This window comes from Nonomuraea thailandensis, from assembly GCF_024172165.1.
Taxonomy (GTDB): Bacteria; Actinomycetota; Actinomycetes; order Streptosporangiales; family Streptosporangiaceae; genus Nonomuraea; species Nonomuraea thailandensis.
This window is the reverse complement of record NZ_JAMZEB010000002.1, coordinates 12,472,946-12,528,922: the sequence shown is the minus strand read 5'-3', so window position 1 is coordinate 12,528,922 and position 55,977 is coordinate 12,472,946. Positions and strand designations below refer to the sequence as shown.

Here is a 55,977-nt window from a genome sequence, read left to right as displayed (position 1 = left end):
CGAGCCCGCCACGCTGAAGTAGCGGAAACCGCCCGGGCCGGGCAGCAGCCCCGTCGGGTCGGTCGCGGCGAGCCGTTCCCAGCCGTTCTGCACGAGAGGGGCGGCGGCGAGGGCGGCGGCGCCCAGGCCGAGCATCGAGAGCATCGCCCGGCGCGCGATCGGCGGGCCGCTCTCCTCCGGGTGTCGTTGATCGGTCACGCCTGCGATTCGAGCAGCCGCCGCCTGCTCCCGCGACGAACGACCGGTCCGGTAATACTTCCGTCAGTCTTGCCCCGCACGGGACACCTCCTGTGGCATGAACAGTCCTCTCTCCGCCCACAGCTCCTCGTCCAGATGGTGGTCACGCCACACCTGCGGCGGGTCCGCCAGCCAGTCGTGACCGAAGATCGCGTACGGGTGGCCCGCGCCCGCGTGCGTCAGCTCGTACTGACCCAGGTACTCCATCAACGGCCGCCACAGCGGCCCGTTGGCGACGATCAGGTACGAGGCCGCCAGCCCCGGCTCGTGCAACCAGCGGCGCAACATCCACGCCTGGAACACGTCCGTGATGGGGGACGGCTTGGCCTCGTAGGCGGGGCAGATCAGGTGCCGGGCGATGCCGACGTGCCCGTCCGGGGGCAGCGCCGTGCGCCGGCTCACGTCGTGCCAGATCTCCCCCACCACGGGGTCGGCGTCCAGCTCCTCCTGCTCGGGGCGGCGCAGCGTCAGCCAGCTCATGAAGGCCCGCAGCCGGCCGCTCCCGCGGGAGCGCAGCAGGGTGAACGCCTCCGGCCTGCGCTCCAGCCAGAACCGGACGGTCCCGGCCGCGACCTCGCCCTGCGACTCGCGCGCCATGGCGACGACCTCGCCGTGGTCGGCCGGGGTCAGCCCGCACGCGCGCACGTCCTCCTCGCCCACCTGCGACACGTACCGGCCCAGGACCCCGCCGCGCCCGCGCAGCCGGCTGATCGTGCGCATCACCGCCACGCCCGCGTGCGGGTCGCGGGCGCCGCGCAGCGGCTCGTCCAGGACGTGGTGGCGGATCGCGCGGTGCATGCGCTCGTAGCCGGCGGGGTCGCGCCAGCGCAGGTGGTGGTCGAGGGCCTCGCTCAGCACGCCGCCCACCTCCAGGCCGCGGGCGGCGGTCTCGACGTACGGCCGCGCCCTGAGCCAGTCGAACAGCTCCGCCGCCCGGCCGCCCGGCAGCACCGCGGCGAGCAGGTCCTCCGTGGTGTGGCGGGCGTGCGCGCACACGTGCAGCGCCCACCGGTGCAGATCGGACGGCACGTCGCCGGCCAGCAGCGCGAGCACACCGTCGACCACGTGCCTGGCCGCCTCGCGGCGCGACGGCTGTCCGGTGGCCGACATGCTCCTGCCGACCTCGGCGGCCAGCGACAGGGCGAACGGGTGGCCGGCGGCGAAGTCCGCGATGGACCCGCGCAGGCCGGGCTCGACGCCGCGGGCTTCGAGCAGCGCGGCCGACTCCACGGCGGTGAGGGGTTCGAGATGCCTGATCACGATCGCTCCCGACCAGGCCGGATCGGTGAGCCAGGCGGCGCTCGGCCCGCTCCTGCCCGCCACCACGACGACCGTGTCGGCGGGCAGGCGCCTGAGGTAGTCGTCGCGCAGCCACGGCTCCAGCTCGGCCAGCTCCTCGAAGGCGTCGATGAGCAGGACGGGGCCCGCCGCGCCGGCGAGCTCCTCCGCGAACCGTTCGAGCCGCTCGCGGGACGGATGCGGGGGCCGGATCGACCGGCCCCCGGCGGAGGCGTCCAAGCCGGCCGGCCGGCCCCCGGCGGAGGCGTCCGGGCCGGTCGGCCGGGTCTCGGCGGGCGCGGGCAGGTGCCGTACCTGGCGGTCCTCGGCGGCGGCGTCCGCCGCCAGCCGGTTCAGCAGCGCCGATTTGCCGATCCCCGCGGGCCCTCGGACGAAGAGCACCCCGGGGCGGCTCTGCCGCAGCAGGTCCAGGAAGGCGGCGCGTTCGGCGACCCGTCCGACGAAACGGGCCGTGGCGGGCTGCTCCCACGAGCCGGGCCGTCCCGCCCACAGCGCGGGCCGGACAGGCGAGGCGGGCGGCGCGGGCTCGTCCACGGGGTCCGCCTCGGCACGCAGGATCCTGTCGTGCACGGCCCGCAGCCGCGGCCCGGGGCTGACGCCCAGCTCCTTGCCCAGCAGGTCGTAGACCATCCGGTAGACCTCCAGGGCCTCCGCCCGCCGCCCGCCCCTGTACAGGGCCAGCAGGTAGATCTCGTACAGCGGCTCCTCGAGCCGGTTCCGCTCGATGAGCAGCGGCACCTCGGCCGCCACCTCGGCATGCTCGCCACGCTCCAGCCGCAGCCTCAGCAACTCCTGGACGGCCACCAGCCGCAGCCGCTCCAGCCGGAACCGCTCGCGTTCGGCCGCCTCGCCGGGAACCCCGGCCAGCGCCGTGCCCGTCCAGAGGGCCAGCGCCTGCTCCAGCAGCTTCACGGCCGCCGGCACGTGCCCGCCCTCGCGCTCCTGCCTGGCGGCCTCCAGCAGGTCGGCGAACTCGACGGCGTCCACCGCGAACGTCTCGGGGTCGAGCATGTAACCGCCGGACCTGGAGCTGATCACCGCGTCCAGCCCGTGCGCGGACAGCAGCCGCCTGATGCGGGAGATATACGTCCTGACGACGGCCTCGCCGGTGGCCGGCGCGTGCTCGCCCCACAGGCCGTCGATCACCTCGCTGATCCGTACGAAGCTGCCGCTGTTGGCCAGCAGCAGCATCAGGACGGCCTGCTGCTGCGGCGTGCCGAGGTCCAGGCGGGCGTCACCGCAGTCGAGGCCGGGCGGTCCGAGGATGGTGAACCTGCAGGGAGGCGGAAGCATGTGCCCGAAGGTAGGTTCGGCCGGATCCGCGCCGCGAGCGTCAGGTGACTGCATGTGTGTACGTCACGTGTACGTCCCGCGGATCCCCGTCCGGCGACCGAGACCTTACAGACTGCGGACAAGCCCGGCAATACGCCAAAACCACGACGCGGCGTCAGTAGGGTCGGTCAGAGATGCCCTCCGGGGCGTCGGCGACGAATCACGCGAAGCAAGAGGTGGGGGAACCTCGATGGGCGGGGTGAGTTTCGGGCTGCTGGGCCCGGTCAGCGTCTGGAGCGGCGGGGAGGAGCTGGACGCGGGGTCGCCGCAACAGCGCGGGGTTCTCGCCCTGCTGCTGCTCGGCGAGGGGCGCCAGGTCTCGCTCGACGAGATCGTGGGCGCGCTGTGGGGTGGCGAGGCGCCGCGCAGCGCCGTCGTGAGCACCCGCACGTACGTCTCGCGCCTGCGCCGGGTGCTGGCCGACGGCGGGGGCGCCGGGCTGGGCACCGAGGCGGAGATCAGGTCGGCGGGCGGCGGCTACCAGCTCCTCGTGGACCCCTGCGCGGTGGACGTGACGGTGTTCCGCCAGACCACCGCCGCCGCGCGGCGGGCCCGCGAGCGGGGCAACGTGGCGGAGGCCTCCCGGCTGCTGCGCGGCGCGCTGGCCCTGTGGCGCGGGCCGGCGTTCGACGGGCTGGGCGGGGGCTTCTTCGAGGGGCGCCGTACCTGGCTGGAGCAGTTGCGCGCCTCCGCCATGGAGGAGCGCTGGGCGCTCGACATCGAGCGGGGCGACGGCGGCGCGGCGATCGCCGAGCTGACGCTCGCGACGACGGCCGAACCCTACCGGGAGCGGTTGTGGGAGCTGCTGATGGGGGCGCTCGACCGCGACGGCCGCCCGGCGGACGCGCTGGCGGCCTACCGCCGCATCGCCCGGTTGCTCGCCGACGACCTCGGGCTCGACCCGGGCCCGGGCCTGCGCAGGATGTACGCCAGCATCAGCACGTCGGCCGGCGCCTCACTGGTCTGACCGGCGAACACCCGGCCCGGCACCCCCGCCGCTCTCACCGGCGGGCGCCCGGCCGGCCCGGCGCGGTCACCCGCGCTTCACTCGTCCGGCCCGGCGCGGATGCCCGCACGTCACTCGTCCGGCCTGTAGGTCTTGAGCATCCGGCCGAGATCGGCCCGGGAGCTCACGCCGAGCTTGGGGAAGATCCGGTGCAGGTGGGTGCCGACCGTGCGGTGGGACAGGTAGAGCCGCTGCCCGATCTCCCGGTTCGTCAGCCCCTCGGCGGCGAGCCGGGCGATGCTCAGCTCGTGCGGGGTGAGCCGGTCCCACGCGTCCGGGTCCCGGGTCGGGCTCGACTCGCCCGCGCCGCGCAGCTCCAGCCGCGCGCGCTCGCCCCAGGCGGCCATGCCGAGCGCGTCGAAGGCCTCCCTAGCCGTACGCAGGTGCATGCGGGACTCCACGGCCCGGCGCCGCCTGCGCAGCCACTCGCCGAACGCCAGGTGCAGCCGTGCCCGCTCGGCGGGCCACCCGGACAGGTCCGCCCGCAACGCGGCCGCGTACAGCTCCTCCGCCTCCTCGCCCGGGGCGAGCACGGCGCGCGCGTACCGCAACCCGATGTGCAGCGCGGGCGACGGAGTCGAGGCGGCCAGGGGCTCCAGGTCGCGCAGGACGTCCCGCATGGCGTCGGCCCGCCCGGCCCGCAGCGCGGCCTCGGTGAGCTCGGCGAGGAAGTAGGCGCGCAGGGCGAGCTGGTAGGCGGGATCGGTCGGGTCGAGGATCCGGCTCAGGTCGGCGAACGCGTCGTCGAAGCGGCCCTCGCTCATGGCCGCCAGACCGCGGGCGAGCTGCACGGTGGCCAGCACCGGCCGGGCGCCGGCGGGCAGCGCGACCCGCTCGGCCTCGTCGGCCAGCGCTCTGGCCTGCTCGTTCTCGCCCCGCAACGCGGCGATCTCGGCCTGGACGGCCGTGGCCAGCCCGTACATGAACGGCTGGCCGGTCTCCGCGGCGAGCCTGGCGGCCTCCTCCGCGGCGGGGACGGCCGTGGCCAGATCGCCGAGCCTGGTCAGGCTCCACGCCTGGACGGCCAGCGCCCTGGGGAGCAGCCCCAGCCTGCCCTGGGCGCGCAGCCCTGGCGCGGCCACCGCCGAGAGGCGGCCCGCCAGGTCGAACGCCCCCACCTGGAGGGCCGCGCTGCCGAGGTAACGGTCCACCTCGGGGTCGGCGCCCGCGGCTCCGGCCAGCTCGCGCAGCCCGCCGATCACGGTGAAGCCCCGCTCGAACGGCGCGGCGTACGCGGCGATCGCGACCATGCGCGGGTCGCCGGCGGGCAGCGGCAGCCCGTCGGCCACGCGCAGCACCAGTCGGCGCGCGTCCTGGCCGGGCTCGGACCAGAAGCAGCGCATCGCGGCGCCCCACAGGATCCGGACGGCCGGCTCGGCGTGCCCTTCCCCGGCGATCGACGCGGCCAGCCCGGCCAGCTCGGGCACCCGGGAGACGTCCTCGCGCACGCCGTCCTCGAAGCCGCTGAGCAGCCAGGCGGCGGTGGCCCGCCGGCGCGGGGACAGGTCGAGTTCCCGAGCGGCGCGCACCAGGCGCTCGGCCGTGTCGCGGCTGCCGGACTCGACCGCGAGCTCGGCCGCGCGCAGCAGCCTCAGCGCCTTGCCCTCGCGCTCCTCGCTCAGCCGGGCCGCCTGCTCCAGTGCCGCCACCGCGGCGGCGACCGCGCCCCGGCCCCGCGCCTGCGCGGCGGCACGATCGAGCTCGGCCGCCACCTCCTCGTCGGGCCCGGCCGTCGCGGCGGCCCTGTGCCAGGCTCGCCGGTCGGGATGCTCGCACAACGTCTCGGCCAGGGCCAGGTGCGCCCGCCCGCACTCGTCGAGCGCCGCGGCCGCGGGAATGGCCGACCGCATCAGCGGATGACGGAACCTGACCGCGCCGCCCCCGACCTCGACCAACCGCGCCTCGACGGCCGGCGCCAAGACCTCCAGCCCCGCCTCCGAACCCCGCGGCGGGCCGATGTCCGCCGTCCGCGGCTCCGTGCCGGCGATCGGGCCGATGCCCGTGAGCGGCTTCGAGCGGAGGAGCAGGCGCGTGGCTGCGAGGGTCTCCGCCACCGACCCGCTCTCGTTGAGCGCCGCGACCAGGAGGGCGGTGCGCGTCGGCAGCGGCAGGGTGGTGACCCGGGCGGTGAACGCGCGCTCAAGGCGCTCGCCCAGGGGCGCCGGCGGGCCGATGCCGCCCTGGTCGGCCGTGGCGGCGGGCAGCTCGGTCAGTGCCAGCGGGTTTCCCGCGGCCTGCTCCAGGATGCGCTCCCGGAGCGCCGGGGTGAGGCCGGGGGCGGTCGCGTCGAGCAGCTCGGCGGCGGCCTGTCCGGACAGCCTGCCGACGGTCATCGCCGGCAGCCCCGCCTCCCGCAGGGGCGAGCGCTCGCCCTCCCGCAGGGTCGCGACCATCACGATCGGCTCGGACTCGATCCGGCGCGCCACGAAGGCGAGGACGTCGGCGCTGGCACGATCCAGCCAGTGCGCGTCCTCGGCGACGACCAGCAGCGGCCGGGCGGCGGCCAGCTCGGCCAGCAGGGTCAGCGTGGCCAGCCCGACGAGGTAGACCCCGGCTCCCGCCGCGCCGAGGTGAGCACCCGCCCCGGCACCGCCGCCAGGCCCGGTGACCGCCCCAGCACCGCCACCAGACCCGGCGCCGCCGCCAGGCTCCGCGACCGCCCCAGCAACATCGCCGGGCTGGGCGCCTGGTCCGGGCGGGTCGTCCAGGCCCAGGGCGCCGCGCAGGGCGGCGCGCTGGCGGGCGGGCAGGGCGTCCATGCCCGCGCGGACCGGGTACAACAACTGGTGCAGCCCGGCGTAGGCGAGGTTCCGCTCGGCCGCCACGCCGGTCGTCGTGAGCACGCGCAGGCCGGCGGCCGACGCCACCGACGCGGCAGCCGCCACCAGCGCGGACTTGCCGATGCCGGCCTCGCCCTGGACGAGGACGCCACCGCGGCCCCGAAGACCCCGGAGGCCACTGTCCCGGACGTCGTCGATGAGCCCGGTCAGGGCCCTCAGCTCGGCCTCCCGCCCGAAAAGCGGCATGGTGGTGCGACTCCTAACCTCGGCAGCGCGAGTCCTGGGGACCATACCCGAACGCACGCGCCACGCTGCAACAGGACGTATACATCGCAGACGCCGCCCCGCCCCGCACGCCGACCGTTCGTCAACGGAGTCTTGCGCCGCCGCTCCTACGCTGCCATGACATGTCCACCAACACCGAGGCCGTCAACACCGAGGCCGTGGCCGTCGTAGAGACCCGCCTCATCCACGCGTTCCACCGGCGCGCCACGACGCTGCTGTGCGAGGCCGCCGACCGGCGCTCCGTCCCTCTCGCGGCGCTGGCCGAGCTGCGCGAGTTCCTCGTCAGGAACCTGCGGCACCACCACGAGACCGAGGACCACCTGCTGTGGCCGATGATCGCGGCGGTGGCGCCGGAGGTGGCGGCGCGGTTCGGCGGGCTGAGCGAGGAGCACGACGCGCTCGACGTCGCGCTCGACGCTCTCGCGGACATGCCGATCGGCGAGGACGGCGACCGCCCCGCGTTCCAGCGGGCGGCGGAGGCGGTCAGGTTCCTGGTGCACCGGCACCTGGAGCACGAGGAGCCGCTGCTGTTCCCCGCGCTGCGCGCGCACGTCTCCCCGGAGGAGTGGACGGCGTTCTCGCGCGAGGTGGTGGCCACGTCGCCGACCGAGGCGGCGCACCTGATCGTCGGGTTCCTCGACCAGGTCGGTACGCCGGAGGAGGTCGCGCTCGTCCTGGCCGGCCTGCCCGAGCCCGCGCAGCAGTTCGTGCCCGTGATGCGCGCCCAGGCGCACGCCGCCCTCGCGGTCCTGGAGGGCACGGCCGGCACAGCGAGCACGGCCGACACATCAAGCACGATCGGCACAGCGAGCACGGTGGGCACAGGGAGCACGGCGAACACGGCGGGCGCGGCAAGTGCCGCGGGCGCGGTGGAAGGCTGAGGCGGGCGTGAGTCTAGGACTGGCGGTGCCCTTCACCGATCCGGCCGCGCTGGTGGCGTGGGCCCGGCGGGCGGACGCGGGCCCGTACGGCAGGATCGGCGTCCCGGACCGGATCGTGTACGACAATCCCGAGCCCATGGTGATGCTGGCCGCGATGGCGGCGGTGACCGAGCGGATCCGGGTGCAGTCGGAGGTGGTGCTCGCGCCGCTGCGCGACCCCGTGCTGCTGGCCAAGCAGAGCGCGACGCTCGACCGGTTGTCCGGCGGCCGGTTCGCCCTCGGCCTGGCGGTCGGCGCGCGGGAGGACGACTTCCTGGCCGTGGGCGCGGACCACGCCTCGCGGGGGCGGCGGATGGACGAGCAGCTCGCGACCATGCGCCGGGTCTGGGCGGGCGAGCCGGTCGCGCCCGGCCTCGGCCCCGTCGGCCCCGTCCCGCTGCGCGCCGGCGGTCCCGAGCTGCTCTTCGGCGGGTTCGCGCCGCGGGCGCTGGCGCGCGTGGCCCGGTGGGGCGGCGGCTACGTCTGCCCGGCTCCGCCCGAGCACGCGGGAGGGCTGTTCGAGCTGGTCAGGCGGCAGTGGAAGGACGCGGGACGGCCAGGCGAGCCGCTGCTGGTCGCCCAGGTGAACGTGGCGCTGGGGCCGGAGCCCACCGTGGCGGAGTCGCGGGAGGCGCTGCTGCGTTACTACGGTTTCGCGCCGGAGCCGGCCGCCCGGTCGGTGGCGGCGATGGCGACCACGGCCGCCGGCATCCGGGACGCGGTGGCGGCGTACCGGGATCTCGGCGCGCACGAGGTGATGCTGAGCTGCTGGTCCGACGACGTCGCGCAGATCGACCGCCTGGCGGACCTGCTGTCATGACCGTTCCGGGGGGACAGGCGACGGTGGAACAGGCGACGGCGGGGGCGAAGACGGTGAGGCAGGCAGCCGCGGGGGCGGCGATCGTGGGGCGGGACGGGGAGCGGGCGGAGTTGTCCGCGTTCCTGGCGTCCGCCCAGGGCCAGGCGCTCGTCCTCAGAGGCGAGACCGGTGTCGGGAAGAGCGCCCTGCTCGACCACGCCGCCACCCTCGCCGCCCCCGCGCACGACGTGATCAGGGCCGCCGGCGTCGAGGCGGAGTCCGAGCTGCCCTACGCGGGCCTGCACCAGCTCCTCTACCCCCTGCTCCCCCACCTGTCCGGGCTGGATGATGGGCACCGCGCCGCCTTCGACGTCGCCTTCGGGCTGCGCGAGGGCGGGACGCCGTCGGTCATGTCCCTCGGCATCGCCGTTCTGGACCTGCTGACCCTGGCGGCGTCGGGCAGGCCGCTGCTGCTGTTGCTCGACGACGGCCAGTGGCTGGACGCCTCCAGCATCGAGGTGTGCGGGTTCGTGGGGCGCAGGCTGGCGGGCAGCGCGGTGAAGATGCTGATCGCCGTGCGGTCGGACGTCGGCTCGCGCTTCGACACGGCCGCGCTGCCCGAGCTGGCGCTGGAGCCCCTGCCCGACGAGGCCGCCGGGCGGCTGCTGGACCTGCGCCATCCGGGGCTCGGCCCGCACACCAGGCGCGTGGTCCTGGAGCACGCCATGGGCAACCCGCTGGCCCTCGTGGAGCTCCCGCCGCACGTGGGGGCCGAGGAGCTGCCCGGGTTCGGCGCCGTCCCCCTGTCACGCCGCCTCCAGCACGTGTACGGCATGCGCATCGACCGCCTCGGCGCCCCCGTACGCGAGGAACTGCTGCGCGGCGCCCTCGACGGCGTCGGAGCGGGCCAGGGCCGCACCCGCGCCCCCGGCAGGCGCTACCGCATGCGCGACACCGGCGAGGCGGTGGCTGCCGGCCTGCTGGACACCGACCCCGTCACCGGCGAGCTCGTCTTCCGCCACCCGCTGGTCCGCTCGACCGTCGTCCAGCTCGCCACGCCGAACCAGCGCCGCGCGGCGCACGCGGACCTCGCCCGGCTGCACCAGGGCGACGTCGAGCGGCGCGCGCGTCACCTGGCGGCCTCGCGGGTGGACCCCGACGAGGAGGTGGCCGCCGCGCTGGAGGCGGCGGCCGAGTCGGCGACCCGGCGCGGCGGCGCGGTGGCGGCCGTGGCCTGGCTGACCCGGGCGGCGGAGCTGAGCGAGACCCCGGCCGACCGGTCCAGGCGGCTCGGCGACGCCGCGTTCATCGCCGGGCACGCCGCGCTCCTGGACCAGGCGCAGAGACTCGTCCGCTCGGATCCGGCGCCGGGCCCGGCCGAGTCCCCCGCCACGGCCATCGCCGGCGCGTACGTCGCCCTGTACGAGGACGGCGACGTGCGCTCCGCGCACCACCGGGTCGCGGCGGCGATCGAACACCTGGCGGACGAATCCCCGGAGGTGCTCACCCGGCTCGTGGACCTGCTGCTCGCCACCAGCCAGTACGCCGGCGACGCCGTCTCCTGGCATCGGGCGGAGGAGCTGCTGCGCGCCCTGGGCGACCGCGTCCACCCGCGCTCGGCCCTCTACCGCGACGCGTGGAGCGACGTGGTCCGTCACGGGGCGGGCGTGGACGAGCGGGTCGAGCGGGCGTTCGCCGACGTGTCGGCCCTGGAGCCGTGGGACGTCTCCCGCCTGGCCGTGGCCGCGTACCACGTCGACACGCTGAGCAGGTACCGCCCCCACCTGCAGCGCGCGGTGGACCGCGAGGTGGAGACCGGCGCCGTGGCGAACGGCATGACGATGCTGCACCTGATCATGCTCGACCAGCTCGCCGCGGGCGAGTGGGACGACGCCGAGCGGACGGGCCGGCGCGCGCTGGAGCTGAACACCGCGCACGGGAACGTGCTGTTCGCCCACCACACCCGCGCCTACCTGGGCCTCCTCGCCGCCGTGCGCGGCCGGCTGGAGCAGGCCCGCGAGGCCCAGGCGGTCGTGGACGCCTGGGCCCGCCCGCGCGGCGTCGGGTTCCTGACCCAGATCGCGGACGCCGTCGGCACGGCGGCGGCCCTCAGCGAGGGCGACTACGAGGCCGCCTACCTGCACGCCATCGGCATCACGCGGCCGGGCTCGTTCGAGCCGTACGCGCATCAGGCCGCGCGCACGCTGCTCGACCTGGTCGAGGCCGCCGTGCACACCGGCCGCCTCGATCAGGCCCACCGGCACGCCAGGGCCGCGCTGGACGCGGGTCTGCCGGGCGTCTCCCCCCGGCTGGCCGTGATCACGTACGGCGCGGTGGCGATGACGAGCGGCGACGAGAAGGAGGCGGCGGACATGTACGCGCGCGCCGAGGCCGAGCCGGGAGCCGCCGGCTTCCCGTTCGAGCTGGCCCGCATCCGCCTGGCCCGCGGCATCCGGCTCAGGCACACCCAGGGGCCCAGGGCGGCGCGGCCGCTGCTGGCCCGCGCCGCCGAGTCGTTCGACCGGCTGGGCGCCGCCGGCTGGGCGGAGCGGGCGCAGGCGGAGCTGCGGGCCTCGGGGGCGCCCGCCGGCGCCGCGTCGTCGCACCTGGCCGAGCTGACCTGGCAGGAGCGCCGGATCGCGGAGCTGGCCGCCGGCGGGCTGACGAACAAGGAGATCGGCGAGCGGACGCACCTGTCCCCGCGTACCGTCAGCTCGCATCTCTACCGGGTCTTCCCGAAGCTGGGCATCACGTCCCGCGCCGCGCTGCGCGACGCCCTGGGCAAGCTCCCCCGTTGAGTGCCGGTCAGGCACGGATGCCCCGTTCGGCGAGCCAGCGCAGGACGTAGTCCGCGACCGCCCGCCATCCGCTGTCGAGCACCAGCGAGTGCCCGCGGTCGGGGAACTGCTTGAGTGCGGTCACCGCCGTCGAGTCGCCGTACAGCTTGTACACCGCCCTGGTGGCCGAGTCGGGCACCAGCAGGTCCTCCTGCCCCGAGATCAGCAGCAGCGGGCCGCGGGCGGTGTTGCCGGTGTCCACGGTGGCGCGGGGATGCGGGTCGTCGCCGCCCAGCTCGGCCAGCAGCCGGGACGGCGCGGGGACCGCGTGCCGCTCGAAGAGGCGGGCCGACTCCTCCCGCGTGACCGCGTTGGCGAGCAGCCGGTGGAACAGCTCCGCGTCGAGTGACGCGGGCCACGGCTCCCGCGCGACCCCGTTCGCCGGGGCGGGCGCGATGGCGACCGCGGCGCGGCCCAGGTCGGCGCCGAGGAGGTGCTGGGCGATCAGCCCGCCCACCGAGTGGCCGACGATCACCGGCGGGGTGTCGAAGGAGCGCACGATGCCCGCGTAGTGCTCGGTGAGGGCGTCGAGCCCCAGCTCACGGCTGCTCTCCGGCTGCCGGCGGGCCTCCGCCACGGTGGCGGGCTCCCCCGGCCGCAGCGGTGCCGCGACGGCGTAGCCGAGGCTGGAGAAGCGCTCGCCCCACGGCTTCCAGGACAGCGCGTGCAGCCACGCGCCGTGGATGAAGACGACGGGAGTGGGGTTCACGGAGCCTCCGGAAGCGCTGGACGTGGGCCGCTGGTGAAGGGGAGGACCCCGTCCCGGGGCCGCCGCTGGACGGCCCCGGGGCGCGGATCGGTCAGTGCCGGGGCTTCGCGCACCGGTAGCTCGCCGCGTCGGCCTGGTCGCCGTGGCCGGTGTAGCGGGAGACGGACGGGTAGAGGCACAGCTCGCGCGTGACCGTCCTGCCGGAGGCGTCCTTGATGGCGGCGCTCAGCGTCTGCGGGGCCTTGCCCTGCTCGACCCAGGCCGTCAGGGCGCCCAGGGCGTCGGTGGGCACGGGGCCGGTGCTGGTGACGTTGCCGCAGTGGTCGACGCCGGGGGCGAGGAACAGCCGGTAGAAGTCGTCGACGCGGTGCGAGCCGCCCATGGCCCGCTCCACCCGCTCGCGGTAGTCCACGGTGCCCTGGGTGGGGATGAGCTGGTCGGATCCGCCGTGCCAGGTAAGGAGCCTGCCGCCGGCCCTGCGGAACGCCGACAGGTCGGGGTCGTCGGTGCCGATGACCGCGTCGTACTGGGCCTGGGACTGCGCGAACAGCTTGGCGAACCCGGCGTACGTGATCGTCGTCAGGTCGAAGGCGGGCCGGCGCTTCAGCCAGGTCGCGACCCAGGCGGCCGGGACCGGGAACGGCGCGCCCACCCGGTCGCCGTCGGGGCCGACCTGGGTGCCGGCGAGGTCGAAGCCGGCGCCGACGGGAAGACCGGCCCAGAGCTTCTTGCCCGACGGCGTACGGGGGCCGTCCCAGATCTTGCGGACCACGGTGGCGTCGGCCGCGGTGATGGTCACCTGCTCGCCCTCGCACTCGACCGTCTTGCCGACGAGCTTGCGCGGGTCGAAGTCGCACTTGGCGGGCTCGCCGATGACGCCGTCACGGACGCCGTCGAGCGGGTCGCACGCCTTGACGGCGGCCTGGTTGAAGGCGGCGAGCTCGCAGGGGGCGGGGAAGTTGCCCTCCTCGTTCATCACCACCTGCGGCCACAGGGTGGCGACCTCGAACTCGTCCCAGTTGATGGCCGGGGCGGTGGCGAGGATGCCGTCGTAGTCGCCGGGGTGGCGCTGGGCCTCCATGTAGCCCTGGCGCCCGCCGGTCGAGCAGCCGTTCCAGTACGAGTAGGAGGCCGGCTTGCCGTACACCTCGGCGATGACCTGCTTGGCGACGACCGTCATCTCGTGCTGGGACCGGTCGGCGAAGTTCTTCAGCAGCTCCTTGTTCACCTCGCCCGCGCTGTTCAGGGCCCAGGCGGTGTCGATGTAGGTGCTGACGCCGGCGTCGGTGGTGGCGGCGGCGTACCCGGTCTTGACCGCGCCGGCCAGCGCGGCGCCGTAGTCGCCGGCGGCGAAGGCGCTGCCGCCGACCGCCTGGAACCGGCCGTTCCAGCCCGTCTCGGGCAGCCAGACCTGCACCTTGGCGTGGTCGCCGACGCCCGGGTGGGCGAGCGTGACCGTGACCGCGCAGTGGGCCGGCACGCCGGGGACCTCGGTGCCGGGCAGCGGCGTCACCGGCGGGACGGTCACGGTGCCGGCCTCGCGGCGCTGCGCCGTCACGGATTCCACCGTGGTGCCCGCCGGCGCCTTCACGGCGATGGACGACGAGCAGTCGAACGGCGCGGCGACCGCGGCCACCGCGGCGCTGGTCGGCAGGCAGATCGCCGCCGCCAGCGGCACACCGGCCGCCAGGACGGCCAGGAGTCTTTTCATGAGGTTCCCATCAATCGAGTAAGCGTGTCGCTGAGCAGCAGGTCCGGCCGGTCCCTGGTGCGGTGCCCACTCTGGCCCGCCCGGCGGGCGCGGCACATCAGTCACATGACGGCCGGAACCGGCGGGCCGCTCGCGTACGGCCCGACGCACGACGGCGCCCTGGACTTTTCTCACCGCAGCCGAATGACCGTCATGTGACTGATGTGGCCGAGCCCGGCCGCGGCCCAGAGTGAGGGCGCCCCCCTTGGATCCACCTCTTCGGAAGGAAGTCTCATGGTCAGCATCAAGCGGCGGCTCCTGCTGGGCGCCCTGTCGGCGGGTGTCGCGATCGGCGCGCTGGCGGTGACCGGGCCCGCGGGCGCCACCACGGCCGGGCGGGCCAAGCCCACCGTCGTGCTGGAGCACGGCGCCTTCGCCGACGCGTCGAGCTGGAACGGGGTGATCGAGGAGCTGCGCCGGGACGGCTATCCCGTCGTCGCCGCGGCCAACCCGCTGCGCGGACCGGCGTACGACGCGGCCGCGCTGCGCAGCGTCCTCGACCACGTCAAGGGCCCCAAGATCCTGGTCGGGCACTCGTACGGCGGCTCGGTCATCAGCACGGCCGGCGCGAACGACCCCGAGGTCAAGGCGCTGGTGTACGTGGCAGCCTTCCTGCCGGCCCCCGGCGAGACGGCGCTGGAGCTGACGAACAAGTTCCCCGGCTCCACGCTCCCCGACGCCCTCGACCCCACGCCGTTCACCCTGCCCGGCGGCGGCACCGGCACCGACCTCTACATCAAGGCCGACAAGTTCCGCCACCAGTTCGCCGCCGACGTGCCGGCCGGCCAGGCCGCGCTCATGGCCGCCACCCAGCGGCCCATCGCGCAGTCGGCCCTGGAGGAGAAGGCCGAGGTCGCCGCCTGGCAGGACAAGCCGAGCTGGGACGTCATCACGACCCAGGACCTCAACATCCCGGCCGCCGTGCAGCGCTTCATGGCCGAGCGCGCCGGCGCCCACGTCACCGAGGTGCGCGCCTCCCACTCCGTGGCCGTCTCCCACCCGAAGACCGTGGCCAGGGTCATCGAGAGCGCCGCGCGCGCCACCGCCGGGTAGCGGAGGCGGAAATTCTCCGGGGCGATGTCGATTCCGGCGGCGCACGATCGACGCGTTACCGAAACCACCTTCGAGCACGCTCTGGAGATGTGATGAGCAACGTGATCATGCACAACGTCGTCTCGGTCGACGGCTTCATCGCCGACGCGCACGACGAGGTCGGCCCGCTGTTCGACTGGTACGGCAACGGCACCGCCGACCTCGGCGGCATCGGCAAGGTCTCGCAGGTCTCGGCCGACTACGTCAACCCGGTCTGGGCCCGCATCGGCTCGATGGTCATCGGGCGGCGCCTGTTCGACATCACCAACGGGTGGGAGGGCAGGCCGCCCACGGGCGACCACGTGGTCGTGCTCTCCCACCGGCCCAGGCCCGAGGGATGGCACCCCGAGGCGTCGTACCACTTCGTGGACGACGTGACCCGGGCGGTCGCGCTGGCCAGGGAGCTCGCGGGCGAGCGGGACGTCGCCGTCGCGGCGGGCGAGGCCGGCGGCCAGGCCTTCGCCCTCGGGCTGGTGGACGAGGTGGCGATGGACGTCGTGCCGGTCGTCTTCGGCTCGGGCAGGCGCTACTTCGGCTCGGTCGACGCCCAGCACCTGCTGGAGGACCCGCACGTGGTCGTCCGGGGCGACCGGGTCCTCCACCTGCTCTACCGCGTCCGGCGCTAGTCCTGCTCCAGGCGGAGGGGGAAGTGGCAGGCGACCTGGTGGGCGCCGCCCTCCAGGACGGGCTCGGTGGCGCAGACGTCCTGCGCCAGCGGGCAGCGGGTGCGGAACCGGCAGCCGGTCGGCGGGTTGAGCGCGCTCGGCAGCTCGCCCCGGATGGTCGTGTCCGGGCTGGGCGTGTGGCCGGGGTCGGGCGAGGGCACGGCGTCCAGCAGCGCCTGCGTGTACGGGTGGCGCGGCGCCCGCACCACCTGGCCGGCGGGACCCACCTCCACCAGTTTGCCCAGGTACATCACGCCGATGCGGTCGGCCATGTAGTCCACCACGGACAGGTCGTGGCTGATGAACACGTACGACAGGCCGAGCTCGCCCTGCAGGTCCCGCATGAGGTTGAGCACCTGCGCCTGAACCGACACGTCCAGCGCGCTGACCGGCTCGTCGGCCACGATCAGCCGCGGCCGCAGCGCCAGCGACCTGGCCAGGCCGATGCGCTGCAACTGCCCGCCTGAGAACTCGTGCGGGTAGCGCTCCAGCGCCCGCCGCGGCAGCCCGACCTGGTCGAGCAGCTCGCTCACCCGGGCGCGGCGGGCGGCGGCGTCGCCGACCTGCTGGATCTCCAGCGGCTCGGTGAGGATGGAGTCGATGCGCATGCGCGGGTTCATGGCCGCGTAGCTGTCCTGGAACATGAGCTGCACCTCGCGGTGCATGCGGTGGCGGGCGCGCCGGTCCAGGCCGGCGAGGTCGGTGCCGTCCACGACGATCCGGCCGCCCGTGGGGGCTTCGAGGCCGGCGACGAGGCGGCCGACGGTGGACTTGCCGCAGCCGGACTCGCCCACGATGCCGAGCGTCTCGCCGGGCCTGACCTCGAAGGACACCCCGGCCACGGCGCTGACGCGCCCGGCGGTCCTGCGCAGCCCCGCGCCGCCGGCGTCGTACTCCTTGACCAGGTCCCGCACGGTCAGGATCGGCTCGGCGGCGGCGCCGGACGCGGCCCGGCCGTGGCCTGCCGACGCCGCGATCGCCACGGGCTCGGTGACCGGGTGCAGGCAGGCGAACGCGTGCCCGTCCCCGGTGAGGGTGACGTCGGTGGTGCGGCACTCGTCGGTGGCGAAGCCGCAGCGCGGCGCGAAGCGGCAGCCGGTCAGCGGCCGTGACAGGTCCGGCGGCAGGCCGGGAATGCTGTAGAGGCGGCCGTCGGCGGCGGACTCGGGCAGGGCGCGCATGAGCGCCTCGGTGTAGCGGTGGCGCGGCGCGCGGAACAGCTCGGCGGTCGTGGCGGTCTCGACCACGCGTCCGGCGTACATGACGGCTACCCTGTCGGCGCGGCCGGCGATCACTCCCAGGTCGTGGGTGACCAGGATGACCGCCATCTTGAACTCTTCGCGCAGGTCGTCGATGAGCTCCAGGATCTGGCGCTGGGTGGTGACGTCCAGCGCCGTGGTGGGCTCGTCGGCGATGAGCAGGCGCGGGGAGCGGATGAGCGCCATGGCGATGACGACGCGCTGGCGCATGCCGCCGGAGAGCTGGTGCGGGTAGTCATCGACGATCTTGTCGGGACGGGGCATGCCGACCCGGCGCAGGATCTCGACGGCCCGCTCGCGCGCCTCGGCCTTGCTCACCTTCTGGTGCACGCGCAGCGGCTCGGCGACCTGGGCGCCGATGCGCATGGTGGGGTTGAGCGAGGTGAGCGGGTCCTGGAAGACCATGCCCATCTCCACGCCGCGCACCCGGCGCAGCTCGGCCGCCTCCATCGTGCGCAGGTCGCGGCCGTCGAACAGGATCTCCCCGCCGACGACGCTGCCGCCGGAGGGCAGCAGCCCCATGACCGACAGCACGGTCATGGTCTTGCCGCTGCCCGACTCGCCGACGATGCCGAGCGTCTCGCCCTGGTTGACCTCAAGGTCGACCTGGTCGAGCGCGTGCACCGTGCCGCGCCGCAGCGCGATGTCGGTGCTGAGGCCGCGCAGCCGCAGCAGCGGCTCGCTGGGAACCTCCATGTACGAAACCTCCTGCTAGCGCCGCCGGAGGCGGACCTCGAAGACGTCCCTCAGCCCGTCGCCGATGAAGTTGAAGGCGAGCACGATGAGGATGATGGCGATGCCCGGCGGGTACAGCAGCCACCAGTTGCCGCTGAAGGTGTCCGACAGGCCGTCGGACAGCATGCCGCCCCAGTTCGCCGCGGGTGGCGGGACTCCCAGGCCGAGGAACGACAGGTAGGCGACGTACAGGATCGCGTCGGCCACCTGGAACGTGGCGTTGACGATCACCGTGCCGATGGCGTTGGGGATGATGTGCCTTCGCACCGCGCGCCCGCCGGTGCCACCCATGCCGCGCATCGCCATGACGTACTCGCGGGTGCGCAGCGTCAGCGCCTCGCCGCGGACCAGCCGCGCGGGGCCGAGCCAGGCGAAGGCGCCGATGATGACGATCAGCATCGGCACCGTGGGCGTCACGATCGAGGCCATGAGCATGAACAGGAACAGCGCCGGGATCGACATCATCGCGTCGACCACGCGCATCATCACCGCGTCGACCCAGCTCCCGGCGAACCCGGCGATGGCGCCCCAGACGGTGCCCACGACCGTGGCCAGCAGACCGGCGGCCAGGCCCACCACGATGGACGTCTGCCCGCCGAGCATCAGCCGCCCGAGCTGGTCGTAGCCGACGCCGTCGGTGCCGAGCGGGTGCCCGTCCGTGCCGGGCGCCAGGTACACCTTGGTCAGGTCGGTGTGCACCTGGTCGGTCTGGTAGAACAGCGGCCCGAGGAAGGAGAAGACGGCCAGCAGCACGAACAGGCCCACGCCCACCAGGGCGAGCCGGTTCTCGCAGAAGACCTCCAGGCCCTGCCGCCACATCCCGCGTACGGGCCGCGCCTCTTCCTGAGCGGTCATGAGCGGCCTGCCTTGAGTCGTACGCGCGGATCGACCGCGGCGTAGAGCACGTCCGCGACCAGCGCGCCGAGCACGGTGGCCACCGAGATCAGCAGCGTGACGCCGAGCAGGATCGGATAGTCCCGCTTGAGCGCCGCCTGCCAGAACAGCAGCCCCATGCCCGGGTAGTTGAACAGCCGCTCGACCACCAGGGCGCCGCTGAACAACGCGGGCAGGTACATGCCGAGCAGGGTGATGACGGGGAACAGGCCGTTGCGCAGCGTGTGCCCGACGATCACCCGGCCCTCCGACAGGCCCTTGCTGCGGGCCGTGCGGACGTAGTTCTCGTTCAGGTTGTCGACCATGGACGAGCGGATGTAGCGGGAGTAGACCGCGACGGTGAGGATCGCCAGCGTGAGCGTGGGCAGCACCAGCCCGGCCGGGTCGGCCAGCACCTCCGCCATCGTGAAGCCCTGCGGGGCCTCGGGCGGCAGCACCGGCCACACCTGCGAGAACAGAATGATCATCATGAGACCCATGAAGAAGATGGGTGTGGCGTACGCCAGCAGCGACAGCCCGTTGATGGTGTAGTCGGGCCAGCGGTTACGCCGCACCGCCTGCACCACGCCCAGCGGGACGGCCACCACGACCGCGATCAGCGTCGAGGCCAGCGACAGCAGCATGGTCTTGGGCACCCGCTGCCCGATGGCCTCGGCCACCGACTGGTTGAGCTGGAAGGAGTAGCCGAGGTCGCCCTGGACCAGCCGCTGCAGGTACATCGCGTACTGCTGCCACAGCGGCCGGTCGTACCCCATCTCGTGGTTGAAGGCGGCGATCTGCTCCAGCGTCGCTTCCTTGCCCAGGATGGCCCTGGCCGCGCCTCCCGGCAGCAGGTGCAGGATCACGAACGTGATCAGCGTCACCAGGATCACGATGACCAGGGCCTGGCCCAGGCGCGTGAGGAGGTACCGGGTCAACGGTCAGCTCTTCCAGGACCAGTCTTGGAAGTACATCAGGTTCATCGGGTCCTGCGGCTCGACGCCCTGCAGCCCCGACTTGTACGCCGAGATCTGGTAGACGGGGTTCGGCATCCACAGCACCGGCAGGTCCTTGGCCAGGAAGTCGTTGTACTCCTGCAGCGCGGCGGCGTCGTCGGAGAACTGCGCCTTCTCGATCAGCTCGTCGGCCTCGGGGTTGCTGTAGCTGCCGAGGTTGACGGGGGCGTCGGTCTGGAACAGGCGCTCACCGGAGGCGAAGGCCGGGTAGTACCAGCTGCCCTGCGAGCCGAAGAACGACATGTCCCAGTCGCACTTGGACTCCTCCGGCTTGCAGGCCGGGGTGACCGCGACGGAGTCGGGCACCTCCTTGATGGTGAGCTGCACGCCGACCTTGGCCATCGCCGACTTGATCTCGGCGAACATCTTGGTGGTCGCGGCGAAGCCGGACTGGCTGGTGACGGTGAAGCTCAGCGGGGCGTCCTTGGCGATGCCCTCACCGCACAGGGCGGGGTCGGCGCAGGTGGTCTGCCCGTCGGGCGTGACCTTCCAGCCGTGGCTCTCCAGCAGCTGCTTGGCCTTGGCCGGGTCGAACGGGTAGGCGCAGCCCTGGCCGGCGGGCGAGCCCTGCTTGGCGGGAACCGGGCCGCAGGTGGGCGCGGCCATGCCGGACCAGATGACCTTGCTGATCGTGGGCTGGTCGACGAGCATCTGCAGCGCCTGGCGCAGGTATGGCTGCTTGAACAGCACCCCGGTCTTGGGGTTGTTGAAGTTCAGCTGGAGGTAGGTGATCGACCACCCGTACCAGGGGGCGACCTTGTAACCCTTCGACTCCAGGTAGGCCTTCTGCGACAGGTTCGCCGGCGGGATGTAGCCGTAGTCGATCTGGCCGGCGCGCAGCACGTTGAACTCGGCGTCGTCGCCGGTGAACGGCCGCAGCACGATCTTGTTCAGCTTCGGCTTGTCGGTGCCCGAGTAGGTGTCCTGCTTGGCCAGGACGACCTCGCCGCTGGGCACGTAGCTCTGCAGCTTCCACGGGCCGCTGTTGGTCTTCCACAGCGGGTTGGTCGCGTACGACTTGGGGTCCTTCGAGGCGGCGGTGAGCTCCTCGAAGGTCTTCTTGGCATCGCCCCGGTCCCAGGCGTGCTGGGGCAGCGGGACGATCCGGTTGAGCTGGTTGCCGACGAACCAGGCGGCGTTGTACGCCTTCTTCGTGGTCAGGGAGAAGGTCTTGTCGTCCTTGACCTTGAAGCTGTCGATGTTGTCGGGGAAGCCGCCGGGCTTGTAGGACGCCCACTTGTCCTTGTTCGCGGTGACGAGGTCCCACCAGAACTGCACGTCCTTGGTGGTGATCGGCTTGCCGTCGGACCAGGTGTTGTCCTTGAGCGTGATGGTCAGCGTCTTGCCGCCGTCGCTGACGGCGGGCGGCTCGGCGAGCGAGCGCTGGGGGTCGACGTTGTCGGGGCTGGATCCGTCGAGCTTGTAGCTGTACAGCTTGCGGTACAGGGCGGTGGAGAAGATGTCGTTCTCGCCCTGGGTGAAGCCGGGCGCCGAGATCGGCAGGATCCAGTTGGGCGTGCGGAACGCCACGGTCGCGGTGTCCGTGCCCTGCGCGCCGCCGCCACTCTGCTGCGCGCCGCCGCCGGCGCCGCCTCCGCTGCAGGCGCTCAGACCCAGCCCGATGGCCACCACGCCGCACACGATGCGGGTTCTCGTCCCCATGATTCTCCTCGTCGAGACGTGGGCTGCCCTCCAGGGGCCGTTCAGCCGGAGAATGTATAGAGGTACAAGTGGTAAGTCAATGCGAAAAATCTACTTTGTTCGTGACACTTATTTCGATGTAGAGTCCGCGGCGAAGGCATCTAGTGGTGATCGTCTTCTTGCTCGATGATGGTCTTCCTTCCAGGGAGAGGAGAGGCATGCCGGAGGAGCCCGCCAATCTGCGTGAGCAGGCGTTGAGCCTGCTGGCCAGCGGTAAGGCCGTCTCACGCGCGGATCTGGTGGAGATCCTGCAGGTGGCTCCCTCCACGGTCTCCAGCGTGGTGCGGCGCCTGCTGGAGGACGGCACGATCCTGGAGGAGGGCGTGGGCGCCTCCACCGGCGGGCGCCGGCCCAGGATCCTGCGCCTGCGCGAGGACGGCGGCGTCTTCGCCGTCGCCGAGCTGGGCGCCCGCCACGCCCGCGTCGGCCTGTGCTCGCCCTCCGGAGCGCTGCTGACGGCCGAGGAGTTCGCCGTCGACATAGGAGCGGGCCCCGAGGCGATCTTCGACCGGATCGCGGGAGCCTTCGACAGCGTCAGGACCGCCCACGCGCCCGGCCGGCGGCTGCTGGCCGTCGGCATGGCGCTGCCCGGCCCGGTGGACTTCCCGCACGGACGGCTCGTCGGCCCCGCCCGCATGCCGGGCTGGAGCGGCTACGACGTCCAGAGCGACCTGCGCGCCCGCTTCCAGGTGACCGCCGTCGTCGACAACGACGCCAAGGCCGCCGCGATCGGCGAGTACGTCACCCGGCGCGACACCGGCGACATGATCTACGTCAAGGCCGGCAGCGGCATCGGCGGCTGCCTGGTCAGCGGCGCCCGGATCTACCGCGGCGGGCGCGGCCTGAGCGGCGACCTGACCCACGTGCGGGTGGCCGACAGCGGCGAACGCGAGTGCTCCTGCGGCGGCAGCGGCTGCCTGGAGACCGCCGCCAGCGGCGCCGCGCTGGCCCGCGAGCTGGCCGGGCGCGGCCTGCCCGTGGCCGACATCCGCGACGTCATCGCCGCCACCATCAACGCCGACCCGGCCGTGGTGACCCTGGTGCGCCAGGCCGGCCGGCTGCTCGGCGTCGCGCTGTCGGGGCTGGTCAACTTCCTCAACCCCGACAGCGTCGTCATCGGCGGCGCGCTGTCGAGCCTCGACGTCTACGTGGCGGCCGTCAAAGGCATGCTCTACGAGCGGTGCCTGCCGCCGCTGACCCAGTCGTTGTCCATCGAGGCGAGCATCGCCGGCCCCGACGCGGCCCTCATCGGGCTGGGCCAGCTCCTGCGGGAGACGGCCGACATCCGTCCCTCCTAGAAAGCACAGCGGTAAACGTGTCCTTGCGCATCGCCATCTGCGGCGTCCACATCGAGTCCAGCACCTTCTCGCCGCACCTCAGCGGCACCGCCGACTTCGAGGTCACCCGGGGCCAGGCCCTGCTCGGCAGGTACGACTGGCTCGGCGAGCCGTGGGCGGCCGAGGTGGAGTGGGTGCCGATCGTGCACGCCCGCGCCCTGCCCGGCGGGGCGGTCGAGGCCGCCGCGTACGACGCCTGGCGGGCCGAGATCGTCCAGGGCCTGTCCGACGGCTCCTTCGACGGCGTGCTGCTGGACATCCACGGCGCGATGAGCGTCGTCGGCCGCCAGGACGCCGAGGGCGACCTGATCAGCGCCGTCCGCTCCGTGATCGGCCCCGAGCCGCTGGTGTCGGCGGCGATGGATCTGCACGGCAACGTCTCGCACACCCTGTTCGCCGGCTGCGACCTGCTGACCTGCTACCGCACCGCGCCCCACGTGGACGTCTGGGAGACCCGCGAGCGCGCCGCCCGCAACCTCGTCGAAGCGCTCCAGCGAGGCGGACGCCCGCACAAGTCGCTGGTCCACGTGCCGATCCTGCTGCCCGGCGAGATGACCAGCACCCGCGTGGAGCCCGCCCGCGGCCTGTACGCCCGCATCCCGGACATCGAGGCCAGGCCCGGCGTGATCGACGCGGCCGTCTGGATCGGCTTCGCCTGGGCCGACGAGCCGCGTTGCACCGGCGCGGTCGTCGCCACCGGCACTGACGCCGCCGCCACCGAGCAGGCGGCCCGCGAGCTGGGGCAGGCGTTCTGGGACGCGCGCGACGACTTCGCCTTCGTCGCTCCCACGGGGTCCATGGACGAGTGCCTGGACGCGGCGCTCAAGGAGGGCTCGGCCCGGCCGTACTTCATCAGCGACTCCGGCGACAACCCGGGCGCGGGCGGCGCCGACGACGTCACCTACGCCCTGGAGCGGATGCTGGCCAGGCCCGGGATCCGCGACGGCTCCGTCCGCGCCGTCTACGCCTCCCTGTTCGACGCGGAGGCGGTGGCGGCCGTCGCGCACCTGCCGGTCGGCTCGCCCGTCAGTGTGCGCGCCGGCGGCCGGGTGGACGCCCGCCCGCCCGGGCCGCTGCCGCTGGAGGGCACGCTGGAGGCCGTGGCCGACGACCCCGACGGCGGGCGGGTGGTCAGCGTGCGCATCGGCGGGCTGAGCGTCTTCCTGACCTCGCGCCGGATGCAGTACCGGCTGCTGGAGTCGTACCGGCGGCTCGGGGTGGACGTGGCCGGGGTGGACGTGGTCACGGTCAAGATCGGGTACCTGGAGCCGGAGCTGTTCGAGGCGGCGGACGGCTGGATGCTGGCGCTCACCCCCGGGGGTGTGGACCAGGACCTGCACCGGCTGCCGTACCGCAACCTGAACCGGCCGATCTTCCCGCTGGACCGGGACGCCGTGCTGGGAGGTTGACACGGGCGCTGCGGGAGCGATAGTCCCGTCGCTCGTGTCGTACAGAATCGCCTTACCCGGCTTATGCGCACTGGCGCTCCTGGTGCCGCTGCTGCCCGCGGTCATCGTGCCCAGAGCCGCGAACCTCGCCGCCGGCGCGGCCATCACCGCGCTCCTGGTCGTGCCCGTCGTGGTGCTGCGGCGCAGGCGGTGGGCGCCGTGGCTGGGCGCCGGGCTGCTGACGGTGCTCGCCGTGGCCGCCGCCGCGCCGCTGATCACCGGGCTGGGCCTGCCCAGCGAGGAGGAGGTCAGGAACGCGGCCCTGATCCAGCACGCCGTGGGCGGGCCGGACGCCGCCCTGACCCTGATCTCCGGCGGAGCGCTGCGCTTCCTCCCCTGGGACGGCAACGACCTGCTGCTGATCACGCTCGCCTGCCTGGCCGCGGCGGCGCTGCTCACGGCGCTCGGCAACGTGCCGGAGATCCTGACCGTGGCGGCCGTCCTGTCACTCCTCCCGCAGCCGCTCGTGGTCGCCCGTGGGCTTCGGGCTGTGGGCGCTGCTGGCGCGCACCGGCCACCGGCCGGCGGGCCGGTGCGTGGGCTGGCTGACGGTGGTGCCCCTGGTGGTCAGTGACCTGATGATGAGCTGGCTGCCGGTGCTCGGATGCACGTCGTCCTCGGCGGAAGTGATCAACCCCGTCACACCCGGATGGGTGCTGCACGTGCTCCTTCCCGTCGTCCTGATCCTTCTCGCGGTACGGGTGCGCCGGGCCCGCTAGCGCCCGGCCTCCCGCTCCTGCCACTGCCGGACCCAGGCGCGCCCGTAGTCGTTGCCGTGCGGGGTGCGCAGCACGGTGTGGACGTGGAACGGCTTGGGTGTGTCGTAGTCGAGGAACACCCCGCAGTGGTGGTCGAGCTCGGCGATCAGCACCGGCGACTGCAGGCGGTAGTAGAAGACGTCACCCGGCCGGTGACCGCCGATCCAGCAGAACCAGGTCTCGTCGAGGTGCCCGGCGATCTCCCGCATCCTGGCCGCCCGCGGCCCCTCCGGCAGCAGCCGGACGAACGACTCGGCGACGGCCAGCGCGTGCTCCCGCGCCTCCGCGGGCACCCCGTCGAGGCGCACCCCCTCGACAGGGATGACCCGGTTGTCCTGGAACGCCCCGGCCAGGTGCCGCTCGTCGCCCGGATGCACCCGGCCCTCCGGCATCGCCGGGTCGACCATCCGCTCGTACACGACGGCCTGGCGCCGCTGCTCCTCCGGCAGGGCGGCCATCAGCCGCAGCCCGAGCTCCACCCGGTCGGCGAACAGGTCGCGCAGGCCCGCGTGCGGGCCCGCGTCGATCTCGTCGGGCTCGGCGCCGAGGAACACCGGCGACAGCGCCATGCGCCCCTCGACGACCAGGCAGTTGATCGCGCAGTGGTGGCCGTAGAGCTGCCAGCCCCACGGGGCCCGCAGGTCGGGGGCGCCGTAGAGGGCGAGGTTGTAGCTGTACTCGTTGAGGATGCTCTCCAGGCCGACGACCTCGCCGAGGAAGCCGTTGACCAGCATCATCGCGTGCGCCAGCCGGAAGCCCTCCGGGGAGAGCGAGGCGCGCACCAGGGCCAGCGCCCGCTCGCGCACCGCCTCCGGCTGCAGGTCCAGCCGCAGGCCGGTGTCGAACTGCATGAACTCCGGGTTGGCCCAGGTCTGCCACTCCGCGGCGTCCACCGCGTACGAGACCCGCTCGCGGCCCTCGCCGTCCAGGGCGGCGAGCAGGTCGTCCGCGGCCGCCACCATGGCCTCGACCGGCGCCTCCTCACCCGGCTCCGCGGGCCTGAGCGGGTGGAGGCCCCCGCGCAGGACGCCGTTCTCCGTGACGCCGTGGAAGTCGTTCCTGTAGAGCGGCGTCCAGCCCTCGACCAGGCCGCCGGTGAACGTGCCCGGCTTCCTGGCGAACTCGCGGTAGGCGTACGGGTCGAGGCCCCGCACCCCGGCCAGCCTCGGGTGATCGTGCGGGAACAGGTACTGGCGGTACTCACCGGGCATGCGGGGCCCCTTCTCACGTGGTGGTGTTGTGCCGGGCGACGGCCGCGCGGACGGCGGCCTCGTCGCCACCCGCGATCGCCTCGACCAGGTCGGCGTGGACCTGGTAACGCTCGGCGCGGTAGCCCGCGGCGGCGGCCGGGTCGTCGTCGAAGCGGGACGACGCGGCGCCCAGGTGACCCAGGGTGCCGGTGTAGACCGCCCGCGCCATCGCGTTGGGGCTGATCGCGGCGATCCGCTCGTGCAGCGCCCAGTTGGCGCGCATGAAGCCGTTCCAGTCGGGCGCGGCGCGCAGTCGCCGGAGCAGGCCGCGCAGGTCGGCGATGTCCCGGCCGGTGCGGTGGCGGGCGGCGCCGACGTCGATCAGCTCCTCCAGGTGGTCGCGCAGCTCGATGGCGTCGGCGACCGTGCCGGGCTCCTCCTCGACGCTCAGCAACGTGTGCCGCAGCCGCACCACCGGCCCGCGCTCGGCGACGAACAGCCCGCCGCCGCGCCCCGGCCGGATCTCCAGCACGCCCCGGTCACGCAGCAGCCGGACGGCCTCGCTGACCGTGGCGTAGGCGAGGCCGGTCTCCGCGCGCAGCGACTCCAGGGTCCCCACCGGCTCGCCGGGGGCCAGCCCGCGGGTGCGGATCCGGTCGTCGAGCAGGGCTGCCAGTTGCTCGGCACGCGTACGAGCGCCCTGGCCCAGGCCGGTCAGGGCTTGTCCGGAGGAGGAGCTCTGCGGCATAGTCCGACATCTAAGCACAAACCTGCGAACCTTTAGAAGGGTTCGTACCCTTCCGTACCAGAAGAGGTGACCGATGAGAATCGTGGGCATCCGCCGGAACGGCGGCCCGGTCGAGGTGGCGTCGCTGTCGCCCGACGGCGCGGAGGTCGCGGTGCTGGCGTCGCTGGAGCGGTTCTGGGCCGACGCGCGGAGCCTGCTGTCCCGGGAGCCCGCCGGTGACACGGCAGCCGCCGCGGAGGTCACGTTCGTGCCGCCGGTGCTGCCCGGCGCCCGCGTGATCTGCATCGGACTGAACTACCTCAAGCACGTCGCCGAGGGCTCCTTCGCCGGCAAGGACCTGCCGCCGCACCCGACGCTGTTCGCCCGGTGGACGCAGTCGCTGACCGTGGACGGCGCCCCGGTGCCGGTCCCGGCGAACGAGGACGGCCTCGACTGGGAGGGCGAGGTCGTCGCGTACGTCGGCGCGCCGCTGGTGGACGCCGGCCCCGAGCAGGCGCTGGCCGCCGTCGTCGGCTACTCCGCCTTCAACGACCTCACCTCGCGCAGGGCGCAGAAGCTGACCAGCCAGTGGATCCTCGGCAAGAACGGCGACAGCTCCGGCCCGCTCGGCCCCATGGTGCCCGCCGCCGAGGTCGGCGACCTGCGCGACGGCCTGCGGGTGCGTACCCGGGTCAACGGCGAGGTCGTGCAGGACGGCAGCACCGACGAGATGGTCTACACCGTCGGCGACACGCTCTCGCTGATCTCGCGCACGTTCACGCTGCGGCCAGGCGACCTGCTCGCCACCGGCACGCCCGCCGGGGTCGGCTACGCCCGCACTCCCCCGTGGCTGCTGCAGCCGGGCGACGAGGTCGAGGTCGAGGTCGAGCGCCTGGGCACGCTGCGCAATCCCATCGTCGGCAACGACGCCCGGCTGCGGCCCGCATGACCAGGCCGTCCGCCCGCGCCCTGATCGAGGCCACGGTCGATCCCGGCAGCTTCCGCTCCTGGGACGAGCCGATCGATCGTGCGGCGTATGATGCCGGCTATCTCGCCGTGCTCCGGCGCGCGCAGGAGCGGGCCGGCACCGACGAGGCGGTGCTCACCGGGCGGGCGTCCATCCGCGGGCACGCGGCGGCGCTCGTCGTCAGCGAGTTCGGCTTCCTCGGCGGCTCCATCGGCGTGGCCACGGCGGAGCGCATCGTCGCCGCCGTCCGGCGGGCCACGCGCGAGCGCCTGCCCCTGATCGCCGCGCCGGCCTCGGGCGGGACCCGCATGCAGGAAGGCACGCCGGCGTTCGTCCGGATGGTCGAGATCAGCCGGGCCGTCGTCGCGCACAAGGCCGCCGGGCTGCCGTACCTCGTCTACCTGCGCCATCCCACGACCGGCGGCGTGTTCGCCTCCTGGGGGTCGCTCGGGCACGTCGCGGTCGCCGAGCCAGGGGCGCTCATCGGCTTCCTCGGGCCGCTCGTCTACCGGACGCTGCGCGGGGAGCCGTTCCCGGAAGGGGTTCAGGTGGCCGAGAACCTGGTCGACAAGGGGATCCTGGACGCGGTCGTGCCCGCGGGCGAGCTGGCCGACATCGCCGCCCGCGCCCTCGCCCTCCTCTCCGGCACTCCCGGCCCGGACGCTCCTGCGCGCGCGCCGCGCGCCGCGGGCGGCGACCCGGGTTCCGCGCTCACCGGCGGCGACGCGGAGGCTTCCACCGGGGAGCGCGCTGCATCCCGGCCCGCCGGGAGTGACGCGTGGTCCTCGATCGGGAGTGACGCGTGGTCCTCGATCACCCTGACCCGGCGCCCGGACCGGCCCGGCGTGCGGGAGCTGCTCCGGCATGCCGCCGACGACGTCCTGCCGCTGCACGGCACGCAGCTCGGCGAGACCGACGACGCGCTCCTGCTGGCGCTCACCTCGTTCTCCGGCAACCCCTGCGTCCTCGTCGGGCAGGACCGCCGCACCCAGTCCCAGCACCGCCCCCTGGGCCCGGCCGCGCTACGCGGCGCCCGCCGCGGCATGCGCATCGCCCAGGAGCTGCGCCTGCCGCTGATCTGCGTCATCGACACCCCCGGCGCGGACCTCTCGGCGGCGGCCGAGGAGGGCGCGCTGGCCGGCGAGATCGCCCGGTGCCTGGCCGAGATGGTGGAGCTCACCGTCCCCACCGTCTCGGTGCTGCTGGGCGAGGGCACCGGCGGCGGCGCGCTGGCGCTGCTGCCGTCCCGCCGGGTGATCGCGGCGGGCAACGCGTGGTTGTCGCCGCTCCCGCCGGAGGGCGCGAGCGCGATCCTGCACGGCGGGCCCGAGCAGGCGCCCGCGGTGGCCAGGCGGCAGCGGGTGCGCGCGGCCGACCTGCTCGCCGAGGGGATCGTGCACGCCGTCGTGCCTGAGCACGTGCCCGCGCACGAGGACCCGGCCGGGTTCGCCCGCCGCATCGCCGACGAGTGCGTCCGCCAGATCGCCCTCCAGCGCTGAAGCAGACGCACGCGCTCACCAGCGCCGAAACACGCACTCGCCTTCCAGCGCCGAAGCCCGCACTCGCCCTCCGGCACCGAAGCGGGCATGCTCGGTCCGCCAGGCCGCCTTCAGCGGGGCGCCCGGGCGCCGGGTCAGGCCGGTCGTTGCAGCAGCTCGCCGATCTGGGCCAGCTCCGCCGCGCTCAACGCCCCGTGCCGGAGCGCGCCCGCGTTCTCCTCGGCCTGGGCCACCGTCCTGATCCCGGGGATCGGCACCGTACGATCGCTGCGCCCCAGCAGCCAGCCCAGCGCACCCTGCGCGAGGGTGCGGCCACCGGAGGTCAAGATGTCACGGATCGCCTCCATCATGGCAAGGAACTCAGGGGCGGGCCGGCCGTCGCGGAAGAGCGTCATCCACCCCGGCGAGTCCCCGCGCACGTCGTTCATCGGCAGCCGGGACTGCGGGCCGTACTTGCCGGACAGCAGCCCCATCGCCAGCGGCCCCCGGTTGACGGACGCGAGCTCGTGCGTCCCGCACACCGCCAGCATCGCCGGGGCGTCGCGCAGGACGCTGAGCTCGTGCTGCACCGCCGCGCAGTGCGGCCCCTTGGCGAAGGCCGCCGCCCGCTCCGGGTCGTCGGTACTCCACCCGTAGGCGCGGATCAGCCCGTCGTCGACGAGCCCCTCCAGCGTGGCGACCAGGTCGTCCACCTGCTCCAGCGGCGCGTCGCCGATGTGGAGCTGGTACAGGTCGATGCGGTCGGTGCCCAGTCGTTCCAGCGACGCCTGACAGGCCTGGCGGATGTAGCCGGGCGAGATGTCCCGGCCGGTGACGGTACGGGTGCCCGCGTCGAAGACGTTGCCGAACTTGGTGGCGATGACCACCTCGTCCCGCCGCCCCGCCAGCGCCCTGCTGAGCACGCGCTCGCTGTGGCCGGTGCCGTAAACGTCGGCGGTGTCGAAGAACGTGACCCCGAGGTCGAGCGCGTGGCGCACCGCCGCGACGGACTCGTCGTCGTCCACCTCTCCCCATCCCGCCGGCTTGCCACCGGAGACGAACGGCCCGCCGATGGCCCAGGCGCCGAACCCGATGGCGCTCACCTGGATGCCGCTCCGCCCCAGCTGCCGAAAAATCATGTCAGGCTCCCTCGTGCCATGGCCGCTTCCGAGGACGACGCTGCCACCTGGAGCAGGCTCCAGGTCAAGAAGCACTGGCGTCCGATATGTCATCGGGCGGAGCATTCGAGTCATGACCACCCGCGATGACGCCATCCTCGTCGGGACTCCCGACTTCAAGGCCGACGCCCACGCCCGTTACGCCGAGCTGCGCGAACGGGGCCCGATCCACCGCGTGCGCTCCGCCGACGGCTCGGCCGTCTGGCTGGTCGTCGAGTACGAGCTGGGCCGGGAGGCGCTGGCCCACCCGAAGCTGAGCAAGGACCCCGAGCCGTTCGCCGAGCGGCTGCGCGCCGCCGGGCAGCACATCATGCTCGCGGGCTCCGGCTTCGGCGGCAACATGCTGACCGCCGATCCTCCCGAGCACACCAGGCTGCGCCGCCTGGCGTCCAAGGCGTTCACCGCGGGCGCCGCCGAACGGCTCGCCCCGCGCATCGAGCAGCTCTCCCACCGGCTCGTGGACGCCTTCGCCTCCACCGGCGCGGACACCATCGCCTCCACCGGCGCGGACACCTTCACCTCCACCGGCGCGGACACCATCGCCTCCGCTGACGACGGGGACGCCTTCGCCTCCGCCGGCGCGGACGCCTTCCTCACCGGCCAGGCCGACCTGGTCGCCTCGTTCACCAGGCCGCTGCCCATGGCGGTCATCTGCGAGCTGCTCGGCGTCCCGGAGGAGCGCCGCGCCGACCTCCAGCGCTGGACCCGCGAGGGCATGAGCAGCCCTTCGGAGCGGCAGCGGGCGGCCCTGCTCTCGCTCAACTCCTGCCTGCGCGGCCTCCTCGCCGACAAGCGCCGCGCCCCCGCCGGCGACCTGCTCTCCGAGCTCATCCGCGTCCACGACGACGACCACGGCCGCCTGTCGGACACCGAGCTGCTCGGCACCGCCGTCCTGCTGGTCGTGGCGGGCCACGAGACCACCGTGAACCTGCTGGGCAACGCCCTGGCCGCCCTCCTCGACCACCCGGAGCAGGCCGCGCGTCTCAGGGCCCGGCCGGAGCTCATCCCGGGGGCGGTGGAGGAGTTCCTGCGCTACGACGCTCCCGTCGAGACCACGCCCGCCCGCTTCGCCACCGAGGACCTCACGCTCGGCGGGCAGCACATCCGGGCCGGCCAGGCCGTCGCGGTCGCCCTCACCTCGGCCAGCCGCGACGCCCTCCCGCCGGACGAGGCCGGCCGCCTCGACGTGACCCGCTCCGAGCCGCGGCACCTGGCCTTCGGTCACGGCATCCACTACTGCCTGGGCGCGCCGCTGGCCCGCGTCGAGGCCGCCGTCGGACTGCGCGTGCTGCTGTCCCGGCTGCCCGAGCTGGCCTGGGCCGACCCCTCGGCCGAGGTGCGCCGGCTGCCCGCCGGCATCACCCGCGGCCCCGTCGCCCTGCCGGTGCGTTTCACCGCATCCGTCATCCACCGGGCCGTCCCGGGCGAAACAACGACAAACGGCTGACGCCGCACACATATCAGGTGGTGGTCCCGGCGCGCGGGGTGGCCGGGACCCGCCACCCGGGGGACGCACCGGGGGCGGTGCGCACAAGGGGGATGCATGAATGTGAAGGCGCGCGCGCTCACCACGGCCGCCCTGGCGCTGGCGATCACCGGAACGACCGTTGGAACGGTCCAGGCGGCGGCCTTACTCGGCACTCCCGTCTGCGGATCTGCCCCGTGCGCGGCGGACGGCGCTCCCGGCCGGTACACCCTCGCGCTGCGGCGCGGGCTCGACGGTTACCGGATGGCGGCCACGTTCCTGGCCCTGGGGCCGCAGGTCGCCGCCGCGTATCCGTCCGTCCTGCGCGGGACCGTCGCAGGTCTGACCGCCCCGCTGGGCCGCCCCTCGTCCGGGAGACCGCTGGGCCGTCCCTTGTCCGGGAAGCCGCTGGGCCGTTCCTCGTTCAGGAAGCCGCTGACCCGGACGATCGGCCGCTACCTCGGCGCCGTTCCCGGCCAGGTGGCGGTGTCGGTGCGGGACCTTTCGACCGGCCTGTCCTACTCCTACAACCCGGGGCTCAGGACGGCCACGGCCAGCATCGTCAAGGTCGACATCGTGATGGCGCTGCTGCTCAAGGCCCAGCGCCAGCGCCGCGGCCTGACCGCCGCGGAGCGGGGGGCCGCCGCGCGGGCCATCAGGGTCAGCGACAACGCCGCCGCCTCGGCGCTGTGGTCGGCGATCGGCGGCGCGCCGGGGCTGGCCGCCGCCAACCGGCGGTTCGGCCTGCGAGAGACGAGGCCCGACCCGAGCGGGGCGTGGGGTTCTACCACCACCAGCGCCGCCGACCAGGTCCGGCTGCTGGCCGCCCTGACCTCGCCGCGCAGCCCGCTGTCGGCGAAGAACCGCCGGTACGTGCTGGGGCTCATGGGCGGCGTGACCCCAGGGCAGGCGTGGGGCGTGAGCGCGTCCGGGCGGCAGGGGGCGGAGGTCGCGCTCAAGAACGGCTGGCTGCCGCGTGCCCGGCATGGCGGGCGGTGGACGGTCAACAGCATCGGGCAAGTACGGACGCGGGGGCACACGTACCTGATCGCCGTCATCTCCGACCGGCACGGCTCGATGGGCGCGGGCGTGCAGGCGGTGGGCAAGGTGAGCCGCCTCGTCACCGACACCCTGGCCCGGCAGGGCTGAGGCGGCGTGAAGCCTTGGCATGAGTTGAGGCGGCGCGAAGTCCCAGCCGGCTGAGGCGGCGCGAGATCTCCCTCGGCTGCGGCGCCACCGTGAGACCGTCCTTCAACTCCGGCGCAGCCGCCGCAGCGTGGACAGCAGCAGCGCCAGCACGACCGCGCCCGCCATCCCCAGAGCACCGTAGACGGGGAACGCCCCGCCCGCAGGCACGAACGCGGACAACCCGCCCGCCGCGGCGGCCCCCAGGGAGACGCCGACGGTGATCTGCGCGGACCACAGCGCCGCCAGCCGGCCACGGTACTGGTCGGGCGTGTGCTCCTGCACGATCGTGTAGCGCAGCACGTCCCCGACCACCCGGCCCGCGCCGAAGAGCACGAGGCCCGCGATCGCCACGGCGAACCACCCGGTGAGCCCGACGACGACGAGTCCGGCCCCCGACAGCAGCAGCGCGCCCATGACGAACCGGCCGGGGCGGGCGACGGAGCCCATCCAGCCGCTGGTCAGCGAGCCCACCAGGGCGCCCGCGGCGGGGGCGGCGTACAGGAGGCCGAGCCCGTCCGGCCGCAGGCCGAGCACCTCCTGGCCGAACGCGGGCAGCAGCACGTTCCAGCCCGACAGGAGCCCCGCGACCAGCCCCGCCAGCAGCGTGGGGCCGACGATCCTGTCGCGGCGCACGTACCCGGCCACGGCGCGCAGCGCCTGGGGCAGCGACTCCCTCGTGGCGGTCTCCGGCGGCGGCAGGGGCGGGAGCCGGCCGAGCAGTGTCACGGTGAGGGTCCCCGCGACGGCGCACACCGCGTAGTTGCCCCAGAACCCGGTCGCGGAGACGAGCAGCCCTCCCAGCGCGGGCGCGGCCACCGAGCCGAGGTCCGCCATGACCGCCATCAGGGCGCCGGCCGCGGCGAGCTTGTCGCGCGGCACGATGCTGGGCGTGGCGGCCATCAGCGCGGACCCGGACACGCCGTTGGCGACCCCCTCGGCGATCCCGCACAGGTAGATCACCCAGAGCTGGGGCTCCGGCAGCAGCGCGTTCCCGGCCAGCACCGCGAACGCGATCGCGGCCGTGGCGCGAGCGCCGATGATCAGCCGCCTGCGGTCGCCGCGGTCGGCCAGCATCCCGCCCAGCATGGTGCCCGCCAGCGCGGAGCCGCCCACCGCCACGCTCACGAACGCCACCCCGGCCGTCGAGCCCGTCAGCGCGAAGACCTGCAGCGGCACCGCGACCATGACGAACCCGATGCCGAACAGCGCCACGGTGCGGGCGAGGAAGACCCGGCGGAAGGCCGGGTTGCGGAGGGGGGCGACGTCCAGGGCGAGGCGCATGGGCCCCTCTCTTCTGCTATATGATCAAAGTTAGGACCACCTTAGTTAATAGTGAATCTGATTCGCAATCTTTCGGTCAGCCGCCCGTGGACGCGAAGATCTGCCCCACGTCCGGCCTGGCCTTGAGAAATCCGAAGCCGTGCATGAGATCGGCCAGCTTCTGCACGCTGGCCCGGTCGGCCTCCATCGTGAACTCGCCGACCCGCATGGCCGCGGCCACGTCCGCGGGGATCTGCGTGTACGTCGGCACGACCTCGTCGATGGCCTTGCGGTCGGTCCCGGCGACCTGCTGCCCCTTGGCCAGCGCCCGGTGCAGGGCGGCGGCCGTCTTCGGGTACTTCGCCAGCCACTGCTCCGTGACGCCCCACCCGTCGATCGGCACGCCCTCCGTGGGCCCGCCGATGGTGTCGACGATCTGGACGGCGCCGTCCTTCTTGGCCGCGCTCAGGAACGGCTCGGCCAGCCAGGCCGCGTCCACCTTGCCCGCGGCCAGGGCGCCGAGCTGGTCGGCGAACGGCACGGCGACGAACTTGACGTCGTCCGGCTTGAGCCCGGCCTGCTGCAGGTGGGCGTTGACCACCGTGTGCCCGAGCGTCCTGAGCACGTTGACCGCGATCGTCCTGCCCTTGAGGTCGGCCACGGTCCTGATCGGCGACCCCTCGGACACGACCACCGCGCAGAACCCCGGCGCGCCTCCCATCGTGTGCTGGAACAGCTTGAGCTTGGCCGCACCCGAGTCGTTGATCGTCATGAGCGAGACGTAGCTCGTCAGGAACGCGTCCATGCTGCCGTTGACGATCTTCGGCATGACCGCCGTCGGCGCCTGGATGATCTCGGTCTTGACGGTCAGCCCCTCCTCCTTGAAGAAGCCCCGCTTCTCGGCGATGAACAGCGACGCGGACGACGCGACCGGCACCACGCCGATCAGCAGCTCGGTCTTCTCCAAGCCGCCGGAGGACGCGCCGCCCCGCCCTCCGCCGCCCCCGCCCGCATCCCCGCCGCCGCCCCCGCACGCGCTGAGCGCCAGCGCCACTGCCATGCCCACGACTACGATCCTGGTCAGTCGCATCGCCACTGCCTTTCCGAGTCCGGTGGTGCTCGTGGAACGCGCCTGCCAGGGCCCTGTCCGGCAGGCGGTTTGCACAGGATCTTGACTGCCTTGACAGCGTACGCCGGAGGTGTTTCACCCTGCATTCACCCGCCGAAAGGCGAGATATGACTCGTATTTTTTCGGTACGCTTGGCGGCGTGACGATCGAGAGCACACGCTCGGGCGCTACCTGGGCCCGAAAGCTCGCCTGGGGAGCGCTCGCCCTGTTCCTGGCCGCCTTCGCGGTCTTCGAGAGCGCCAAGTACGGGCTGCCCACCACGGCGGCCGCGCTCGGCTTCTTCGTTCTGCCCGACGCGGCCCGGCTCGCCGGCCCCCGGCTACCGGGCCCGCTGCACCAGGCCGCGCACCGGGTGTGGATCCCGCTGGTGGTGCTGGTCGGCTACTCCTTCGGCCCGATCGTGTGGCCGCCACTCTTCACCGCCGGCCTGGGCTGGCTCACCCGCATCGCCCTCGACCGCACCTTCGGACACGCCCCCTCCTCCTGACCGGGCCGAACACCCACCCGCCGCCTTCCTGCCCCGGCGTTGTCGCCCAGCCGCCCTATTCCCGACCCGGCCGCTCGCCCAGCCACCCTCCTCCCGACCCGGGCTAACACTCATCCGCCCCTTCCTGCCCCGGCCGGGCACCCACTCGTCCCTTCCTGACGCGGGCGGGCCCCAGCCGCCCTCCTCCCGACACGGACAAACGCCCACCGCCCCATTCCCGACCCGGGCGAACACTCAGCCCTCCCCGCAGCCGCAGCTACGCCTCCTGACCAGCGACGCGCTCGGCGTGTATGCCGGAGCCGCGCCATCCAGCAGCAGGTCGACGGCCTGCCGCGCCATCTCCGCGAGAGGCTGCCCGGTGACGGTCAGCGACGGGGCGGTGTAGGCGCTGTCGGGGGTGCCGTCGAGCCCGATGACGGCCATCCCGCCGGCAACAGGCAGCCCGGCGGCACCCGCGTCACTGGGACCAGGCAGCCCGGCAGCACCCGTCCCACCGGGATCACGCAGGCCGATGGCGGCCATCCCACCGGGATCACGCAGCCCAGTGGCACCCATCCCACCGGGACCAGGCAGGCCAGCGCTACCCATCCGGCCAGGAACGGGCAGGCCGGTGGCACACGCGCCGGACAACAGCCCGATGGCCTGCTCATCCGTGGCCGCGATCACCGCGGACGGGACGGCACCCGTCGCGACCAGGTCGCGGATCAGGACGTCCGCTGCGGCACGGGAGTAGCCGGAACGCAGGAGCATGCCCCGCCCGCCCGTCGCCTCCTGCCAGGCCTCCCGCCGCCGACCCACCGGACCGGTGTCCTGCGGACCGGCCAGAAAGGCGATGTCGCGGTGACCGTGCGCCCGCAGGTGCGCGACCGCTTCCTGCACCGCTCCCTCGTTGTCGGCGGTGACCACCGGCGTGTCGCCGTAGACGGGCCCGTTGTGCAGGTAAACAGCAGGCACGCCGGCCGTCCGGGCGTACGCGGCCACGTCGTCGCCCGCGTCGGCGGAAGCGATCACCAGGCCGTCGACCCGGGCGTCGAGGAAACGTTCGACAAGATCACGCTGGCGGTCGGCGGAGTAGCCCGCGTTACCGATGAGCATGAGCCGGCCGCGCCCCGCCAGCGCCTGCTCGACGTGCCCGGCCAGCGCGCCGAAGTAAGGGTTCAGTGCGTCCGCCAGCACCAGGCCCACCACGCCGGTGGTGCGTGAGCGCAGCGCGCGGGCAATGCGGTTGGGACGGTAACCCAGCTCTTCCGCAGCGGCCAGCACGCGCTCGCGGGTCGCGGCGGCTACCGGGCGAGGGCCGTTGTTCATGACGTAACTGACGACCGCCGTCGAGGTGCCGGCCAGCCGCGCCACATCGGCCACGGTGATCTGCCTGCTCATGGGCTTTACATTCTCGCATCTAATCGATTAGATGATGCATCCGGATCTAATCGATTAGAAAAGGTGACGCGTGCCGGGACTCTCCCTCCTCATCGACACCGACACCGGCTCCGACGACGCGGTGGCCCTGCTACTGGCGGTCGCCGGCGTCAGCTCACCTGCGGCCGACTGCGTCAGCTCGCCTACGGTCGCCGACGGCGGTTCGCCTGCGGCTGGCGGTGGGGACTCGCCTGCGGCCGACGGTGGCGGCGTACTTGCGACCGGCGACGGTGACCTGCCCGAGCTCGCCAGCAGCGGTGCGCCACCCCTCAACGACTGCGGTCCACCCACTGCCCAGAGCGGCAACGTGCCCGCGGTCGCAAACAGCGGCGCCCCAGCCGCCCCCGCCAGCAGCGGTGCGCCACCACTCGACAACGACCGTTCACCCACTGCCCAGAGCGATGACGTGCCCGCGGTCGCCAGCAGCGGCACACCACCCGCACTGGCCAGCAGCGACGTGCCCGTCCTCGATGGTGACAGCGGTGCGCCCACCCGGGGCGATCTGTCCGCAAGCGGTGGCGACCTGACCGCAGACACCCGCGGCGGTACACCCGGCGTCAGGGGTGGCGCATCCGGCGCCGACGGCGGTGCACCCGGGGGCAGGGGCGGCGATGTGCCCGTGGGCGGTGGTGGTGACGTCCGTGCCGTGACCACCGTGGCGGGCAACGTGCCGCTGGCCACGGCCACTCGCAACGCCCTGATCACGCTGGAGCTGGCCGGGCATGCCGATGTCCCCGTCCACCCGGGTTGTGATCGGCCGTTGACGCGGCCGCCGTCCACCGCCCAGCACGTTCACGGGCTCGATGGCATGGGCGACGCCGGTCTGCCCGACCCGGCGCGCGGTCCTGCGGCCGGTCACGCGGTGGACGTGCTGTTGTCGCTCCCCCGCCGCCACCCGGGCGAGCTGACGCTAGTCACTCTGGGCCCGCTCACCAACCTCGCCGCCGCGCTGCTCCGCGACCGTGAGCTGCTGACCAGGTTCCGTCACGTCTACTGCATGGCGGGCGCGGCGGACCTGCGCGGCAACATCTCCCCCACCGCGGAGTTCAACGTCTGGGCCGACCCCGAGGCCGCCCGCGTGGTCCTGCAGGCAGCCACGCCCGACCGGGTCACCTGGATCGGGTGGGACGTCTCCCGCAAGTACGCCGTCATGACCCCCCAAGACCAGCGCCGACTGGAAGGCCTCGGCACTCCCCTGGCCACCTTCGCCCACCGGATCAACCGGACCGTCGCCGACTGGGCCCGCGACGTCACGGGCCTGGCCGGCTACGACCTTCCCGACCCCGTCGCGACGGCGGTGGCCCTGCGTCCCGAACTGGTCCTCGACAGCGAGCAGGCCCACGTGGACGTGGCGGTCGGCGACGAGACCCGCGGCCAGCTCATCATCGACCGCCGTCGCGCGGCGCCCCCACCGAACGTGACCCTGGTCCGCCGGGTCGACGAGCGAGGCTTCAAGCACCTGCTCTTCGCCGCCCTCACCACAACCCCCAAGGACACCCCCACCCCCAGTCCCGCACCTCGGCACGTCCGCACTCCCGCACCCCAGGACGCCCACACCCCTACACCCCAGGACGCCTGCGGCCCCGCGCCTCAACACGTCCGTGCTCCCACACCCCAGGACACCCGCACCCCTACACCCCCGGACGCCCACACTCCCGCGCTCTGGGACGGCCACGCTCCCGAGCGACTGACGGAAGGATCCGCATGACCGGCCGCCATGACCTGCACTGCCATCTCGACGGCTCCGTACGCCCCGACACGATCGCCGAGCTGGCCCGCGAACAGGGCATCGCCGTGGACCGTCCGGTGGCGGAGTTGGTCACAGCGCCTGCCGACTGCGGCAGTCTGACGCGCTACCTCACCTACTTCGATCTGCCGCTACGGGTTCTGCAGACGCCCGAAGCACTGCGCCGGGCGGCGCGGGAGCTGGTGGAGGACTGGAGTGCTGACGGTGTCGTCCACGGTGAGGCGAGGTTCGCGCCGCAGCAGCACGGGCGGCTGGGGATGACGCCGGACGAGGCGGTGTCGGCGGTCGCCGCGGGGCTGGCGGAGGGGCGGGCCGCGACGGGCGTGCGAACGGCGCTGCTGCTGTGCTGTCTGCGTCACCAGAGCCCCGAGGAGAGCCTCGCCGTCGCCGACCTCGCCGTACGGCGCCGCGACGTGGTCAGTGGGCTCGACCTGGCCGGCGACGAGCGGGTGTACCCGGGCACGCCGCACCGGCCCGCCTTCGACCTGGCGCATCGGGCTGGGTTGCCGTGCACCGTGCACGCGGGCGAGGCGGCAGGGGCCGAGAGCGTGTGGGAGGCGATCGACGTGCTCGGCGCCCGGCGGATCGGCCACGGGGTGCGTTGCGCCGAGGACGGCGCGCTGCTCGAACGCCTGCGCCGGGATCGGATCACGCTGGAGACGTGCCCGATCAGCAACGTGCAGACCGGCGCCGTCCCCAGCCTGGTGGCCCATCCCGCCACCCGGCTGCTGGCGGCGGGCCTCGCCGTCACCGTCGGCACGGACGCTCGCACCACGTCCGCCACCTCGCTGACGCGGGAGTTCGCCGCCCTGCGGGAGGCGGCCGGCTGGACCGGGGAGCAGGAGCGGCTGGTGCAGGAGCACGCCGCCGCCGGCGCCTTCGCCTTCGGCTAGAGGCCGGCCGACGAGGGCTGGTCCTGTAACCCGCCGGTTGAAGGCGCGTCGACCCGATGACCGGCGCGCTGACGACCGGCGCGCTGACGGCTCGATGACCGGCGCGATGTCGGCTGGCGCGGTGATGGCTCGTTGCGGCCGCGCCGACGACCGCCAACCCCAACACGGCCGGGCCGGCGCCCACCGCCTGAACGGCCGCCAACCCAATGACAGCCGGGCCGATGACCACCGCCTAATCGGCCGCCGATTCAATGGCGGCCGGGTTGATGGCCGCCCTGCCCATCGATGGCCGGGCCAATGGCCGCCCGGCCGACGATGGCCGGGCCCGCGACGGCCGATCCAACGATCGCCGACTTACTGACCGCCAGGTCCACGACGGCGGGGCCAACGGCTGCCTGGCCCACGACCGCCGGACCTACGACCGCCGGACCCACGACCGCCGGACCTACGACGGCGGGGCCGACGGCTGCCGCGCTGACGATCGCCGGGCCGATGGCCGCCAACCCCGTCACCGCCCCACGTCCGCACGCCGCCGGTAGACCCCGTAAACCCCACCCGCCAGCGAGATCCCCATGATGGCAAGCAGGCGAATCCCATCAGAGCCTCCGGTGACACTGAGCTCCCCGACCGGATGAATGAGAAAGCCGGTGGCCAACGTCCAGGCCAGCACCCCCGTCACCGCAGCGGCCCAAAGATCGGCCGCCACCACGGCGTACAGGCACGCAGCCACCCCCATGACGGCGAAGCGCGCCTCGACCTGGGTGTCGGGAACCAGCAGGGCGGTGATCGCGCAAGCGGCGACCACCACGAAGAACCCGATCCCGATCAGGAGTTCGGTGGGGCGCCGGCTGAAGGGCTTGGGGCTGCGGAGGAACATAAGTCCCCATTCAAGGGGGGTTGGAGGGTTCGAGCAACTGCCCTCCGGTGATGGGGCCGGGTACGCCCGGCCTCCCGAGTGTCACTGGGAGGAGATCGAGTCGATGGTGACGGTGCTGTTGCCGCCGTACCGGAAGCGGTTGACGCGGTGCCGAACCAGCCGCAGGTGTCGCAGCGCAGACCGAGCGCCCAGCCGGACACCGCACCCGGGTCTTCGCCACCGACGGCAGAGAGACGAGCAGAGAGACGAGCAGGGAGACGGCGGGGAGGTGGGCTTCGGCTCGGTCGTCGCGCCTGACGGGCAGTGGTGTCCGATGTCCTGTGGCCGCACTACCCTCTTTGCCAAGAGCGCATCGTTAGCCAGAGATCTAGGGGGCTGCGGTGACCGAGCAGGTCACGACCGCGACGGACGTGAACCGGATGCGGGAGCTCAACGCTCTCAGCATCGTCAGGGTGCTGCGGGGCAACCCGCCGTCCACCGTCACGGAGCTGGCCGCCCGCACCGGGCTGTCCCGGCCGGGCACGGACGTCATCGTCCAGGGCCTGGTCGCCGACGGCTGGCTCACCGTCGTCGAGCCCGACGGCAGCAGCATCGTCGGGCGCCCCGCCCGCCGCTACCGGTTCAACGCCGGCACCGGTCACGTGGTCGGCGTGGACGTCGGCGCCCACAAGGTGCTGGCGATGCTCTCCGACCTCGACGGCACGGTGGCGGCGACCAGCCGGCTGCCGGTCGACCCGGGCGCCGGTCCGGCGGAACGGCTGGCCGTCGCCGACGCCGCCGTGGACGAGTGCCTGGCCGCGGCCGGCCTGCGTCCCGACGAGATCTGGGCGATCACCGTCGGGGTGACGGGGCCGGTCGACGCCGGTGGCCGCACCGCCCTGTTCACGCCGCTGCCCGGATGGGAGAGCGTGAGCCCGGCCGAGCACCTGGCCACCCGTTTCTCCTGCCCCGTCCAGGTGGAGAACGACTGCAAGCTGGCCGCGCTCGCCGAGCGCTGGCAGGGGGCGGCCCGCGACGCCGACGACATCGTCTACCTGCTGGCGGGCATGCGCACCGGCGCCGGTCTGATCATCGACGGCACGCTGCGGCGCGGCTACGGCGGCGCCGCGGGCGAGATCGGCGCGCTGCGCGCCGTCCGCTGGCTCACCGCGCCCTCCCACCTGGAGAGCTGCCCGAGCCTGCCCGCGGGCATCGGCACCGACGACGCCGCCGCCTGGGTGTTCAACGCCGCCCGCTCCGGCGACAAGGCGGCCAAGACGGCCGTCCGCCGCTACACCCGCGACCTCGCCGTCGGCACCGCCGCCCTGGTGCTCACCCTCGACCCGCAGCTCGTCGTCCTCGGCGGCGGCTTCTCCCGCTCGGCCGACCTCATCCTCGACCAGCTCGCCCGCGAGCTCGGCCGCACCTGCCTGCGCGTCCCGGAGATCCGCGCCTCGACACTGGGCGCCGAGAGCGTCGCCCTCGGCGCGCTGCGCCTGGCGCTCGACGAGGTGGACGCCCGCCTGTTCGAAGCGGGCCTGCCCGCGCCCGCCGCACCGCGCGCCTGACCCCCACGTCAGAGGCGGGCCCTGCCCGCGCCCGCCGCACCGCGCGCCTGACCCCTACGTCAGTGGCGGGCCTGGCCGGCACCGCAGCGGTCAGGTGGTGTCGCGGCGCTTGCGGGGGGCGGCGGAGCGGGGCGGCTGGGCACGCAGGTTGTCGCGTACGCGGGTCATGATGTCGCCGAGATGACGTACGTCGTCGTCGGTCAGCGGGTCGAACAGCAGGCGGCGGGAGAGCTCGACGTGGCCCGGAAGGACGCGCTCGAACAGCGCCCGGCCCTCGGCCGTGATGCTGACCAGGGTGGCGCGCTCGTCCTCCGGCGCGCGGGAGCGGGCGACGAGCCCGGCCTTCTCCAGCAGGCCCGCCTGGTACGTCAGGCCGCTGCGGCTGTAGACGACGCCGTCGGCCAGCTGCGTCATGGTCAGCGGCTCCGAGGCGTGGTGGAGGCGGGCCAGGAGCTGGAACTGCACGTAGCTGATGTCGCCGTCGGCGTGGAGCTGCTGCTCGATCTGATGCTCCAGCAGGCTGACGGCCTCTCTGAGCACGAAGTACGCCCCTAGCTGGCGGGGATCGAGCGGCTCGTGCGTCACGGCTCCCACCCTACCTGTTTCGAATTCAAAGCAATGTGACGAGCGTCACTCCCCCGCCGGGATTGCTTCGAACTCGAAGCGTGTTCTCGTAGATGCTTCGACTTCGAAGCGATGATCGAGGGAGTTCATCATGAAGGCAGTGCGTTTCCACGCCTACGGCGACAGCTCCGTGCTCGTCCACGAGGACGCCGACCGCCCGGCGGCCGGGCCCGGGCAGGTGCTGGTGAAGGTGGCCGGCACCTCGTTCAACCCGGTGGAGGTGGCCATCCGCGCCGGTCATCTCCAGCAGGTCTTCCCGCTGGACCTGCCGCACGTCCCGGGCTTCGACCTGGCGGGCGTCATCGCCGAGGTCGGCGAGGGCGTGACGGCCTGGAGGGCCGGGGACGCGGTGGTGGCCTTCCTGCCGATGAGCGAGCCCGGCGCCGCCGCCGAGTACGCCGTCGCCCCCGCCGAATCGCTGGCCCCGGCGCCGCGCACGGGCGACCTGGCCGACGCGGCGGCCCTGCCCGCGGCCGGGCTGACCGCCTGGCAGGCCCTGTTCGAGCACGCCGGGCTGGAGGCCGGGCAGACGATCCTGATCAACGGCGCGGGCGGGGCGGTCGGCGGGTACGCCGTCCAGCTCGCCAAGCGGGCCGGCGCCGCCGTCACCGCCACCGCGAGCGCACGCAGCGCGGCCCGGATCCGGGATCACGGGGCCGACCGGATCATCGACTACACCGCCACCCCGCTCCCCCGGTCGGCCGGCGGGCGCTTCACCGTCGTGCTCAACCTGGTGCCGACCTCGCCTGAGGAGACCGCTCAGCTCGTGGACCTGGTGGCCGACGGCGGCACGTTCGTCAGCACCACCACCCCCGGTCCCGAGGACGCCGGGCGCGCGGTGCGAACGGCGCAGGTCTTCGTCCGCAGCGACGCCGCCCAGCTCGCCGGGCTGGTCGCCCGCGTGGACGCCGGCGAGCTGAAGATCGACGTCGCCGGGCGCCGGCCGCTGACCGACCTGGCCGCCGTCCACGACGAGGCCACGGCCGGGCAGCTGGCCGGCAAGACCGTCCTGACCCCCGCCTGAACGGGGCTCAGGTCACCAGGCCGTTGCGGTAGGCGTAGACCACCGCCTGCACGCGGTCGCGCAGATCGAGCTTGGTGAGGATGCGTGACACGTACGTCTTGACGGTCTCCTGGCTGATCACCAGCGTGGCGGCGATCTCGCTGTTGGACAGGCCGTCGGCGATGAGGCGCAGCACCTCCAGCTCGCGCGGGGTCAGCGCGACGTCGTCCTGGGCGTGCTCGGCGGGGCGGATCCGGGAGGCGTACCTGCCGACGAGCTGCCGGGTCACCTCGGGGGCCAGCAGCGCGGCGCCGGCGGCAACGGTGCGGATGCCGTGCAGGAGCTGCGCCGGTGGGGCGTCCTTGAGCAGGAATCCGCTGGCGCCCGCGCGCAGCGCCTCGTAGACGTACTCGTCCAGGTTGAACGTGGTCACCACGAGCACCTTGACGGGGTCCGCCACCCCGGCGCCGGCCAGCAGGCGGGTCGCCTCGATGCCGTCGAGCACCGGCATGCGCACGTCCATGACCACGATGTCGGGGCTCAGGCGGCCGGCGAGGTCGACCGCGGCGCGGCCGTCGCCGCACTCGCCCACCACCTCCAGATCGGGCTGGGCGTCGATGATGGTGGCGAACCCGGTGCGGATCAGCGCCTGGTCGTCGCACACCAGGACCCGGACCGGCGCGGTCACGCCAGGCCCCCCTCTGGGACGCCGGCCCGCCGCATCACCCGACTCCCGACGGGGGCGCCGGCCCGCCCCATCGCCCGGATTCCCGCAGGAACACCGGCCCGCCCCATCGCCCGGATCCCCGCAGGGGCGAAGGCCCGCCCCATCGCCCGGATCCCCGCGGGCTCTCGACCGGACCGGCGCGTCATGCCGGGCTCCCCGCGGGGACGCGGGCCTTGACGAGGAAGCCGCCGCCCGCCTGCCGGTCGGCGCTGAACTCGCCGCCGAGGGCCTCGACCCGCTCGCGGAGCCCGGCCAGGCCTCGCCCGCTCCCGCCGGGAGAGGCGGCCCGGGATCCCGGTCCGTCGGTGCTGACCGCCACGCTGATCTCCTTGGGGCCGTAGCGAACGTGGACCACGGTGCGGCTGCCGTGGGCGTGTTTGAGGGCGTTCGTCAGGGATTCCTGCACGACCCTATAGGTCACGAACTCGGCGCTGCCCGCCGATTCCGCACGATCGCCCTCCTCGGCGAGCTCCACGGGCTGCCCGGCCCGGCGCGTCCGCTCCACGAGCGCGTGCAGGTCGCCGGCGGACGGTGTCCTGCCGTCGCTGTCGTGGCCGGGATTGAGCAGGTCCAGCATGTGCCGCAGGTCGGTGATGGCCCGCCGGCCGGTGTCGGTGACCGCGCTCAGGGCCGCGTCGAGCCGGTCCGGCGCGGCGGTCAGGTAGCGGGCGGCCTCGGCCTGGACGACCATCGCCGTCACGTGGTGGGTCACGACGTCGTGCAGCTCGCGGGCGATGCGGGTGCGCTCGGCGGCGCGGGTGGCCTCGGCGACGTGGCGGCGGCGCTCGGCCTCGGCGGCCCGGGTCGAGCGCAGCCAGGCGCCGATGCCCCAGGCGAGGGCCAGCGCCAGGTAGAACACCACGTACCCCTCCGGCCGCTCGGTCGCGCCGAGCCGCTCGAGCGCGACCGCCAGCGGCAGGTACGCCGCGGAGAGCAGGAGGACGGTGGCGCGCCGGCCGCGCTCCAGGTGGGCGCCCGCGCTGATGAGCGCGATGGGCATCGCGTTGCTCGCCAGGACGTGGTACGCGCGGATCTGGTCGAGGGCGAAGCCGAGCGACACCAGGACGAGGCTGACGGCCGGCCACCGCCGTCGCACCGCGAGCGGGAGGGTCTCCAGGGCGATCACCAGGAACGCCAGCTCGTCGAAGGGCCGGGCCGGCAGGTCGCCGACCTGCGTTCCCTTGCCGTGGAGCGCCGGCAGCAGCGACGCGACGGCCAGCAGCAGCCCGAACGGCAGGTCCCGGACGGTGACGTCGCACCGCTGCCACAGCTCAGCGGCGCGCCGGTAGCGATCCTGCCGCTCCGGAGCTCGCCCCAGCCCGGTCGCCGAGGGAGCTCGCCTGAGGCCGGTCACCGGGAGAGCGTAGCGGTCGCGCGGCGCCGGACAGGGACCAGGTTGCCGCGCCGGCGGGCCAGCCACAGGAACACGACCGTCAGCAGCAGCCCGAACACCACCGCGTACGGGCTCCCCTCCGGCCCGAACTCGCCGCCGGTGAGCAGTGCCGGCCCCGACGTCACCCCGTTCAGCAGGCCCTGCGACGCGCCGTTGCCCGAGACCACGGTGGCGAAGATGCCGCCCCCGGCGAAGTTCCAGCCGAAGTGCAGGCCGATCGGCAGCCACAGGCTGCGGGTGGCGGCGTACGCGGCGGCGAGCATGCCGCCGGCCTCGATCGCGATGGCGATCGCGCCCCACAGCGTGGCGTGCGCGTTGAACAGGTGCATCAACCCGAACAGCACGCCCGTCAGCGCCAGCGCCGGCAACGTGCCGATGCGCTCCTCGACGATCCTGAACAGGATGCCGCGGAAGATGACCTCCTCCGTCACGGCGGCGGCGGCCATGAACCCGGCGATCGCCACGGCCCCCGTCACCGAGCCCATGCCGTCGACCCGGTAGCCGCCCACGAAGGCGATGTTCAGGATGACGGCCGCGAACATCCCGGCGCCGATCAGCATCCCGCGGCCGGTGGCAGCGGCGGCGCCCTTCGCGGCCACCTCGTCAGGAGCGCGGCGCTCGGACCAGCGCACCGTCCAGGCGTACACGAACAGCGCGAGCGCGGCCGTCGCGACGCCGAGGACCAGGGTGAGGTACGGATTTCCGCCCACCGCCTGCACGCCCGCATGACCGGCGGCGGCGACCACCACGGCGGGCACGAGCTGCTTCAACAGACGCATGACGACTCCCCTGCGACCTCCCGCGGCCGGTCGCCGCGCTCACGCCGAGAACGCTAGGGATCCGGCGGCCTGGAATCGTCACCGCCCGGTGGACAGTCACGCGTAGCTCTCATGGGGGACAGACGCCCCGCGACCGGCCGCGGCGAATCGGCTCGCACGCCCGGGATGAATGGCTGTATTCAGCGCTCCCGATCAGCCGGAAATAAGCTCACCCGCCGGCGTCAACTCTTTCCGAGCCGTAATTCGCACGGCCATTCACGGCTCGCCGGCCGGCGCTGTGATGGACCGCCCGCGCGGCCTGTCGCGGGTGCGTGCCGGGCGTGTACTCTGTGGAACGGAAAACGCAGAAGTCCTCGTTCGTCCGCCCGGGATCCTCGCTTCGGGCGGAAGGTCAGGGCAAGCGGACGTCCGCCGCCACCGCACCTTGACCTGCGAATTTCTCCCTTTCCCAGAACCTGTCACGGTGGGTGGTTTTCGGGCCGGGCAAAAAGACCCGGCGAAGGAGCGATGGAAATGGCGCGCCTCGGTGATCGTGCGGACCAGCTCAAGTGCTCGTTCTGCGGCAAGAGCCAGCGGCAGGTCAGGAGGCTCATCGCCGGCCCCGGCGTCTACATCTGCCAGGAGTGCATCGAGATCTGCAACGAGATCATCGAGGAGGAGGCCGAGGAGACCTCCGAGGTCAGGCGCGACGATCTGCCCAAGCCGCACGAGATCCACGCCTTCCTCGACGCGCACGTCGTCGGCCAGGAGAAGGCCAAGAAGACGTTGTCGGTGACCGTCTACAACCACTACAAGCGCATCTTCTCCGGCAACACCGGCTCGCGCGGCGACGACGTCGAGCTCGCGAAGTCCAACATCCTGCTGCTCGGGCCGTCGGGGTCGGGCAAGACGCTCCTGGCGCAGACCCTCGCCAAACTGCTGGACCTGCCGTTCGCGATCGCCGACGCCACAGCCCTCACCGAGGCCGGCTACGTGGGCGAGGACGTCGAGAACATCCTGCTCAAGCTCATCCAGGCCGCCGACCACGACGTACGCAAGGCCGAGACCGGCATCGTCTACATCGACGAGATCGACAAGATCGCCCGCAAGAGCGAGAACCCCTCGATCACCAGGGACGTCTCGGGCGAGGGCGTCCAGCAGGCGCTGCTGCGGATCTTGGAGGGCACCACCGCGTCGGTGCCTCCGCAGGGCGGGCGCAAGCACCCGCAGCAGGAGTTCATCCAGCTCGACACCACCAACGTCCTGTTCATCTGCGGGGGCGCCTTCGCGGGCCTGGAGCAGATCATCGAGCAGCGCGTCGGGCACAGGAGGATGGGCTTCGACTCGGTGCTGCGCCCGGCGGGCGAGCACCCCGGCGGCGGCCCGCTGGCGGCGCTCATGCCGGAGGACCTGGTCAGGTACGGGATGATCCCGGAGTTCGTCGGCCGCCTGCCGGTCATCACTACGGTGCACGATCTCGATCGCCCGGCCCTGATCCGGATCCTGACCGAGCCCAGGAACGCGCTCGTCAAGCAGTACGCGCGGCTGTTCGAGCTGGACGGCGTGGACCTGGAGTTCACCAGCGGCGCGCTGGACGCGATCGCGGAGCTGGCGCTGCTGCGCGGCACCGGGGCGCGCGGGCTGCGGGCCATCATGGAGGAGGTGCTCCTGCCGGTGATGTACGACGTGCCCAGCCGCACCGACGTGACCCGCGTGCTCATCACCGAGGACGCGGTGCTGCAGAACGTCAATCCGAGCCTGATCCCCCTGGGCCGCGCCGCCATGGTCAGGAAACGCGGCCCCCAGGAGCAGTCGGCGTAAGCGCGGGAATTACTGAGCGCTCTTACACCGGCAATAACGTGCCGGAACATCTCGACCAACGCCATTGCCGACGACGCGTGAATACGCCGTAATCGAGTGAAAGCCGTTCCGGCGGGGCTCGCGAAGATTGTTCGCGTCAATGCCGGGTATTCGCCTGACCATGCGACTCGGCGTTCTCGACATCGGTTCCCATGCGGCCCATCTGCGTATCGCCGACCTCACGGCCGGTTATCCGCCGCAACCGGTGGCCACGCTGAAACGCCAGATCCGCCTGGCCGAGGCGATCAGCAGGGACGGGGTCATCGGGCGCGCGGGCATCGACCGGCTGACGGAGGCCGTCAGGGAGGCCGCCGCCGTCGCGGCCCAGCACCGGGTGCACGAGCTGGTGCCGTACGCCACCGCCGTGGTGCGTGACGCCGCCAACCGCGACGCGATCCTGACGGAGATCCGGGCCACCTCGGGGGTCCGGGTCGGTTACCTGGACGCCGAGCAGGAGGCGAGGCTGACCTTCCTGGCGGCACGGCACTGGTTCGGCTGGTCCGCGGGGCCGATCCTGCTGGCCGACATCGGCGGCGGCTCCATGGAGCTCGCCTACGGCAGCGGCGAGAACCCCGACCTGGCGCTCTCCCTGCCCCTGGGCGCCGGCCGCCTCACCCGCCACCACCTGCCCGACCCCGAGCGGGTGAAGCGCAAGCACCGCAAGCGGCTGCGCGCGCACGTGGAATCGGTGCTCGCCAGGGGCGTCGGCGACATCTCCGCCAGGCACCGCATCGGACAGGCCACCGCGGTCGCGACGTCCAGAACGTTCGCCCAGCTCGCCCGGCTGTGCGGGGCGCCGAAGGCGAAGGCGGGGCCCCACATCGTCCGCGAGCTCCACCGGGTCGACCTGGGCGGGGCCATCGAGCTCCTGGCCGCCAGGACGCCGACGGAGCGCGCGCAGCTCCCCGGCGTCTCGGCCGCCCGCGCCCGCCAGATCCTCGCCGGCGCCATCGTCGCCGAAGCCACCATGGCCGCCCTGAACCTGGCGGTGGTGCGCATCTGCCCCTGGGCGCTGCGCGAGGGCATCCTGCTGGACCGGCTGCACCACTCGGCGGGGCACGCCCGGCATCTGTACGCGATCCAGGGCGAGAGCGCCTGACCGGAGATCACGCCCCCACGGCGTCGGCCTTGGGGCCCTCCGCCTGCTGCAGGAACCCGCCCGAGCTGGACCGGTCGTCCAGGCCGCCCACCGAGAGCACGTCGGAGCGGAACACCGCCCCGCCCAGCACCTCGGTGACCCGCGGGTCGGCCCCCCGCGCCTGCTTGTGGCCCGGCGGGGTGAAGGGCAGCTGCCCGCTGTCGTGATGGGCCTGCAGTGCCTGCAAGATCGGCGCCTGAGAATGATCCATGAGCCCGCACGTGACCCGTCACGAGTGCCGGAAACGGACGAACCCCCTGATTGCTCCTGTCACCGGTGGGCAGGGGTGCGGGATGCGCGCCCCACCGTCACCCCATGTCGCCCTGCCCGTGATGTACCAGCGGTGGTCGCGCATGACGTTCGTCCACTGGCGCTACCGGCCGGAGCGGGTGCAGGCGCTGCTCCCGGCCCGGCTGCAGGTCGAGCCCTTCGACGGGGCGGCGTGGGTGGGGCTCACCTGCTTCCTCATGCGGGACGTGCGGGTGCCCGGCGTTCCGGCGCTGCCGTGGCTGTCCACGTTCCCGGAGACGAACCTGCGGACGTACGTGCGCGACGCGCGCGGCCGTACCGGGATCTGGTTCTTCTCCCTCGACGCGGGGCTCCTGCCCGCCGCGCTCGGCGGGCGCGGCGGTTACTGGCTGCCCTATCACTGGTCCGGGATGTCGGTCGAGGCCGAGAACGGCCGCACCCGGTACAGGTGCCGCCGGCGCCTGCCCGGGCCGGTCGGCGCGCGGTGCGACGTGGACGTGGAGATCGGCGTGCCGCTGGTGGAGCGCGAGCGCGACGAGCTGGCGCACTTCCTGACCGCCCGGTTCCGGCTGTTCAGCCTCGTGGCCGGCCGGCTCGCCGCCGCCAGCGTGGAGCATCCGCCGTGGCCGCTGCACCATGCCCGCCTGAAGCGCCTGGACCAGGACCTGGTGCAGGCCGCGGGACTGCCCGCTCCCGAGGGGCAGCCCGTGCTGCACGCCTCTCCCGGGGTGCGGGCGCGGATCGGGATGTGGAGCTGGTGACGAGCGGCCCTGCGGCGCCGGGCGCGCGCCAGCACCGCCCCGGTGACGGCGCTTCAGGCGTGCGCCTGGGTCGCCTTCCTGACGGCCTCGAACAGGCGTGCCGCCCGCGTGTCCGGGACGCCGTCCCTGACCCGGTTCATCACGTAGCCGAACGCGAGCCCGGTCCGCGGGTCGGCGAAGCCGAGGGAGCCGCCGAGGCCGCCGAACCCGAAGGCCGTGGGCGAGTACCAGAACGCGTCCGGGGTGGGCAGGCCGAAACCGGTGCCGATGCGTACGGGCACGCGCAGGATGCGGTCGACGCCCGCGACCTGTTCCGCGGTCGCGGCGGCCAGGGTGGCGGGGGTGAGGACGCGGTGCCCGTTCACCTCCCCGATGAGGGCGGCGTAGAAGGCGGCCAGGGCGCGCGCCGTGCAGACGCCGTTGGTGGCGGGCATCTCGGCGGCCTGTTCCCTGGGGTCGTTGTGGTCCAGCACGGGCTGGACGACCATCATCGCGCGCACGGTCAACGAGGACGGGTCGGCGTAGGCGGCCACCACGTCCCGCATCGGCTCGGGGACGGCGGCCAGGTCGACGGCGGAGGGGTCGAAGCCGCCCGGGTCGGTGACGATGCGGCTGACCCGGTGGTGCTCCCGCTCGGGCAGCCCGATCCACAGGTCCAGGCCGAGCGGCCGGGCGATCTCCTCGGCGAGGAACGTGCCGAGGCTGCGTCCGCAGACCCGGCGGACCACCTCGCCGACGAGCCACCCGTAGGTGTGCGCGTGATAACCGTGCTCCGCCCCCGGTTCCCAGAACGGCCGCTGGGCCGCCAGCGCGTCCACGACGGGATGCCAGGCGATCGCCTCGGCCGGGGTGACCGGACGGTCGAGGGTGGGCAGGCCGGCCTGGTGGGTGAGCAGCCACCGCACCGGGATCCGTTCCTTGCCGTTGGCGGCGAACTCGGGCCAGTAGCGGGCCACGGGCGCGTCGAGGTCGAGCTCACCCCGCTGGGCCAGCAGCAGCGCGCACGCCGCCGTCACCGCCTTGGTGGTGGAGTAGACGATCTGCAGGGTGTCGCGCTCCCACGGGCGGCCCGTCTGCGGATCCGCGATCCCGCCCCACAGATCGACGACCTTCCGTCCGCGCAGGTAGACGCTGACCGCCGCGCCGGCCTCCGCTCCCGAGGCCAGGTTGGCCGCGAACGCCTCGCGCACCGCCTCGAACCCCGGCGCCGTCTCCCCGCCCACCTCTGAACCGTTGTCGAGCATGCCTCATCGCCTTCTGTCCGTGATGCGAAAGACAAGCGGGCGTCAGCGGCGGAACTTCTCGATGAGCCACGCGCACAGCTCAGGCTCGCTCATCTCGGGAAACTCCTCCTGGAACGTCGCCAGCGCGCGCAGCGCCTCGTCCCGGTCGAGGCCGCGGGCCATCGCCGCCTTGAGGTACTCCTGGCGCGCCGCGACCGGACGACCGCCTCCGGCCCCGCGCCCCGGCAGGCCCTCCCGCCAGCGCACGATCTCCTGCACCCGATCGGGCCGCCAGCCGGGAGCCCCGTCCACCTCGACGTCCGGCTCGGGGAACGCGTGCTCGGAGCCGCCGGGGTAGCGCGTGCGCCACTTGTGCACCGCGTGCCGGGTCACTCCCAGGGCCTCGGCCACGCCGAGGACACCGAGATAGTGCTCGGTCATGGGCGCACCAGCTCGTCCTTCCGGCCTCCTTCGCGGATCTCCAGTAGTACCACGCCCGGCGCCTCGCCCTCCGAGGCGCCGAAAACATTGTCTCTATAAGAGACGATGTTTTCAACCCTCCGGCTCACGGCAGGGCCCTGACGCGGGCGGCCTGCTCCTCCTGGACCCTGCGGGCCGTACGCAGGAAGTCGAGGACGGTCGCCAGCGCGTCAGCCCCGTACGCCCGCAGCGCCTCGGCGCCCGCCCGCCCAACAGGCAGGAAGATCTCCGCCTCCGCGGAGCGGGCGGCCTCGGTCGCGGCGACCAGGACCCGGCGGCGGTTGCCCGGATCGGAAGAACGGGACACCATGCCCGCCCGCTCCAGCCGGTCGATGACCGTGGTGGTGGCCGCCGGGCTCAGCTTCAGCGCGGCGCTGATCCGGCCCGCGGCCACCGGCCCCTCGCCCAGCACCACGTCGAGGCAGCGCAGGTCGGTGCGGTTGAGGCCGACGCCGAGGCGTTCGGAGCGCTGTTCACCGACGACTCCGACTACGTCTCCTACGACGGCACCGTCGCCCGCGGCCGGGCGCGGCACCAGCACAACCACGACAAGCTTTTCCGGGGCGTCCTGGCCGGCTCGGCCCTGGTCGGCGACCTGGAGTCGGTCCGCTACCTCACGCCGGACGTGGCCGTCGCGCACGGCACGGCCTCCGTCCTGATGCCGTGGCGGTCCACGCTCCCCAGGCGGCGGCTGTCGCGGCAGACCATCGTCGTGGTGCGCACGGAGACCGGCTGGAAGATCGGCGCCATCCACAACGGCCGCGTACGGCCGGTCACCGTTCCCGAGCCCGGCTCGTTCCCGTCGAAGATGTCCCGGCTCATGGCCCGGGGCGCCCGCCGGCTCGGCCTCACCGGGTGACGGTCAGCAGCTCCTGCTCCTCCGCCCGATCGTCGTAGGCCGAGCGCGCGTCCGAGATCCCCCGCCGGTGCTCCTCGGTCCAGATCACCGGCGACCTGATCACCTCGTGCAGCGAGACGCCGAGCGCGGTCAGCTCGCACTCCACCCGGGGCGGCACCACCGAATGCACCGTCCGCCGCTCCAGCAGCGCGATCACCAGCAGCGACCATTTGTCGGCGGCGTTCCCAGCAGCGGCAGCCACACCTCGTCCACGATCTCGGCGATCGCCTCGTCCGGCACCGGGCGCATCGTCATGAACAGGTCGTGGCGCAGCAGGTCCAGCGGCAGGTTCACCACGCGGGCCCGGCGGGGCACGTCGGGCAGCTCGCCGCGCTCGACCGCGCGGGCCACGATCGTCTCGAAGGCGGTCGGGTGGCCCGGCGGCAGGAGGGTGTCGCGGAGCTCGCCGAGGCTGGTGCCGGTGTCCTGGAAGTAGTCCACGAGCTGCACGCTCATCAGCGTGATCATGCCCGCGCGGTCGGCGTCGGCGTTGCGCAGGAAGCCGATCGCGTCGCCGCGCAGGCTGCCGGTGTCGGGCACCGCGATCGGGCGCCAGTACCTGGTGAGCGTGGCCAGCAGCAGGTCGTCGCGGTGGGCCCAGCGGCGGTAGAGCACGGGGCGGCTAGTGCCGGCCCGGGCGGCGACGGCCTCGAAGGTGAAGCCGTGGTATCCGTGTTCGAGCAGGACCTCCCAGGCGGCGTCGAGGAGCGCGTCCTCCAGCTTGGCGCCACGCCGGCGGGACGCGTCGCGCTCGTCCCTGCGACTCATCCGCGTACCTTATCGCGGTGACCCCGCCCCGCCGCGAGGCGACGCGGCGCCGGTGTGTGACCATGTTCACCGAGCACCTGAGCCGGCCGCCGGGCCTCGAACCGGCCTGGGGCCCACCGCGTCCGGCACCCCCGGAGAGAACATGCCGCACGTCCCCCGCGATCCGCTCCAGAGAGCTCCCCGGCGGGTCGCCCTGATCGTGGCCGTCGCGTGGTTCATGCAGAACCTCGACACCACGATCATCAACACCTCCCTCCCCCAGATGGCGCGGACGTTCGGCGTGGACGCCGTCAGCGTGAACATCGGCATCACCGCGTACGTCGTGGCGGGCGCCGCCTTCATCCCGCTCGGCGGCTGGCTGTCCGACCGGTACGGCGCCAAGCGGGTGTTCGCGACCGCGATCGTGGTGTTCGGCCTGGCCTCGGTCGGCTGCGCGGCCTGCACGGAGCTGTGGCAGTTCGTCCTGGCCCGTGTCGTCCAGGGCGTCGGCGGCGCCCTGATGATGCCGGTCGGCCGCATCATCGTGCTCAGGAACGCCGGCAAGGAGGACCTCCTGCGGGCCACGGCGCTGATCACCTGGCCGGCCCTCATCGCGCCGGTCATCGCCCCGGTCGTCGGCGGCGCCCTGACCACCTGGTACGGCTGGCAGTGGATCTTCCTGCTCAACGCGCCGCTCGCGCTTATCGGCACCGCGCTGGTGCTGGCCTACATCCCCGGCCTGCGCGAGCCCGACCCCAGGCCGCTGGACCGCACGGGAACGATCCTGATCATCGTGGCGCTGAGCCTGACGATCTACGGGCTGTCGGAGCTGGCGCATCCGTCGGCGGTGGGCCTGGACCTCGCCCTGCTCGCCGTCGGCACGCTGGTGGGCGTGGCCGCCGTCCGGCGGTTCCGCCGGGCCGCCCATCCGCTGATCGACCTGGCGCCGCTGCGGGTGCCCACGTTCGCGGCCTCCACCCTGCACGCCGGGAACCTCATCCGGCTGGCGATCAGCGCGACGCCGTTCCTGCTCCCGCTCATGCTGCAGGAGGCGTGGCGGCTGACGCCGCTGGAGGCGGGCCAGATCGTGCTGGTGTACTTCCTGGGCAACCTGGTCGTCAAGACGATCACCACGCCGCTGCTGCGGCGGCTCGGGTTCCGTACGGTGCTGATCGGCAACGGCGTGGCGGTGGCGCTGTCGATCGGGGCGTTCGGGCTGCTGGACGCCCGTACGGGGTTCGCCGTGGTGGCCGTGGTGGCCTTCGCCGCCGGGGTGACCCGGTCGATCGAGTTCACCGGCATCAACACGCTGTCGTTCGCGGACATCGGCCCCACCGACCGGGCCTCGGCCTCGACGTTCTTCAGCATGATGCAGCAGATCTCCATGGCCCTGGGCGTGGCCGCCGCCGCGATCGTCCTCCAGGTCGCGCACGGCCCGGCCGCGACCCCGCTCACCCAGGGCGACTTCGCCCTCGCGTTCGCGCTGTCCGGCGCGGTCGCGCTGGCCGGCGCCCTGCTGATGGTGCGGCTGCGGCCCGACGCCGGGCACGAGGTGACCGGGCACCGGCCGCGCAGGAAGGGTGAGGTCCCCACCCGCACCTGAGCGGAGGCCCACCGCTATCCTCTCGACGGTGGAGGTGGCGAGGATGCGCATCGGCGTCGTGGGGGTCGGCGAGATCGGCCGGGCGATCGTGACCGGGCTGTGCGAGGGCGACGGCAAGGCGCC

At 73.5% G+C, this 55,977-nt stretch carries 51 protein-coding genes (2 of these 51 only partly in view); 25 read left to right on the top strand and 26 right to left on the bottom strand.

Annotated features, from left to right (window positions below; genetic code table 11):
- Both HD597_RS62255 and HD597_RS62250 read right to left on the bottom strand, forming a co-directional pair.
- Positions 1–198, bottom strand: partial view of a molybdopterin-dependent oxidoreductase gene (locus HD597_RS62255; RefSeq protein ID WP_253758813.1) — the start only. It extends 486 nt beyond the left edge of the window; the window shows 198 of its 684 coding nt (coding positions 1–198); its start codon is at positions 196–198; the stop codon falls past the left edge of the window.
- Between the two features lie 63 nt (positions 199–261).
- Positions 262–2,829, bottom strand: a complete 2,568-nt coding sequence (locus HD597_RS62250; RefSeq protein WP_253758811.1) for an AfsR/SARP family transcriptional regulator — start codon at positions 2,827–2,829, stop codon at positions 262–264.
- Positions 2,830–3,058: 229 nt separating this feature from the next.
- On the opposite strand from HD597_RS62250, the gene HD597_RS62245 reads away from it, so the two are divergent.
- Positions 3,059–3,835 (top strand): AfsR/SARP family transcriptional regulator, encoded by a 777-nt coding sequence (locus HD597_RS62245; RefSeq protein ID WP_253758810.1) that lies wholly within the window; start codon positions 3,059–3,061, stop codon positions 3,833–3,835.
- A 110-nt stretch (positions 3,836–3,945) separates the two neighbouring features.
- Here HD597_RS62245 and HD597_RS62240 read toward each other — a convergent pair whose 3' ends face one another.
- Complete coding sequence (locus tag HD597_RS62240) at positions 3,946–6,900, bottom strand: AAA family ATPase (protein ID WP_253758808.1); 2,955 nt, start codon at positions 6,898–6,900, stop codon at positions 3,946–3,948.
- A 161-nt stretch (positions 6,901–7,061) separates the two neighbouring features.
- Here HD597_RS62240 and HD597_RS62235 point away from each other — a divergent pair, with 161 nt between their 5' ends.
- From HD597_RS62235 to HD597_RS65590, 3 genes are read left to right on the top strand one after another with little or no spacing between them, the layout of a single operon-like run.
- Positions 7,062–7,820 (top strand): hemerythrin domain-containing protein, encoded by a 759-nt coding sequence (locus HD597_RS62235; RefSeq protein WP_253758806.1) that lies wholly within the window; start codon positions 7,062–7,064, stop codon positions 7,818–7,820.
- A gap of 7 nt (positions 7,821–7,827) precedes the next feature.
- A complete protein-coding gene (locus HD597_RS62230) occupies positions 7,828–8,679 on the top strand; it encodes an LLM class flavin-dependent oxidoreductase (protein WP_253758804.1) in 852 nt (283 codons plus the stop codon).
- Between the two features lie 53 nt (positions 8,680–8,732).
- Positions 8,733–11,456 (top strand): helix-turn-helix transcriptional regulator, encoded by a 2,724-nt coding sequence (locus HD597_RS65590; protein ID WP_308210946.1) that lies wholly within the window; start codon positions 8,733–8,735, stop codon positions 11,454–11,456.
- 7 nt (positions 11,457–11,463) lie between these two features.
- Here HD597_RS65590 and HD597_RS62210 read toward each other — a convergent pair whose 3' ends face one another.
- On the bottom strand, positions 11,464–12,204 hold the full coding sequence (locus tag HD597_RS62210; protein WP_253758803.1) for an alpha/beta hydrolase: 741 nt from the start codon (positions 12,202–12,204) through the stop codon (positions 11,464–11,466).
- Positions 12,205–12,295: 91 nt separating this feature from the next.
- The gene (locus tag HD597_RS62205) at positions 12,296–13,915 is read right to left on the bottom strand and encodes a DUF6351 family protein (protein ID WP_253758802.1); all 1,620 of its coding nucleotides are present in this window, start codon (positions 13,913–13,915) and stop codon (positions 12,296–12,298) included.
- 273 nt (positions 13,916–14,188) lie between these two features.
- On the opposite strand from HD597_RS62205, the gene HD597_RS62200 reads away from it, so the two are divergent.
- Together HD597_RS62200 and HD597_RS62195 are read left to right on the top strand one after the other, a co-directional pair.
- Positions 14,189–15,007 carry an alpha/beta fold hydrolase gene (locus tag HD597_RS62200; RefSeq protein ID WP_253758801.1) on the top strand — a complete coding sequence of 273 codons (819 nt, stop codon included), beginning with the start codon at positions 14,189–14,191 and terminating at the stop codon, positions 15,005–15,007.
- Between the two features lie 92 nt (positions 15,008–15,099).
- Positions 15,100–15,672, top strand: coding sequence for a dihydrofolate reductase family protein (locus HD597_RS62195; RefSeq protein WP_253758800.1), 573 nt, complete (start codon positions 15,100–15,102; stop codon positions 15,670–15,672).
- Here HD597_RS62195 and HD597_RS62190 read toward each other — a convergent pair.
- Genes HD597_RS62190 through HD597_RS62175 form a run of 4 tightly spaced genes read right to left on the bottom strand, consistent with a single transcriptional unit; the run spans position 15,669 to position 21,256 of the window.
- Positions 15,669–17,666 (bottom strand): ABC transporter ATP-binding protein, encoded by a 1,998-nt coding sequence (locus HD597_RS62190; RefSeq protein ID WP_253758799.1) that lies wholly within the window; start codon positions 17,664–17,666, stop codon positions 15,669–15,671. The two genes, HD597_RS62195 and HD597_RS62190, sit on opposite strands and share 4 nt — an antisense overlap.
- A 15-nt stretch (positions 17,667–17,681) precedes the next feature.
- Positions 17,682–18,560 (bottom strand): ABC transporter permease, encoded by an 879-nt coding sequence (locus tag HD597_RS62185; RefSeq protein WP_253758798.1) that lies wholly within the window; start codon positions 18,558–18,560, stop codon positions 17,682–17,684.
- Entirely contained in the window at positions 18,557–19,516 is a 960-nt protein-coding gene (locus HD597_RS62180; RefSeq protein ID WP_253758797.1) for an ABC transporter permease, read from the bottom strand. The genes HD597_RS62185 and HD597_RS62180 overlap by 4 nt, the downstream gene beginning before the upstream one ends.
- Positions 19,517–19,519: 3 nt before the next feature.
- On the bottom strand, positions 19,520–21,256 hold the full coding sequence (locus HD597_RS62175; RefSeq protein ID WP_253758796.1) for a peptide ABC transporter substrate-binding protein: 1,737 nt from the start codon (positions 21,254–21,256) through the stop codon (positions 19,520–19,522).
- A gap of 197 nt (positions 21,257–21,453) precedes the next feature.
- Here HD597_RS62175 and HD597_RS62170 point away from each other — a divergent pair, with 197 nt between their 5' ends.
- From HD597_RS62170 to HD597_RS62155, 4 genes are read left to right on the top strand one after another with little or no spacing between them, the layout of a single operon-like run.
- Positions 21,454–22,593, top strand: coding sequence for an ROK family transcriptional regulator (locus HD597_RS62170; RefSeq protein ID WP_253758794.1), 1,140 nt, complete (start codon positions 21,454–21,456; stop codon positions 22,591–22,593).
- 17 nt (positions 22,594–22,610) lie between these two features.
- On the top strand, positions 22,611–24,041 hold the full coding sequence (locus tag HD597_RS62165; RefSeq protein WP_253758792.1) for a M81 family metallopeptidase: 1,431 nt from the start codon (positions 22,611–22,613) through the stop codon (positions 24,039–24,041).
- Positions 24,042–24,075: 34 nt separating this feature from the next.
- On the top strand, positions 24,076–24,654 hold the full coding sequence (locus HD597_RS62160) for a hypothetical protein (protein ID WP_253758790.1): 579 nt from the start codon (positions 24,076–24,078) through the stop codon (positions 24,652–24,654).
- Complete coding sequence (locus HD597_RS62155) at positions 24,644–24,799, top strand: hypothetical protein (RefSeq protein WP_253758788.1); 156 nt, start codon at positions 24,644–24,646, stop codon at positions 24,797–24,799. The genes HD597_RS62160 and HD597_RS62155 overlap by 11 nt, the downstream gene beginning before the upstream one ends.
- On the opposite strand, the gene HD597_RS62150 is transcribed toward HD597_RS62155, so the two are convergent.
- Together HD597_RS62150 and HD597_RS62145 are read right to left on the bottom strand one after the other, a co-directional pair.
- Positions 24,796–26,049, bottom strand: a complete 1,254-nt coding sequence (locus tag HD597_RS62150) for a DUF3500 domain-containing protein (protein ID WP_253758786.1) — start codon at positions 26,047–26,049, stop codon at positions 24,796–24,798. The two genes, HD597_RS62155 and HD597_RS62150, sit on opposite strands and share 4 nt — an antisense overlap.
- Before the next feature lie 13 nt (positions 26,050–26,062).
- Positions 26,063–26,776 carry a FadR/GntR family transcriptional regulator gene (locus HD597_RS62145; protein WP_253758784.1) on the bottom strand — a complete coding sequence of 238 codons (714 nt, stop codon included), beginning with the start codon at positions 26,774–26,776 and terminating at the stop codon, positions 26,063–26,065.
- Positions 26,777–26,849: 73 nt separating this feature from the next.
- Here HD597_RS62145 and HD597_RS62140 point away from each other — a divergent pair, with 73 nt between their 5' ends.
- Together HD597_RS62140 and HD597_RS62135 are read left to right on the top strand one after the other, a co-directional pair.
- Positions 26,850–27,704, top strand: coding sequence for a fumarylacetoacetate hydrolase family protein (locus tag HD597_RS62140; RefSeq protein ID WP_253758782.1), 855 nt, complete (start codon positions 26,850–26,852; stop codon positions 27,702–27,704).
- The gene (locus HD597_RS62135; protein WP_253758780.1) at positions 27,701–29,221 is read left to right on the top strand and encodes a carboxyl transferase domain-containing protein; all 1,521 of its coding nucleotides are present in this window, start codon (positions 27,701–27,703) and stop codon (positions 29,219–29,221) included. Before HD597_RS62140 ends, HD597_RS62135 begins: the two co-directional genes overlap by 4 nt.
- Before the next feature lie 134 nt (positions 29,222–29,355).
- Here HD597_RS62135 and HD597_RS62130 read toward each other — a convergent pair whose 3' ends face one another.
- Positions 29,356–30,339: an aldo/keto reductase gene (locus tag HD597_RS62130; protein WP_253758778.1), complete on the bottom strand. Its 984-nt coding sequence runs from the start codon at positions 30,337–30,339 to the stop codon at positions 29,356–29,358.
- 112 nt (positions 30,340–30,451) lie between these two features.
- Here HD597_RS62130 and HD597_RS62125 point away from each other — a divergent pair, with 112 nt between their 5' ends.
- Together HD597_RS62125 and HD597_RS62120 are read left to right on the top strand one after the other, a co-directional pair.
- A complete protein-coding gene (locus HD597_RS62125) occupies positions 30,452–31,825 on the top strand; it encodes a cytochrome P450 family protein (RefSeq protein WP_253758776.1) in 1,374 nt (457 codons plus the stop codon).
- Between the two features lie 96 nt (positions 31,826–31,921).
- On the top strand, positions 31,922–32,992 hold the full coding sequence (locus HD597_RS62120; RefSeq protein WP_253758774.1) for a serine hydrolase: 1,071 nt from the start codon (positions 31,922–31,924) through the stop codon (positions 32,990–32,992).
- A gap of 102 nt (positions 32,993–33,094) precedes the next feature.
- Here the strand turns inward: HD597_RS62120 and entS are convergent, their stop codons facing one another.
- Together entS and HD597_RS62110 are read right to left on the bottom strand one after the other, a co-directional pair.
- Complete coding sequence (gene entS, locus HD597_RS62115; protein WP_253758772.1) at positions 33,095–34,312, bottom strand: enterobactin transporter EntS; 1,218 nt, start codon at positions 34,310–34,312, stop codon at positions 33,095–33,097.
- Between the two features lie 76 nt (positions 34,313–34,388).
- The gene (locus tag HD597_RS62110; RefSeq protein ID WP_253759981.1) at positions 34,389–35,351 is read right to left on the bottom strand and encodes an ABC transporter substrate-binding protein; all 963 of its coding nucleotides are present in this window, start codon (positions 35,349–35,351) and stop codon (positions 34,389–34,391) included.
- A 208-nt stretch (positions 35,352–35,559) separates the two neighbouring features.
- Between HD597_RS62110 and HD597_RS62105 the strand changes: the two genes are divergently transcribed.
- Complete coding sequence (locus HD597_RS62105) at positions 35,560–35,907, top strand: hypothetical protein (protein WP_253758770.1); 348 nt, start codon at positions 35,560–35,562, stop codon at positions 35,905–35,907.
- Between the two features lie 234 nt (positions 35,908–36,141).
- Here HD597_RS62105 and HD597_RS62100 read toward each other — a convergent pair whose 3' ends face one another.
- The gene (locus tag HD597_RS62100; RefSeq protein ID WP_253758767.1) at positions 36,142–37,287 is read right to left on the bottom strand and encodes a LacI family DNA-binding transcriptional regulator; all 1,146 of its coding nucleotides are present in this window, start codon (positions 37,285–37,287) and stop codon (positions 36,142–36,144) included.
- A 70-nt stretch (positions 37,288–37,357) separates the two neighbouring features.
- Here HD597_RS62100 and HD597_RS62095 point away from each other — a divergent pair, with 70 nt between their 5' ends.
- Both HD597_RS62095 and add read left to right on the top strand, forming a co-directional pair.
- A complete protein-coding gene (locus HD597_RS62095) occupies positions 37,358–39,034 on the top strand; it encodes a nucleoside hydrolase (RefSeq protein WP_253758765.1) in 1,677 nt (558 codons plus the stop codon).
- On the top strand, positions 39,031–39,966 hold the full coding sequence (add, locus tag HD597_RS62090; RefSeq protein WP_253758762.1) for an adenosine deaminase: 936 nt from the start codon (positions 39,031–39,033) through the stop codon (positions 39,964–39,966). The genes HD597_RS62095 and add overlap by 4 nt, the downstream gene beginning before the upstream one ends.
- 508 nt (positions 39,967–40,474) lie before the next feature.
- Here add and HD597_RS62085 read toward each other — a convergent pair.
- Positions 40,475–40,843 carry a hypothetical protein gene (locus tag HD597_RS62085; protein ID WP_253758760.1) on the bottom strand — a complete coding sequence of 123 codons (369 nt, stop codon included), beginning with the start codon at positions 40,841–40,843 and terminating at the stop codon, positions 40,475–40,477.
- 380 nt (positions 40,844–41,223) lie between these two features.
- Between HD597_RS62085 and HD597_RS62080 the strand changes: the two genes are divergently transcribed.
- Positions 41,224–42,390, top strand: a complete 1,167-nt coding sequence (locus HD597_RS62080) for an ROK family transcriptional regulator (protein WP_253758757.1) — start codon at positions 41,224–41,226, stop codon at positions 42,388–42,390.
- 90 nt (positions 42,391–42,480) lie between these two features.
- Here the strand turns inward: HD597_RS62080 and HD597_RS62075 are convergent, their stop codons facing one another.
- The gene (locus HD597_RS62075; protein ID WP_253758755.1) at positions 42,481–42,975 is read right to left on the bottom strand and encodes a MarR family winged helix-turn-helix transcriptional regulator; all 495 of its coding nucleotides are present in this window, start codon (positions 42,973–42,975) and stop codon (positions 42,481–42,483) included.
- Positions 42,976–43,105: 130 nt separating this feature from the next.
- Between HD597_RS62075 and HD597_RS62070 the strand changes: the two genes are divergently transcribed.
- On the top strand, positions 43,106–44,038 hold the full coding sequence (locus HD597_RS62070; RefSeq protein WP_253758752.1) for an NADP-dependent oxidoreductase: 933 nt from the start codon (positions 43,106–43,108) through the stop codon (positions 44,036–44,038).
- 7 nt (positions 44,039–44,045) lie between these two features.
- Here the strand turns inward: HD597_RS62070 and HD597_RS62065 are convergent, their stop codons facing one another.
- The 3 genes from HD597_RS62065 to HD597_RS62055 form a co-directional block, all read right to left on the bottom strand.
- Positions 44,046–44,705, bottom strand: a complete 660-nt coding sequence (locus HD597_RS62065) for a response regulator (protein WP_253758749.1) — start codon at positions 44,703–44,705, stop codon at positions 44,046–44,048.
- 181 nt (positions 44,706–44,886) lie between these two features.
- On the bottom strand, positions 44,887–46,062 hold the full coding sequence (locus tag HD597_RS62060; RefSeq protein WP_372513658.1) for a sensor histidine kinase: 1,176 nt from the start codon (positions 46,060–46,062) through the stop codon (positions 44,887–44,889).
- A 32-nt stretch (positions 46,063–46,094) separates the two neighbouring features.
- Positions 46,095–46,916, bottom strand: a complete 822-nt coding sequence (locus tag HD597_RS62055; RefSeq protein ID WP_253758747.1) for a CPBP family intramembrane glutamic endopeptidase — start codon at positions 46,914–46,916, stop codon at positions 46,095–46,097.
- A gap of 513 nt (positions 46,917–47,429) precedes the next feature.
- Here HD597_RS62055 and clpX point away from each other — a divergent pair.
- Positions 47,430–48,716: an ATP-dependent Clp protease ATP-binding subunit ClpX gene (gene clpX / locus HD597_RS62050; protein WP_253759978.1), complete on the top strand. Its 1,287-nt coding sequence runs from the start codon at positions 47,430–47,432 to the stop codon at positions 48,714–48,716.
- Positions 48,717–48,876: 160 nt separating this feature from the next.
- Entirely contained in the window at positions 48,877–49,854 is a 978-nt protein-coding gene (locus tag HD597_RS62045) for a Ppx/GppA family phosphatase (RefSeq protein WP_253758746.1), read from the top strand.
- Positions 49,855–49,861: 7 nt separating this feature from the next.
- Here HD597_RS62045 and HD597_RS62040 read toward each other — a convergent pair whose 3' ends face one another.
- Entirely contained in the window at positions 49,862–50,104 is a 243-nt protein-coding gene (locus HD597_RS62040) for a hypothetical protein (protein ID WP_253758745.1), read from the bottom strand.
- 82 nt (positions 50,105–50,186) lie between these two features.
- On the opposite strand from HD597_RS62040, the gene HD597_RS62035 reads away from it, so the two are divergent.
- Complete coding sequence (locus tag HD597_RS62035; protein ID WP_253758743.1) at positions 50,187–50,903, top strand: YqjF family protein; 717 nt, start codon at positions 50,187–50,189, stop codon at positions 50,901–50,903.
- Between the two features lie 53 nt (positions 50,904–50,956).
- On the opposite strand, the gene HD597_RS62030 is transcribed toward HD597_RS62035, so the two are convergent.
- The 3 genes from HD597_RS62030 to HD597_RS62020 form a co-directional block, all read right to left on the bottom strand.
- Positions 50,957–52,147 carry a serine hydrolase domain-containing protein gene (locus HD597_RS62030; protein WP_253758741.1) on the bottom strand — a complete coding sequence of 397 codons (1,191 nt, stop codon included), beginning with the start codon at positions 52,145–52,147 and terminating at the stop codon, positions 50,957–50,959.
- 42 nt (positions 52,148–52,189) lie between these two features.
- Positions 52,190–52,567, bottom strand: a complete 378-nt coding sequence (locus tag HD597_RS62025) for a hypothetical protein (RefSeq protein ID WP_253758740.1) — start codon at positions 52,565–52,567, stop codon at positions 52,190–52,192.
- 124 nt (positions 52,568–52,691) lie between these two features.
- Entirely contained in the window at positions 52,692–53,153 is a 462-nt protein-coding gene (locus HD597_RS62020) for a MarR family winged helix-turn-helix transcriptional regulator (protein ID WP_253758739.1), read from the bottom strand.
- Between HD597_RS62020 and HD597_RS62015 the strand changes: the two genes are divergently transcribed.
- Positions 53,076–53,465, top strand: a complete 390-nt coding sequence (locus HD597_RS62015) for an SgcJ/EcaC family oxidoreductase (RefSeq protein WP_253759976.1) — start codon at positions 53,076–53,078, stop codon at positions 53,463–53,465. The genes HD597_RS62020 and HD597_RS62015 overlap by 78 nt on opposite strands.
- Here HD597_RS62015 and HD597_RS62010 read toward each other — a convergent pair.
- Positions 53,455–53,661, bottom strand: a complete 207-nt coding sequence (locus HD597_RS62010; RefSeq protein WP_253758738.1) for a winged helix-turn-helix transcriptional regulator — start codon at positions 53,659–53,661, stop codon at positions 53,455–53,457. The genes HD597_RS62015 and HD597_RS62010 overlap by 11 nt on opposite strands.
- Positions 53,658–54,272 carry a TetR/AcrR family transcriptional regulator gene (locus HD597_RS62005; RefSeq protein ID WP_253758736.1) on the bottom strand — a complete coding sequence of 205 codons (615 nt, stop codon included), beginning with the start codon at positions 54,270–54,272 and terminating at the stop codon, positions 53,658–53,660. The genes HD597_RS62010 and HD597_RS62005 overlap by 4 nt, the downstream gene beginning before the upstream one ends.
- 142 nt (positions 54,273–54,414) lie before the next feature.
- On the opposite strand from HD597_RS62005, the gene HD597_RS62000 reads away from it, so the two are divergent.
- Positions 54,415–55,854: an MFS transporter gene (locus HD597_RS62000; protein ID WP_253758734.1), complete on the top strand. Its 1,440-nt coding sequence runs from the start codon at positions 54,415–54,417 to the stop codon at positions 55,852–55,854.
- Positions 55,855–55,882: 28 nt separating this feature from the next.
- On the top strand, positions 55,883–55,977 hold the beginning of the coding sequence (locus HD597_RS61995; RefSeq protein WP_253758732.1) for an NAD(P)-binding domain-containing protein. The gene runs 682 nt beyond the window's last position; only the first 95 of its 777 coding nucleotides appear in the window; it begins with the start codon at positions 55,883–55,885; its stop codon lies beyond the right edge, outside the window.

Bases quoted from the DNA above. Each gene is read 5' to 3' on its own strand.
- HD597_RS62250 (WP_253758811.1), bottom strand. From the start codon at position 2,829: ATGCTTCCGCCTCCCTGCAGGTTCACCATCCTCGGACCGCCCGGCCTC.
- HD597_RS62245 (WP_253758810.1), top strand. From the start codon at position 3,059: ATGGGCGGGGTGAGTTTCGGGCTGCTGGGCCCGGTCAGCGTCTGGAGC.
- HD597_RS62240 (WP_253758808.1), bottom strand. From the start codon at position 6,900: ATGCCGCTTTTCGGGCGGGAGGCCGAGCTGAGGGCCCTGACCGGGCTC.
- HD597_RS62235 (WP_253758806.1), top strand. From the start codon at position 7,062: ATGTCCACCAACACCGAGGCCGTCAACACCGAGGCCGTGGCCGTCGTA.
- HD597_RS62205 (WP_253758802.1), bottom strand. From the start codon at position 13,915: ATGAAAAGACTCCTGGCCGTCCTGGCGGCCGGTGTGCCGCTGGCGGCG.
- HD597_RS62200 (WP_253758801.1), top strand. From the start codon at position 14,189: ATGGTCAGCATCAAGCGGCGGCTCCTGCTGGGCGCCCTGTCGGCGGGT.
- HD597_RS62195 (WP_253758800.1), top strand. From the start codon at position 15,100: ATGAGCAACGTGATCATGCACAACGTCGTCTCGGTCGACGGCTTCATC.
- HD597_RS62190 (WP_253758799.1), bottom strand. From the start codon at position 17,666: ATGGAGGTTCCCAGCGAGCCGCTGCTGCGGCTGCGCGGCCTCAGCACC.
- HD597_RS62185 (WP_253758798.1), bottom strand. From the start codon at position 18,560: ATGACCGCTCAGGAAGAGGCGCGGCCCGTACGCGGGATGTGGCGGCAG.
- HD597_RS62175 (WP_253758796.1), bottom strand. From the start codon at position 21,256: ATGGGGACGAGAACCCGCATCGTGTGCGGCGTGGTGGCCATCGGGCTG.
- HD597_RS62170 (WP_253758794.1), top strand. From the start codon at position 21,454: ATGCCGGAGGAGCCCGCCAATCTGCGTGAGCAGGCGTTGAGCCTGCTG.
- HD597_RS62150 (WP_253758786.1), bottom strand. From the start codon at position 26,049: ATGCCCGGTGAGTACCGCCAGTACCTGTTCCCGCACGATCACCCGAGG.
- HD597_RS62145 (WP_253758784.1), bottom strand. From the start codon at position 26,776: ATGCCGCAGAGCTCCTCCTCCGGACAAGCCCTGACCGGCCTGGGCCAG.
- HD597_RS62140 (WP_253758782.1), top strand. From the start codon at position 26,850: ATGAGAATCGTGGGCATCCGCCGGAACGGCGGCCCGGTCGAGGTGGCG.
- HD597_RS62135 (WP_253758780.1), top strand. From the start codon at position 27,701: ATGACCAGGCCGTCCGCCCGCGCCCTGATCGAGGCCACGGTCGATCCC.
- HD597_RS62130 (WP_253758778.1), bottom strand. From the start codon at position 30,339: ATGATTTTTCGGCAGCTGGGGCGGAGCGGCATCCAGGTGAGCGCCATC.
- HD597_RS62125 (WP_253758776.1), top strand. From the start codon at position 30,452: ATGACCACCCGCGATGACGCCATCCTCGTCGGGACTCCCGACTTCAAG.
- HD597_RS62120 (WP_253758774.1), top strand. From the start codon at position 31,922: ATGAATGTGAAGGCGCGCGCGCTCACCACGGCCGCCCTGGCGCTGGCG.
- entS (WP_253758772.1), bottom strand. From the start codon at position 34,312: ATGCGCCTCGCCCTGGACGTCGCCCCCCTCCGCAACCCGGCCTTCCGC.
- HD597_RS62110 (WP_253759981.1), bottom strand. From the start codon at position 35,351: ATGGCAGTGGCGCTGGCGCTCAGCGCGTGCGGGGGCGGCGGCGGGGAT.
- HD597_RS62100 (WP_253758767.1), bottom strand. From the start codon at position 37,287: ATGAGCAGGCAGATCACCGTGGCCGATGTGGCGCGGCTGGCCGGCACC.
- add (WP_253758762.1), top strand. From the start codon at position 39,031: ATGACCGGCCGCCATGACCTGCACTGCCATCTCGACGGCTCCGTACGC.
- HD597_RS62085 (WP_253758760.1), bottom strand. From the start codon at position 40,843: ATGTTCCTCCGCAGCCCCAAGCCCTTCAGCCGGCGCCCCACCGAACTC.
- HD597_RS62070 (WP_253758752.1), top strand. From the start codon at position 43,106: ATGAAGGCAGTGCGTTTCCACGCCTACGGCGACAGCTCCGTGCTCGTC.
- HD597_RS62055 (WP_253758747.1), bottom strand. From the start codon at position 46,916: ATGCGTCTGTTGAAGCAGCTCGTGCCCGCCGTGGTGGTCGCCGCCGCC.
- clpX (WP_253759978.1), top strand. From the start codon at position 47,430: ATGGCGCGCCTCGGTGATCGTGCGGACCAGCTCAAGTGCTCGTTCTGC.
- HD597_RS62045 (WP_253758746.1), top strand. From the start codon at position 48,877: ATGCGACTCGGCGTTCTCGACATCGGTTCCCATGCGGCCCATCTGCGT.
- HD597_RS62040 (WP_253758745.1), bottom strand. From the start codon at position 50,104: ATGGATCATTCTCAGGCGCCGATCTTGCAGGCACTGCAGGCCCATCAC.
- HD597_RS62035 (WP_253758743.1), top strand. From the start codon at position 50,187: ATGCGCGCCCCACCGTCACCCCATGTCGCCCTGCCCGTGATGTACCAG.
- HD597_RS62030 (WP_253758741.1), bottom strand. From the start codon at position 52,147: ATGCTCGACAACGGTTCAGAGGTGGGCGGGGAGACGGCGCCGGGGTTC.
- HD597_RS62025 (WP_253758740.1), bottom strand. From the start codon at position 52,567: ATGACCGAGCACTATCTCGGTGTCCTCGGCGTGGCCGAGGCCCTGGGA.
- HD597_RS62005 (WP_253758736.1), bottom strand. From the start codon at position 54,272: ATGAGTCGCAGGGACGAGCGCGACGCGTCCCGCCGGCGTGGCGCCAAG.
- HD597_RS62000 (WP_253758734.1), top strand. From the start codon at position 54,415: ATGCCGCACGTCCCCCGCGATCCGCTCCAGAGAGCTCCCCGGCGGGTC.